The organism is Hymenobacter convexus, assembly GCF_030580955.1.
Lineage (GTDB): Bacteria > Bacteroidota > Bacteroidia > Cytophagales > Hymenobacteraceae > Hymenobacter.
In genome coordinates this window covers 398,563-456,233 of sequence record NZ_JAUQON010000003.1, presented here as the reverse complement: position 1 = coordinate 456,233, position 57,671 = coordinate 398,563, and the positions used below count along the sequence as shown (strand labels likewise).

The following is a 57,671-nucleotide window of genomic DNA, read 5'->3' as shown; positions in this document are numbered from 1 at the left end:
TCGGCTTACTTTTCCTCACTACTGCCGCCCAGGCGCAAAACTCCGACGACCAGTACCGCGAGCCGTTGCAGCAGGTGCTGGAGGAGATTCAGCAGCGCTACGGGGTGAAAATCAGGCCCGACGCGGCCATGGTGAAGGACAAGTACGTGACCTACGCCGAGTGGCGCTTCCGCCCCGACGTGGATGAAACCTTGCGCAGCGTGCTGGCCCCATTCGACTACCAAGCGGCAAAAACCGGCGACAAAACCTACAAGCTCAAAACCTTCCAATACCACCTCAAAACGCCCGACGAAGGCGCCGCCCAGCTGGCGCAACTGGCCAGCCAGTACCACGATGCGGCCACCTGGGAGAAGCGCAAAGCCGAGTTGCGCAGCTGCATGTGGTCGGCGCTGCGGCTGTCGCCCATGCCTGCCAAACCGGCCAGCAAGCCTATTATTACTAACAAACGACAATTCGACGGCTACACTGTGGAGAACGTGGCCATCGAGACGCTGCCGGGCTACTATATGACGGGCTCGCTTTACAAGCCCATCAAGGCCAAGGGTAAAATCCCGGTTGTTATCAGTCCCGACGGGCACTTCGGCGACGGCCGCTACCGGGCCGATGCGCAGTTGCGCTGCGCCACGCTGGCCCGCATGGGCGCGATGGTGTACAGCTACGACCTGTTTGCCTGGGGCGAGTCACTGCTGCAATTCAAGGGTGAAGACCACCGCCGCAGCCTCGCTATGACGGTGCAGGCCCTGAACGGCGAGCGGGCGCTGGACTACCTGCTGTCGCTGAAAGATGCCGACAAAACTCGCGTGGCCATCACCGGCGGCTCGGGCGGCGGCAGCCAAACCATGCTGCTCACGGCCTTGGATGACCGCATCAAGGTGAGCGTGCCGGTGGTGATGCTCTCAACCTATCACAGTGGCGGCTGCCCCTGCGAAAGCGGCCAGCCCGTGCATCTCTGCGGCAACGGCACCAACAACGCCGAAATCGCCGCCATGGCCGCCCCCCGCCCCCAACTCGCCATCACCGACGGCGGCGACTGGACCGCCCAGACGCCCGAAGTCGCCTATCCCTACCTCCAAAAAATCTACGGCTACTACGGCAAAACCGACCTCGTGCAAAACACCCATCTGCCCAAGGAAGGCCACGACTACGGTCCCTCAAAACGCCAGGCCATGTATAAGTTCTTGGCCAAGAACCTAGGGCTGAATTTGGCTGCCGCGGAGGATAAAACCGGCAAGCTGGACGAGTCAAAAGTGACCATCGAGAAGGAGGAAGCGCAGCGCGTTTTCGGGCCGAAAGGGGAGGGGCTGCCAGCTAATGCGCTACACAGCTTCGAGGACTTGCAGACGGTTTTTACTAAGGCAACGGCTGCTCGATAAATGCAAATAGGGTTGTCATGCTGAGCGAAGTCGAAGCATCTCTACCTCAATACTAATCTTAATGATTTTAACGAAGCGGTAGAGATGCTTCGACTTCGCTCAGCATGACACGAACCGTTATTCTAAACCTGTTTACTCTCAGCCTGCTAAGTGCCGCGCCAGCCCACGCCGCCGACATCTGGGTGTCGCCCACCGGCTCTGACCGCAACCCGGGGACCCAGGCCCAGCCGCTGGCCACCCCAAATGCCGCCCTGCGCCAAGCCCGCGACCTGCGCCGCCTGCACGATGCCTCCGTGGCCGATGGCGTGCATATCTGGCTGAAGGGTGGCGAGTACCGACTGACGGAACCGTGGTTTTTTCGCCCCGAAGACGCGGGCACGGCCGCCAGCCCCACGGTGGTATCCGCCGCGCCCGGCGAGCGCCCGGTGCTGAGCGGCGGCGTAGTGGTAACGGGCTGGCACAAAGCAGTTGGCAAAATTGCCGGCTTGCCGGCTGCGGCGCAGGGAAAGGTATGGGTGGCCGCTGCGCCGCTGCTGGCGGGCCGGGCCCTCAACTTTCGCCAGCTGTGGGTGAACGGCCGCAAAACCACCCGCGCCCGCACTCCCAACAACGACAGCCTGCCCCGCCTGCTCACCTGGGACACCGATAAGCGCGAAACCGCTGTGCCAGCCCCCGCCCTAGGTGGCGTGAAACAGCCCGGCCAGCTTGAAATGGTGCTGCACCAAATGTGGGCTGTGAACGTGCTGCGCGTGAAAACCCTAACCGTGCAGGGCGACAAAGTCCGCGTGACGTTTCAAGAGCCCGAAAGCCGCATCCAGTTCGAGCACCCCTGGCCGCGGCCCATCATCAACGGCAAAAACGGCAGTTCCGCCTTTTACCTCACCAATGCCATCGAGCTACTCGACCAGCCCGGCGAATGGTTTTATGACGCGCCACACGGGCAGGTATATTACTGGCCCCGCGCCAGCGAAAACCTGGCCACTGCCCAAGTGGTAGCGCCGGCCCTGGAAACGGTGGTGCGGCTGGCCGGCACCCTCGACCAGCCGGTGAGCTACGTGCAATTCAAAGGCCTGACTTTCGCCTACACTACTTGGCTGCGGCCCTCGGAGCAGGGCCACGTCCCCTTGCAGGCCGGCATGTATTTGCTGGATGGCTACTCGCTGGCTAAACCCGGCACCCCCGACAAAGCCGGCCTCGAAAACCAGGCCTGGATTGGCCGGCCGCCGGCCGGGGTGGAGGTGCAGAACGCGCACCACACTCGCTTCGAGCGCTGCCAGTTCCTGCACATGGGCGCCACGGCGCTGGACTACCAAAGCGGCACTCACGACGACGTAATCAGCGGCTGCACTGTACGCGACGTAGCCGTGAACGGCGTGCAGGTGGGCAAGTTCTCCGACGAAAGTGTGGAAACGCACCTGCCCTACAACCCAAAGGACGAGCGGGAAATCTGCACCAATGAGCTGCTAGAAAACAACTTCGTCACCGACTGCGGCAACGAGGATTGGGGCGCAGTGGGCATCGCCGCGGGCTTCGTGCGGGGCGTCACCATCCGGCACAACGAGGTGGCGCAGGTGCCCTACACCGGCATCAGTCTGGGCTGGGGCTGGACCAAAACGGCCAACGCCATGCGCGACAACCGCGTGCAGGCCAACTACATCCACCACTACGCCCAGCATACCTACGATGTGGCGGGCGTGTACACCCTCTCGGCCCAGCCGGGCACTGTCATCACCGAAAACCGCGTCGATGAAATCGGCCGCGCGCCCTACGTGCACGACCCCGACCATTGGTTTTACCTCTATCTGGACGAGGGCTCGTCCAACATCACGGTGCAGGACAACTGGTGCCCGGCCGAGAAATTCCTGGCCAATGCCAATGGGCCGGGCAACGTGTGGAAGAACAACGGGCCAATGGTGAGCGAGGCCATCAAGCAGGCAGCGGGGTTGGAAGCAGGATATCTGGATTTGCGGAAAATTTCAAACCAAAAATGAACAACTAAAGAACGTCATGCAGAGCGCGGCGAAGCGTTTCGCGTGCTTCGTTGCAAAGGCGTCGATACTGCCCCCCGCGAGATGCTTCGCTGCACTCTGCATGACGAACACTGAACAACATCAACCCACCTGATGATAAAACCATACCTGAAACGAGTTGCGACGGTGTTGCTCTTGCTACTTCTTGCAACCTCCGCCCAAGCCCAAACCGCCACTTCCAAAGCCACCTGGATTTGGTACCCCGGCGACTACGAAATCTGGCTGGGCAACCAAATGCAGAACCGCCGCACCGAGCGCGGCACGTTCTTCCCGGTGTTCTGGCGGATGGACAGCCATTATGTACTCATCGATTTTCACAAGGATTTCGACCTTGCGCAGCCCGAAGAAGTGGAGCTGCGCGCCGAGGGGCAATACAATGTGAAGCTCGACGGCAAGCCGCTGACCGGCGCGCCCACGCGCCTGACGGTACCGGCTGGCAAACACCGGATTAATATCAAAGTCTACAACCAGGCCACGCCGCCGGCCGTGTTCGTGCGCGGCAAAACCATTGCGTCCGATGCCTCGTGGCTAGTAACCTACGAGGACAAAGAATGGATTGACGCTTCGGGCAAAACCTCGGACCAGTCGGGCACCACCTGGCTACAGGCCGGCGCCTGGAATTTTGACATCCCCGAGGCGCGGCCTTCGGCTTTTAAGCTGCCGACGGAGGTGCGCCGGGCGGCCCGCGTGGAGCGCACGGCGCAGGGCCTGGTGGCTGATTTTGGCCGCGAAACGTTCGGCTACATCAAGCTGCACGGGCTGCGCGGCAAGGGCCAGGTGGCGGTGTATTTTGGCGAGTCGAAGGAGGAGGCCTTGGCCACCGAAACCTGCGAAACGCTGGAATACCTGACCGTAGACCAGCCGCAGAAAGGCGACCGGGTGACAATCTTATCGAAGGCGTTTCGCTACGTGAATATTCGGCCGGAGGCGGGCGTGAGCCTCGATTCGGTATCGCTGCTCTACGAGTATGCGCCGGTGGCGGAGCGGGGCAAATTCCGCTGCTCGGATGCGCAGCTGAATAAAATCTGGGACGTGGCGGCTTACACCATGCACCTCAATACGCGGGAGTTTTTTATCGACGGCATCAAGCGCGACCGGTGGGTGTGGTCAGGCGACGCCTACCAGAGCTACCTGATGAACTACTACCTCTACTTCGACACGCCGACCGTCAACCGTACGCAGTTTGCCCTGCGCGGCAAAGACCCTGTGACCAGCCACATCAACACCATCATGGACTACAGTTTTTACTGGTTCATCAGCGTGTACGATGCCTACCAATACACGGGCGACAAGGCCCAGGTGCAGCAGCTCTACCCCCGCATGCAAAGCCTGATGGACTACTGCCTCGGCCGCCGCAACAAGGACGGGCTGATGGAAGGGCTGGCCGGCGACTGGGTGTTCATCGATTGGGCCGACGGCCTGAGCAAGAAGGGCGAAGTGAGCTTCGAACAGTTGCTGCTCTGCCGCAGCCTCGAAAGCATGGCCTTGTGCGCCAAGCTGGTCGATGACCAGGCGGGCGCGCAGAAATACCAGCAGCTGGCCACCGACCTCAAAGCCAAAATCTTCGCCACTTACTGGAACGCCGACAAGGGCGCGCTGGTGCACAGCCGCGTAGGCGGCCAGCCGACTGAGAACGTGACGCGCTACGCCAACATGTTTGCTATCTTCTTCGACTACCTCAGCCCCGAGCAGGAACAGCAGGTGAAAAAATCGGTGCTGCTGAACCCGCAAGTACCCAAAATCACGACGCCCTACATGCGCTTCTACGAACTGGAAGCCCTGTGCGCGATGGGCGAGCAGCCCTACGTGCTCAAGGAAATGAAGTCGTATTGGGGCGGCATGCTGGACCTCGGCGCCACCTCGTTTTGGGAAGAATACGACCCCACCAAAAAGGGCACCGAGCACCTGGCCATGTACGGCCGGCCCTTCGGCAAGAGCCTGTGCCACGCCTGGGGCGCCAGCCCGATTTATCTGCTTGGCAAGTACTACCTCGGCGTGAAACCCCTCACGCCCGGCTACGCTACCTACGAAATCGTGCCCAATCTCGGCGGCCTGCAGTGGATGGAGGGCACCGTGCCCACGCCGCAGGGCGACATCACGGTGCGGTGCGATGCCAGGCAAATCAAGGTGCGCGGCGCGAGTGGCACCGGCACACTGCGTTTCAAAAGCAAGTCGAAACCCAGCAGCAAAAGCGGCAAAATCGTAGCAAAAGGCGGCGGGCAGTATGAGCTGCAGCTGGAAAAAGGGAGCGAGTACGTGGTGACTTATCAGGCCTTGTGATGGAACGACCACTGCGTACCTCCGCGAACCGAAGGAAGGCGCTAAAAACCTCTGCGTTCCTCTGCGGGAACCGTCGCCTGCTCAGCCTGCTTTTGTGGTTACTGCCATTGCTATCCCACGCGCAAGCCGGCGAAAAGATGGCCGTAGTGGAAGTTATTGGCCCCGGCAAAGCGCCAGTTGCAACTGAAAGCTTGCTGAAACTGTGCCGCAAATACCAGGTGCCGACTACGGCTGTGTACCGCTGGCAAAACCACCTTATCGCCTATGGTAAAGCGGCGAACATCCAAGCCTTTCAAAAGAATCTGGCTGCCGTTTACGCAGGTGATGAGGTGAAGTATTATCCCGCGCCGTTCTACAAATTCGACCGCCATTACTGCGCCGATAAAACCACCGCCAACCAGTGGGACAACATCATCCTGACGGCCAACTTAGTCAAAGACCCGAAGCAGCAGCAGGAGTACCTGAACCACCACGCCACGCAGTTTCAAAAGTGGCCGGAAGTGGCGCAGGGCTTCTGCAACGCCAGCTTTCAGCAGCTGCTGGTGTTTCGGCAGGGCCGGCAGCTGATGCTGGTTATCAGCATTCCGCACGGTGCCAGTCTGGATGAGCTGAACCCGAAAACGTCGCTGAATAACCCACGCGTGGACGACTGGAACGCGCTGATGAAGCAGTACCAGACAGGCCTGCCTGGTACCAAGCCGGGCGAAGTCTGGGTGTTTCTGAAGCCGGTGTTGACGAAGCAACAAGTGTCAGTCAAAAGATAGGCTTATTCAAAAAAAACGTCCTGCTGAGCTTGTCGAAGCATCCCTATCGCAGCAGCAATTCAATTGGCTGCAACGAAGCGGTAGAGATGCTTCGGCTGCGCTCAGCAGGACAGGTAGTAATTCAAGACTCCTAATTAACCCCCAATGCTTACTCTCGGAATCCTGGGCCTCGGCGAAGGCCGGAGCACCATGTCGGCCGCCCTGAACAGCCCGAAATGGACGCTCAAAACCATCTGCGACCGCAACGAAGACCTGTGCCGCCATCGCGCCGAGGAATTCAACTTCCCCCACTATACCACCCAGTACCAGGACCTGCTTGATGACCCGGAAATCGACGCTGTGGCCATCTACACGCCCGACCACCTGCACGCCCAGCACGTAGCCCAGGCACTGCGGGCCGGCAAGCACGTCGTCTGCACCAAGCCGTTTATTGACGACCTGGCCAAAGCCAACGAGCTGCTGGAGCTAAGCCGGACTTCGGGCAAAAAGTTGTTCGTAGGCCAAAGCTCGCGGTTTTTTGAGCCCATGAAGCGCCAGCGCGCCGACTACGAAGCCGGCCTCATCGGCGAGCTTATCACCATCGAAGCCTACTATCACGCCGACCACCGCTGGTTTCTGGAAAAAGGCTGGTCCTTGGAAAACGCCTTCAAATGGCTCTACGGCGGCCTCAGCCACCCGGTGGATTTCATTCGCTGGTACCTGCCCAACATTGAGGAGGTGATGGGCTACGGCATGCTGAGCAGCAACGGCGCCAAGGGCGGCCTCAAGCATCAGGATACCATGCACTTCATCTTCAAAAGCACCGACGGCCGCGTGGCCCGCGTGAGCGGCTGCTACACCGGCCCCGTGCAGCCCGTGACGCGCGACTCGGAGATGAGCTGCATTCTGCGCGGCACCGAGGGCGCCAGCCAGGGCGACTACATGGACCTGCGCTACGCCATTACGGACCGCACCGGCGAGGAACGCCTCATCACCTGGGAGCACAAGCTGAAGCACTATTTCCGCTTCGAAGGCAAGAGCCACCACGCCGGCGAATACCAGAACTACCTGGAGTATTTCGCCGATTCCATCGAACAGGATTTTACGGCTTATCCGGACTTGAAGGAAGGCATCGGCACGGTGGCGCTTTTGCAGGCGATGGACCGCTCGCTGAGCACCGGCCAGCCGGTGAAGGTGCGCGACCTTCTGGCCGAGCACGGTGTGTCGCTCTAATCCAAAGGAATTAAGGCCGTCATGCTGAGCGCAGTCGAAGCACCTCTACTGCAATAGTAATCAGATGACTTGCGCGGTAGAGATGCTTCGGCTGCGCTCAGCATGACGTTCTGAAGATTCGAAATTCTCCTACAAATCCCACCCAAAACCACCCTCCTGCATGGGTAATAACTTACTCGGCCACCTCACGGCCTGGGACTACGCCATCGTCGTGGCCTACGTCGTCATCCTCGTGGTTATTGGCTTTCGGGCCAGCGCTTCGCAGCGCGAAAAACCCGACGAATCCATCTTTCTGGCCAATAAGTCGTTGGGCTGGGCCAGCATCGGGTTCAATATGTGGGGCACGAATGTGGGGCCGTCGATGCTGCTGGCCTTTGCCTCGATTGGCTACAGCACGGGCATTGTGGCGGTGAATTTTGAGTGGTACGCGTTTGTGTTTCTGTTTCTGCTGGCGGTGGTGTTTGCGCCGCGCTATTTGGCGGCCAATGTGAGCACCATGCCGGGCTTCATGGGGCGGCAGTACGGCGACTCCACTCAGAACATTCTGGCCTGGTACGCGCTGATTAAAATCCTGATTTCGTGGCTGTCGCTGGGCTTGTTTGCGGGCGGCTTCCTGGTGCGCCAGATTCTGGGGATTCCGATGTGGCAGTCGGTGATTGTGCTGGTGCTGTTCGCGGGGTTTTTCGCCTTCGTGGGCGGGCTCAAGGCCATTGCCAAAGTCAACGTTTTCCAGATGATTCTGCTCATTGCCGTGTCGCTCACGCTCACTGTCATCGGCGTGCTGAAAGTGGGGGGGCTGAGTAAGGTGTACCACGGCGTGCCCGGCCACTACTGGAACCTGCTGCACCCGGCTTCCGACCCCAAATACCCGTGGTATGCCATTCTGCTGGGCTACCCGGTGTCGGCGGTGGCGTTCTTCTGCACCGACCAGGCCATGGTGCAGTCGGTGCTGGGCGCCCGCAACCTGGAGCAGGGCCAGCTGGGCGTCAACTTCATCGGCTGGCTCAAAATCCTGTCGCTGCCGCTATTCATCGGCACCGGCATCCTGTGCTTCATCCTGTTCCCGCACCTCAAAGACCCCAGCGAAGCCTACATGACGATGGTGACCAGTCTGTTTCCGGCGGGCATGAAGGGCCTGGTTATCGTGGTGCTCATTGCCGTGCTGGTGGGCACCATCAGTTCCTCGCTCAATTCGCTGAGCACGGTTTTTACGATGGACGTGTACGCCCGCAACATCAACCCCCAGGCCAGCAGCCGGCAAATCAAGGCCGTGGGCCGGTTCACCATCCTCGTCGGCTGCGGCTTTGCGGTGCTGGTAGCGCTGGCCATCGACAGCGTGAAAGGGCTGAATCTGTTCGATATTTTCCAGGCGGTGCTGGGCTTCATCGCGCCGCCATTGGCGGTGGTGTTCCTGCTGTCGGTGTTCTGGCGGCGTACCACGCAGCGGGCGGTGAACGGAATTTTATCGGTGGGCTCGGCCTTCAGCCTGGGCGTGGGCGTGGTGTATTTGTGGGTGCTGCCTTCGGCGAAATACAGCTTCTGGCCGCACTACCTGATACTGTCGTTTCTCATTTTCGCCGTGCTGTTTATCGCCGCAGTACTGCTTTCACTGACGGACCCAGCGGGCCAGGCGCGCCGGCAGGCCGTGGACTACGGCGTGCTGGCCCGGCCCACGCGGCGCGTGCGGCTGCTCTGGGCGGCGCTGGCCGTGGTGATGGTGGGCTTGTATGTAGTGTTCAACGGGCATTAGCAAGTAGCGTGGACTCTGCGAGTCCGCGAACGAGCGCAGCGAGTCGCTGGCGTCTGAGTCGTTCTCACGTTAATACTCGCGTTGCTCTTTCGCGGACTCGCAGAGTCCACGCTACATCACTACCACATCGGCTCGGCGCGACTCGGGCCACACCTTCAGCTCCTGTATCTTCCCATCCTTCACCACGGCTTCTACGGTCGTCTGATACGGCGCGTGCAGCTTGAAATGCACGTCCCAGTTCCGGGGCCAGGCGGGGAGTAGAATGATTTTGCGCCCATCCGTTTGCAGCAGCATTTCCTGCAAGCCAATCATGCCCGAGCCGCCCCAGTTGTGGTCGGGTGCCCAGTCGTAGCCCGGCCCCCAGAAGGCGGGGAAGCGGCGGCCGGAATCCTGCAGCTTCTTTACGGTGAGTTCGGCGGCTTCGGCGGTGAGGCCGAGGCGGGCGGCGAAGATGTTGTGCTGCTTCCAGCCCACGTGGCTGCGGAATTTCTGCACGTCCGCATCGTACAGATAGGTATTGCGGGCCGTGTCGAGGCCGGCTTTGCCTACGCCGTAAACTCCCCAAGGAAACACCGGGTAGAGCTGCGGGCTTTCGGTGTTGTTGAGGCGCTCCCAGGATTTGGCGGGGGCAATGGTGGGGCGGCCCTGGCTTTCGCGGAAGCTTATGGCCGGAATGCGGCCCAGTATGGCGGTCCATTGCTGGCGCTGGGCAGTAGTGCCATATGGTGGCGGCAGGGCCAGCAGGCGCGCGAGCACCGTGCGCAGGCCCGTGATGGTGGCCGTGGAATTGTAGGTCATCTTGTAGGTTTCGGCCCCCGAGCCGGGGTAGAGCACCAGATGGCCCGCACCGTCAAGCGCCTTGGCGCCGCGCTGGCGGGCCAGGTACTGGTAGTGCTCGTCGAAAAAGGTAAGGCAGCTTTCGATGAAGGGCAGGTACGCCGCTACGTCTTGGCCGGCGTAGCGCTCGGTTTCGAGCATCATCAGGCAAAATTCCAGCACGGTATCCCACTCGTATTCGAGCCAGGCGTTGTATTCCAGTCCTTTGTCGAAGCTAGCGGGGCGTTTCCAGTTGTATTCGGCCGGATTGGGGAGGCCAAAGTTCTCGAGCTGCTCGGTGAAGCAAGCGCCGGGGTGCTGCCAGTAGGTCTGGCTGCGCAATTCGGCGTTTTTCAGGAGCCGGAGGTAGAAATCGAACTGCGGTTTCAGCAGGTCGAAATCGCCGTTTTTCAGCATGGGCCAGTACACGAGGCGCTGGTTTTGGGCGGTGTGGGTGCCGCCGCCCCAGTTGCGGAAATCAGGCGTGAACTTTAGCGTGGAATCCGTCAGCACCGGGTCGTAGGTGAAGAGGCCGCCGTTGAACTTGGTAGGCCATTGGCCGAAGGCGTTACAGCCCAGCATATACCGCATAAGCTGGTAATTGCGGCCCGCCTGCCATTCCGGGGTACTCCCCAAAGCCCTATCCGGCTGAATGTAGATGAAGCTGCGCTGCCAGTAGTCGCGCCACCAGGCCAAGGTGCGCTGGCGGGCAGCCTTGGGGTTTTGCCGGGCAGCGGCGAGCGTCTGCCCCAGTTCCTGCTGCCACTGCGGCACGGTGGGCGTGGTGGCCGTGTGCAGCGCCACCACCAGAGAATGCGTGCGGGCCGGGGCCTGGCTCCGCAGCTTCCATCCGTGGTAGGGGGTGTTGAGGTACTGGCCAGCGGTGGTGCCGGCCGGGCGCATATTCGAACCCTGCATCGCGCCACCAAAAACCAGCTGGTGGAGTGGGTTGTAAAGCTGGTCTTTCACCCCGGCCAGTCCCTGTTGCTGCATGGCCACGTCGAACACCGTTTGGGCCCGGTTCTGGTGGAAGAACTCGATGCCCTGCTTGCGGACCCCGATGCTGTCGTGCCGGGTTCTGACGACGCCTTGCGGCGCCCATTTGTAGGAATTCTGGTTGTTTTCCTTGCCCTTCAACGTGCGGTCGGCAAAGCGCCAGCTTTCGTAGCTGGCCTCGGCACTCAGCCGGGCATTGCTGCTGATTTCGACGTGCACAACGGGCCTATGCACCTCGACCCACACATGCACCCGGGCCGTGGTTTGGCCCACTTTGCCGGTGAGCGTCACGTCGCTGGTTTGCAGGGCCAATTCCTGTATGAAACTGCCTTGGTCGAACGGGTTGGGCGTGAGATGCAGGCGCACCCGGCCCAGTTTGAGCAGCGAATTGTTCTCATCGAACGTGCCGCTACGGGCGATGTAGAACAGCACGTCGCCATTTTCGGCCCACACGTTCAGGCCAATGTCGCCGCCGCCGCAGGGCATGGATTCGCCGGCATTTTTGCTTTGGGATGTCCAGGTGATATTGCAGGCCGCTAGCTCGGCACTTTGTGTCGCGGGTTTTTGGGCCTTGGCCGTGAAGATGGCAAGTAAGCCTAACCAGAACATAAAGAGTGCGGGCCTGCTCATTGCGTCCAATCATCCGTGCGAAACGACGACACAGGCAGCCCCTCATTACTGAACAGCGTGGCGCGCGTAAAGTCCTGAAACGCGTAGCGCACTGCCACCGGCGCCTTCACCGCCTCGGCAGAAACGTTGATGACGCTGCCTGAAATTTTAGCCGTGGCCGGGTACCATTTCTGGTCGGCCCCGGCGATTTCAAAGCCTGTCAGCTCCTGCCCGAAGCTGGTCATGCCCATGGGCGAGTTCTTGAAGCGCACCGTAGCCGTGTTGTCTTTCACCGTCAGCGACTCATAACTCGGGCTAAGCGCGCCGAAGCCTTTCTGGCCGTAAGTCTGGGCCAGGGCCAGCAGGGCCAGGCGGGTACCGCCGGGTTCCTTGCGCATGGGATGAATGCTGGTTTCCTCGCCCACGTCGAGCAGCACGGCCATGGCGGTGTTGGGCACCTGGTCCTGCAGTTTGCGCTGGGCGTCGCGGATGAATGCCGAGTTGTATTTGCCGCCCTTGTTCCTGGAGGTGCGGGTGTAGTCAAAGGGCGCAATCTGGGCGTAGTAGAAGGGGAAATCGCCCATGCCCCACTTCGTGCGCCACTGTTTCACCATGGCCGCAAAAAGCTTCTCGTACTCATCGGGCCGGTCGTAGTTCGACTCGCCCTGGTACCAAATGGCGCCCTTAATGCCATAGCTTTCAATGGGGTGCAGCATGCCGTTGTACAAAGTGGTGGCCGTGCGGCTCACCAGCTTGATGGTGTCGCCCTTGGCCGGAATCTTCACGCCGGCAAACTGCCGCAGGTTCTCGGCGTCCATCCAGGCTTCGATGAAGGAGCCGCTGTAGCTGCAATGCAGCAGGCCCACGGGCACGCGCAGCTGCTCCTGTAGCAGGCGCCCGAAGTAGTAGGCCGTCGCGCTGAAATTGCTTACCGCCTCGGGCTCGGCCACGCGCCAGGGCGAGGGCTTGCTGTTGTCCTGCGGCTCCGTGACGGACGAGCGGGGCACGGTGTAGAGGCGTAGTTGGTCGTTGCGCGAGTGCAGAATGGCCTCATTGGAGCCCAGCACCGGCTGGCCTTTGAAGCCCTTCATCGGCATCTCCATGTTCGACTGACCACCGCAAAGCCAGACTTCGCCCACCAACACGTTCTTCAGCTTCGTGACCGGCCCGTCGCCGCTGATGGTCAGCTCATAAGGCGTGCTGCTGGCGGTGGGCGTTTTCACTTTCAGCCGCCATTTGCCGGCCGCATCGGTTTGGGCAATGTATTGCTGCTTGCCCCAGCTCGGGCTGACGGTGATGCTGCTGCCGGCTTTGGCCCAGCCCCACACGGCGCACTCGGCTTGCTGCTGCATCACCATGTTGTCGGTGAAGAGCGAGGCCAGGCGTAGCTGGGCGTGGCTCAGCAGCGGGAGAAACAGCGTGAGACAGAAGAGAAAAAGAGGCTTGGTTTTCATGCTTCGAGTTAGCGGATTGTAAATTGTACAGACGCGACCCTTCGCGTCTCGGCGCTGGGCGGAATCGGTGCGGGGGCGCGAACGCCGAGACGCGAAGGGTCGCGTCTCTACATCGCTCTTTTACCGACTCACCGGCAGCCACACCTCCATGTCGTTGCGGCCCCGGTTGCCCCAGGCGTAGTACGGAATCAGCTTAAACGGCACGGTGGCCGGCTTTTCCCGGGAAAGGGGATGGTAGAGTTGGCCCTTCCAGGCCGAGTTGTCGGCGAAGGCAGTCTGGCCTTCCAGCCACACCACGTCGGAACCGGCGATGGTGGTGTGGCGGGGCGTTAACACGGTATTGGCATTCACAATCAGGCCGCTGAGGGGCTTGCCGGCGGGCAGGTCACGGGCTTCGAGGCAGTACACCACGGGGCCACGCCGCACGGCCACTTGGTTGCGGGTTTCCTCGACCAGGGCGTTGGCTTCCAGCAGTTGCGCGGGCATTGGGAGCTGCAGCTCCACCTTGTCGCCGGCCTTCCAGCGGCGGTTGATTTCGGCGTATTTGCCGGGCGTGAGGGTTGTGGCCACGGGCTGGCCGTTCACGAGCAGCGTGGCGTCCTCGCTCCAGCCGGGAACCCGGAAAAACATGGAGAACGGCTTCTTCGGGGCGGTTTGCAGGGTCACTTTTACGCTGCCATCCCAGGGGTAATTCGTTTCCTGGGTCAGCTTGAGGGACGAGCCGTCTTTGAGCTTCGTGTTCAGGTTATTGCCGCCGTAGAGGTTCAGCCACAGACCTTTGTCCGACACGTTGTACAGGTAGTTGTTCACCTCCGCGATGGTGCGCACCACGTTGGGCGGGCAGCAGTTGGAGAGGCTGATGTAGTCGACCCGCTCTTTCGACCAGCGTTGCGAAAACGGCAAATCGGCGGAGTACGCCAGCGGATTGGTATAGAGGAAGCGCTGCCCATCGAGGCTGATGCCGGACAGCACACTGTTGTAGAGCGCCGTTTCCATCACGTCGGCGTACTTGGCGTCGCCGGTTATTTGCAGCATCCGCCAGTTCCAGAGCACGTTGCCGATGTTGGCGCAGGTTTCGCCGTGGGCCGTGAGGTTGGGCAGCTGGTAGTCGCGCCCGTAAGCCTGGTGGATTTTCTGCACCGTATCGGGCTTGTAGGCTGTGCCGTCGGGCGATACGCCGTCGTAGAGCGCCCCGCAGGCCCCGGTCACGTACATCTTGTGCTGGGTCACGTCGTCCCACATGCGGTTGAGGGTCGTGAGCAGGGTTTTGTCGCCGGTTTCGGCGTACACGTCGGCCGCCCCCGCGAAGAGGTAGTTGGCCCGCACGGCGTGGCCGCCGGCCTTCTGCATCTGGCGGAACGGCAGGCGGTCCTGGTTGTCGTCGGTGCCGATGTCGGCCGCCAGCCCGCGGATGTTGATGAGGCTCTCGGCCAACTCCAGGTAGCGCGGGTCGTGGGTGGTGCGGTACATTTCCACCACGCCCATGTAGTGCGCCGGGCAAATGGCGTTGCGCGCCAGCTCGGGCGAGGCCGTTTTGTAAAAATTGTACAGGTAATCAGTGGCTTTCTTCGCCGCGTCGAGCAGCGTGGTTTTGCCCGTGGCGCGGTAGTGCACGCAGCCGGCCGTCATCAAATGGCCGAGGTTATAAGTCTCAAAATTCAGCCGGTTCTTGAAGGCCGCCTTCTGGCCCGGATTGTTCAGCTCTGCGATGGTGCTCTGGGTGCTCAGGTAGCCGTCGGGCCGCTGCACTTTCACAATCAGCGCAATGGCCTCATCGAGCTGCTTATCCAGCTTGGGGTCGTGGGTCACGGCGTAGGATGCCGACAGCGCTTCCACCAACTTGAAAAAGTCGCCATCGTGGAAGGGTGGGCCCTTGTGTTCGCCCTGGGCTTGGCCGGCGGCAATCTCAAAGTTCTTGTAGGCGTGGTTCCGGTCGGAGTGGTAGAGCGCCCACATGGTCGGAATCATCGACTTCTGGCACACGTCGAACCGCTCGGCCCAGAAGCCGGTGGTCCATGTCACGCTGCCCATATCCACGCTGCTCAGCTTGGCGTGGGTGCTGGCGGAGGTGTTGACGAGGGCCTTTTGCTGGGCGAAAACCGGGCCGGCCAAAGCCACCGCCAACACCCCAAGGCCAAGTTTTTTAAGAAATACCTGCATAATCGTTCATCAGTTTTGGATGGGAAAGGTGGAGATGCTGCCGGTGCCGACGCGCACCGGCCCGAGCAGCCCGGCTGGCAGCAGCGGCTTGCCCGCGGCCGGCGCGGGCGCGGGCGTCCAGGTTTGGCGCTGGTCGGCGGGCAGGGCCTGGTCGCCGATGAGGCGGTTGGCCCAGGTATTGGTGACGCTGATTTCGAGCTGATTGTCGCCTTTCCTCAGCGCTTGGGTGATGTCGAGGCGGTAGGGGGGCGTCCAGGCGATGCCGCAGGACTGGCCGTTCACCCGCACTTCGGCCAGATTGGCGACCGTGCCGAGGTCCAGATAAACCTGGGGCGAAGGCGCGCCGGCGAGTTGCCCTTTCTGTTTCTTCAGGTGCTTAGGCGGCTGCCAGCGGAAGCTTTGGATGTAAGTAGCGGTGCCTGAATAATGGCTGATGGCAGCGTCCGGGTGCTTGCTCCAATCGGTGAGTTGGGCGAATGCCACTGGCTGCGCCGGCCCGCCCATTTTCGGGTCGAAACGAACTTGCCATTGGCCGGCGAGGGTTTGCGCCGACTGCGTTTCCTGCCAGTTGAAACCGTCCTGCGCACTTTGTTTCGTTGTCGATTCGCGGAGCACCACGAATATGGAGCCGTTGCGGTCGAGTCGTAGCGGTAGCATGGTGCGGCCGTTTTTGATTTTCCAATCAGTAGCCGCGCGGGTTTCGCCGGTCACGGCATCCCACAATTCCGGCTGCCGCCCGGCCACACGCATGCTCAGGTTGATGGTGCGGGCCGAGTCGAGTTGATTGGAAATAAAGTAGATGTCGAACTCCGGCGCAGTGCGGTGCGTCCATGCGATGTTGCGGGCCCGCTGGCCGTTGGCAGAGTTGGTTGCTAAAATATCCGGTGCCAAGCCCAAGGGCTCAAAAGAAGTGCCACGATAAGGACCAAGATAAAAGCGCAGCATATGGTCTCGAAGAATTGTTGTATCAGACAATTCTGTCGTCATTTTTTGCACCGGCCTATCTGCGAATGGGTAGCCTCCAAGTGAAGGAGAGCGGTTTGGCTTCCTGTCAATTATAATAGTGGCACCATCGTTGGCCAATTTCCCCAGCTTCTCGGCTACCTCCGGCGACATGCTGGTGCTGTCCGGACTCATTTTCAACGGCCCCGGCACCACCAGCAGGCCGTAGCTGGCGCCGCCGGGCAGCACAATGCGGCCATTTTCCACCTTCGCTAGCCTGAGCAGCGCGTCTTTGTTGAAGGAATCGTATGCGTAGCCGTGCAGCGGGTCGACCAGCATTTCGGCGGTTTCCATATTGGCCGAGGCGGAGACTTTTTCGGGCTGCTCGCGCATGGGCAGGCCCGCGTTGGCGAGGCGCTGGTGCTCGGCGGCTACCGCCTGCGGGCCGAAAATGCCAGGCAGGTCATCCACCAAATGGTTGGGCAGGACGGCGCGGCGCGGAGTTCCCTCGCCGGTGAACACGGCCACGTCCACCACCGGGCGGCCCAGCTGCAGCAGGGCCTGGCAGCGGCGGGCGTAGTCGACCCAGGCGCGGCCGGGCTTCCACCAGGTTTGGTCGCGCTGAAAGAACAGGCCGATGCCGCTCAGCGTCATGCCGGGCTTGCGGTCGAGCCAGGGGTTGTGCACGAACACGTGGTACACCAGGCGGTTGACGCCCAGCGCGTAGTTGCGGTCCTGCAACGCTTTGAGCATGCCGGGGTGCTCGTCCCAGGCCAGCTTTAGCTCGGTGAAGGCCTCGGCCTGCACGATGTTTTTGCCGTAGATGTGCGCGCCCGAAACGGCGTCGAGCATATCGTTGGGCTTGTCGTGGGTGGGGCTGCGCAGCCAGAACTCGCCCATCGGCACGTCGGCGTGCTGGTAGTGTAGCAGGCCGTCGCTCACCATGGTGGGCGCGATGGCCTCGGCCGAAAACGTGCAGCCTTTGGCGTGGGCCAGGTCGCGCAGTGTCACGTAGAACTTGTCATTTACCAGCTCCGCAATGGTCTGTCGTACATCGGCCAGCACCCGCTCCGACTGGTCGGCGCTGCCCAGCGGCACACCCGCCATCACGGGCAGCCAGGGCAGCAGGTCGTAGCCCCGCCGCTGCTGAAATTCGGCCGGAAAATTGGCCGACCAGTTCTGCGAGCCGCACTCCCAGCTATCGACGTGGAACACCTTGAGCACCCGCGCCGCCAGCTCCGGCCCGCCCTGCCGCACGGCCTCGCCAAACCACTTGTCAAACTGCAGGCTGACGGCGGCAGGATTAAACTTGTCGCACTCCAGCCCGCGCCCGCCGCCGCCGGTGGTATTGATTTGGCCGGTGCTCGTGTGGCCCATGCGCAGGATGGTCCAGCGGCCGGGCGGCGCGGTCCAGGTCAGGCGGCCGGTAGCGTCGAGCTTGTCGATGAGGTTGAGGACTTTGCCTAGCGGCACGCATTGCGCGTCGGGCAGTTGGGCGGGCGTGGTGCGCTGGCTTACGCGCCACACGTCGCCGTTTTTGCCCTCGAACTGGTGAATGCGCGCCGCGCCGGAAAGCTGGATTTCCGACACTTTCAGCAACTGTTTCCACTTGGCCGCGTCGAGGTCTTCTGCGCCCGGCTCGGAGCCAGCGGGGTCGTAGGCGAAGCGGAAAAACCGGGCCGTGGCGGCGGGCAGCGCGTGGGTCACGGCGCTGCTGTCCTGCCAGCCGCTGCGCGGCGGCCGCAGGCGCGTGAGGGGCCGGAAGCTGCGGCCGTCGTCGCTCACGGATACCAGCAGGCGGTTGGCCTGGTAGTTATAGCCGTTGGAGCGGATGCGGATGCTGCGGCAGGTAAACGGCTGGTCGAACGCGTATTGAATCCAGCCTGGTTCGCTGGTTTTGAAGCCTTTTTTGTTGCCGGGCGTGGCCAGCAGTTCCAGGTTTTCGCCGGACAGGCTGCTGGTTATGTGTGGCTTTTGGGTGACGGTAGACACGGTGCTGCCGGTGGGCGTGGGGTAGGCGTACACGGCAATGTCGCGGTAGTAGCCCTGCACCCGGGGCGGCTGGGGCAGCGCCAGGCTCAGTTTTTTGCCGCCCGTCACCTGCGTCTGGGCCGATACCACGTGCTGCATCGACAACTCCGGTGTTACCCACGGCCCGCCCGCCAGCGCAAACCCGTCGCTGACGTGCATGGCCAGCTTCAGGCCCAGCCGGTCGGCCTCCTGCATGGAATGCTTCACCATGGCCCACCATTGCGGCGACAATTGCCGGGCCGGCGGCGAAATGGCCGGCGGGTTCTCCACGTCCTTTATCGGCATCAGGTACGCCCCGCCGATGCCGGCTTCTTTCATGGCTTCCAGGTCGGCGGTAATGCCGGCCGGGGTCACCGCCCCATTCATCCAGTACCAGAATACCCACGGCTTAGCAGCTTCGGGCGGTTTTTTGAATGCGGCTTCTAAGTCGGCAGCTTGCTGGGCGCACACCGGGGCCGGCAGCAGGCCGAGCGTCGGCAGCGCGAGCAGCAGGAGAGCCTTGGGGAGCAAGCGTAAAGCCATGAGGTGGTTATTGAGCTTGAATATTTTGACCGTCATGCTGAGCTAAGCGCAGCGCAGTCGAAGCATCTCTACTGAGTAAGTCATTATCAACGCCTGCAACGAAGCAGTAGAGATGCTTCGACTGCGCTGCGCTTAGCTCAGCATGACGGCCCGATTTAGGCAGTTGAAGTTTGCTACACCAGCCGCCCCTTCACCCGGTAGCCGTACATCCCGAACAGCAGAATCACCAGGTAGCACACCATTGGAATAAGGTAGCCAATCTGGATGTTGTCGCCGCGCAGGTCGATGAGGGTGCCCATGAGCGGCGGCATGATGGCGCCGCCCACGATGGACATCACCAGCCACGACGAGCCGGGCTTGGTGTCGTCGCCGAGGCCGGCAATGCCCAAGGCGAAGATGGTGGGGAACATGATGCTCATGAAAAAGCCCAGGCCGCCCAGGGCGTAGATGACGTAGGCCCCATCGCCGAACACGGCCACCGCGCACAGCGCCATGGCCACAACGGCATAAATCGACAGCAGCTTCTGCGAGGCGATGTACTTCAGCAAGGCGGTGCCAATGAAGCGCCCCACCATAAACAGCAACCCGTACACGGCCAGGTAGTAGCCGGCCGTTTTCTCATCCACGCCGGCCCCCTGCTTGGCCATCCGGATGAAGAAGCTCGTGACGCACACCTGCGCCCCTACGTAGAAAAACTGCGCCACCACGGCCCAGGTGAGGTGCCGGTGTTTCAGAACCGCGAAGAAGCCCCCGCCTTCCGAGGGCTCGGCCTCGGCAGCCCGCACCTCGGGCAGCTTGCTGAAAAAGAACAGCACCGCCACGGCCACCAGCACGCATCCCAGCACAATGTAAGGCAGCTTCACGGCCGCGGCTTCGTGGTTGAGGTAGGTGCTGCGGATGGCATCGGGCATGGCGGCCAGCTGGGCCTTGGTGTATTCCTTGCCCGATAAAATCAGGTTGGCGCCGATGATGGGGGCCACAAAAACCGCCAGCCCGTTGAACGACGCCGCCAGGTTCAGTCGGCTCGTCGAGGATTCGGGGGGGCCGAGCACGGCGGCGTAGGGGTTGGCGGCGGTTTCCAGGGTAGTCAGCCCGCAGCCGATGATAAATAGCGCGGTCAGAAATAAGCCGTAGGAGCGGGCATCGGCGGCGGGTACGAACAGGAAGGCCCCGCCCGCGAAGGCCAGCAAGCCCAGGATAATCGTCGTCTTATAGCCCAGCCGCTTGAGCAGAATGCCGGCTGGAATAGCCATCAGAAAGTAGGCCAGAAACACGGCCGTATCCACGAAGGTGGACTGCCGGTTGTTGAGCTGACAGGCTTTCTGGAGGTGCGGAATCAGAATGGAATCGAGGCTGTGCGCCATGCCCCACAGGAAGAACACGCCCACCACCAAGCTAAAAGGCAGCAGATAGGTGCGGGCACTGACGGAGCCGCCCGTGGCAATAGGTGGCGGAATGGAAGCGGGAGCAAGGGCCATTGGGTGGGATTTTAGAGAGTTAAGTCAGGGAATTAGGCGCGTAATTTCACCACCAGCAAATGGTCGCAGGCTAGCACCACTTCGCCGTGCTCGTTGATGACTTCCACGTGCTCGGTCACGGTGCCGTAGCCGGGCTTTTTGCTTTCTTCCTTGGCCGAAATCGTGACTTCGGAATGGATGGTATTGCCGATGAAAACGGGCTTGATAAAGCGCAGCCGGTCGTAGCCTTTGGAGAAAGCTTCAGGGTTGATTTCAGAAGCCGTGAGGCCGATGCCGATGCTGAAAATCATGGTGCCGTGCGCGATGCGCTGGCCGAAGGGCTGGGTTTTGCACCACTCCGCGTCGAGGTGGTGGGGGAAGAAGTCGCCGGTGTGCCCGGCGTGCACCACGAAGTCGGTTTCGGTGATGGTGCGGCCTAAGGTCACACGCTTTTCACCGATGGTGTAGTCTTCGAAAAAGGTCGATTTGAAGTACATGAGAAGTGTAGCTTGGACTCTGCGAGTCCGAGCGCGAGCCTGGCGAGCATCCGGCGTCCGCAAATGAATAATTGAACCTGGCGCAGATGCTCGCTGCGCGCGCGCTCGGACTCGCAGAGTCCAAGCTACTGTTTGCCGTCGCTCGACGCATAAGCCGCTTCCACCACGGCCATGGTTTTTATCACGTCTTCCACGCTGGTGGGCAGCATGTCGGTTTCGCCGTTTTTGAAGCGCATCAGGCTGCCCATCGTACCCATGAAAGCATCCGGAAACCACGAGCCTTCCAGCGCTACCGTGTGCCAAACCGGCGCTTCCCCTTCCTTCATCAGGCAGTACTCGAACTTGTCGGGCACGCCGTGCGGGTAATTCATCAGCAGGCCCATGCGGGCTTTAATAGCGCCTTTCGTGCCTTCCCACTTGATGAAGCTCTCCTGGTTTTCGGGGCCGAAGGAGTGGTCGTGGTTGGTGTTGATGACGGCGTGCATGGTGGCGCCGTAATCAAACAAAATGGTGGAGCGCGACGACGACAACGCCTTGGCCGGGTGGCGCAAGGTCTTGGCCATTACGCGGCTAGGCTCGCCCAGGAAGCTGCGAATCAGGTCGATGTAATGAATGCTGTGGTACTGAATTTCGAGGCGCGGATGCACCATCACGTGCGGGAACAACTCCCAGGGCGTTTCCAGCGTCACGCGCACTTCCAGGTCGTACAGCTCGCCGATGAGGCCCTGGCGCAGCATCTCGCGGGCGGCGGCCACGTAGGGCGCAAAGCGCAGCTGGCAGTTGATGGCGGCCACCAGGTTTTTGCGGCGGCACACTTCCAGAATTTCCTGGCTTTGCCAGAAGTAGTCGCCCATCGGTTTCTGAATCAGCACGCCGGCGCCGTCGGGCAGCTGGTTGAGGGTTTCCACAAACTGCTCGGGCATGATGGTGATGTCGTACACGGCCTCGGCGGGCGCGTGGGCCACAGCCTCGGCCACCGTGTCGTACACGTGCGGAATGCCCCACGCGGCGGCCAGCTTCTCGGCCCGGGCACGGGTGCGGTTGGTGATGCCGACGACCTCAAAACCGGCCTTGCGGTAGGCCGGCAAGTGCGCGTCGTTCACAATGCCGCCCGCGCCGATAATGACGATGGGCAGCGGCCGCTGCGGGAGCACAGGCAGGTAGGGAATCTCGGTGTTTTCCAGCTTAAACATGGTCGAGCGCGTTAATTTTCTGTTGGCCGGCGGCAAGCAGTTCCGTCACCGGCGCATCGGTGTTGATGGCCTGCCGCACCACCTCGTCGATGATGTCGGCAATGCGGGCCCAGTTGGCCTTGGGCGGCAGGCTTTGGGCCTGCTGGTGCAGCATTTCCAGCTTGTGGTAGTAGGGCACGAGGGCGTTGATTTCGGCGTCGTGCCAGGTGGAGAGGCGGCAGCCGATGCCGCCTTCCAGGGTCAAGAGCCTATCGTTTTCGGGGTGAATGGCGAAGCGCAAAAAATCGTAGGCGACGGTCTTGTAGCGGCTGCCTGCCCCAATGGCGTAGAGCCAGTACACGTTCAGCGAAGCCGACTGCCCACTGGCGCCGTGCGGAATGTGCCCAATGTCGACCCGGCCGCGCACCGGGCAGGCCGCGTCCACGTCGCACACGGCCGCGAAGCCGAACCAGTTCACCATCATCGCCGCTTCGCCCCGCGCAAACGCCTGCCCGGCCGCCACCGACTCGTACTGCATGGTCTGCGGGTGCCCGGCGGACGGGTCGCGCAGCAACTGGCGGTAGAAGGCGAGGCCCTCCGCTGCCGCCGCGCTGTCGATGCGGACGTGGCCCTGCGCATCAACCAGCTGGCCGCCGTGCGTCCAGAGCTGCAGGCAGAAATCGAACACCGTGTTGTGGCCGTCGGGGAAGCCGGCGGCGACGAAGCCGAACAGGTTGTCGGCCGGCCGCTGGAAGAAGCGCGCCACGGTCTGGAAATCTTCCCATGTTTCGGGCACTTGCAGCGGCCGGCCGTGCAGTTGCTGGAAACGAGCTTGCTCTTGCGGGCTCTCAAACAGGTCTTTGCGGTAGATGAGGCACTCCGGCCCGTCGTGAAATGGCAAGCCCATCACGGCATAGCCGACCTGTTGCATCCCGAGCAGCGAAGGACTCCAACCTGTGGGGAAACCCATTGGGGGATTTTGCCGGATGTAGGGCGTTAGGTCTTCGAGCGCGCCGGTGCTGGCGGCTTCGGGCAGCCAGTCGGTGTTAATGTGGGCCACGTCCCAGTTGCCATTCTGCAGGCCCTTATCGGTGAGCAGGCTGGCGTAGAGCTGGTGCAAATCCATGGGCACCATTTCTACGTTCAGTGCGCAGCCGGTTTCCTGGCAAAAACTGGCCCACAGCTTCGCCATAGCGCTTTCGAACGGGCCAAACTGGCGTACGGCAATCCGAAACGGGGGGAGCTCAGGTCTCATGGCGAGTGAATTGAAAGTCAGTTATTTCGCGCAGCAGGGCCGCGTTGTCCTGGCCCAGCTGCGGCGAGCCTTTGGATGAGGTGAGCAGCTCGCCGTCGAGGCGGATGGGGCAGCGCGTGGTGCGGTAAGCGTAGCCGTCGGCCATCGTCACTTCCTGCACCATATTCAGCGCCGCGAAGCCTTCGTGCGCCAGCAGCTTATCCCAGGTCAGCACGTTGGCGCACCAGATGTCGGCGGGCTCCAGGATGGCCAGCCAGGCTTCGGTCGTATTCGTTTTCAGGTGCTCGGCCAGCGTGGCTTTTATCTCGTCGCGCTGGGTGAAGGCTTGTGCGGGTTCTGGGTAATTCAGCAATGATGCGCAGCCCAATAGCTGGCCCAGCTTCGGAATCGAGCCCATGGCCAGGGCTAGGAAACCGTTGCTGGTCTGGTAGATGCCGTAGGGCGCGCCGAGGTAGGCGTGGGCGTTGTTGTGCCGGGTGCGCTGGGGCAGCGCGCCGCCGTCGTTGAAGAAAGTGGTGAGGGTTTCGAACTGAAAATCGAAGGCCGATTCCAGCATGCTCACCTGCACCAGCCCGCCCGCGCCGGTGCGGCCACGGCGCACCAGGCAGGCCAGCAGGCCCTGCGCCAGGTGCGCGCCGGCCAGCATGTCGACGATGGACAAACCCATGGGCACGGGGCCGGCGTCGGCGTTGCCGCTCAGCCAGGTCAGGCCCGACACGGATTGCAGCAGCAGGTCCTGGCCGGGCTTGTCGCGCCAGGGGCCTTCGGTACCGTAGCCGGATATCTCGCCGTATACCACGTTGGGGTTCTGCGCTTTCACGCGGGCATAGTCGAAGCCCAGGCGCTCCATCACGCCGGGGCGGTAGTTGTGCATCACCACGTCGGCGCGGCGCACCAGTTCCCACACCTGCTCGCGGTCGGCGGCATTTTTGAGGTCAACGGCAAAGCTTTCCTTGTTGCGGTTGATGGCGTGAAACACCGACGACTCGCCGTTCATGATGACGTTCGAAGTGTAGAGGTGCCGGCAGATGTCGCCCGTTTCGGGCCGCTCGATTTTGATGACGCGGGCACCGAGGTCGGCCAGGCGCAAGGCGGCGGAAGGACCGGAAAGGAACTGGCTGAAATCGACTACTAGGAGGCCCGCCAGGGGGTTGGCGCCTGCGTCAACCTCACCCTCCGACCCCCTATTCAAAAGAGAGGGGGCGCCGGCTTGTAAGATTGTCGCGGTGGACGTGCCCAACCCAAATTCTGCCCGAATAACATCCGTATCATGCCCTGGCTTCGGTGCAGCTTTAGTCGAGTACAGCTTCTCGCCATCAATCCGAATGGGGCAGCGTGTGGTTGGCAACTGCTGACCATCCGTCAAATTCACAAGCTGCTGCATGCCCAGCACCTCGTAGCCGGGGCTGCTGGTGGCTTGCTGGTAGTTCAGCACCTCGGCACACCAGATGCCCAGTGGCTCCAGCTGCTTCAGCCACTCGGCGGTGGGTTGTTGGCGCAAAGCTGCGGCAAGACGCGCGGTAATGTCGTCGCGGCCATCGAACCAGGAGCTGGCGGTGGGGTAGTCGGCCAGAATGCCCGTGCTCAGTTTGGCGTCGAGTTTATCCAGATTGCCCATGGCAAGGGCTAAGTAGCCGTCCTGGGTTTGGTAGATGCCGTAGGGCGCGCTGAGGTAGGCGTGGGCGGTGCCGCGGGCCGCGCCGCGCTGGGGCAGCTGGCCGCCGTCGTTCAGGTGGGTGGTGAGCAGCTCAAACTGCATGTCGAGCACCGACTCCAACAGGCTTACTTCGACCAGTACGCCCTGGCCGGTTTTGCCACGTTTGAGCAGCGCGGCCAGTAGGCCCTGCGCAAAGTGCGAGCCGCAGATGATGTCGGCCACGGCGATGCCAAAGGGCGTCGGTCCGTCGTCCTGCGTGCCCGATAGATATGTGAGGCCCGACATGGATTGAATCAGCAAATCCTGGCCCGGCTTGGTGGCCCAGGGGCCGGTGGGGCCGTAGCCCGTCACCACGCCGTAGATGATGCGCGGGTTGAGGGCGCGCACGGCGTCGTAATCGAGGCCGATTTTTTCCATGATGCCCGGTCGGAAGTTATGGGTCATCACGTCGGCCTGCGCCAGCAGTTGCTTCACCAAGGCCAGGTCGGCGGGGTTTTTCAGGTCGGCCGCGTACGATTCCTTATTGCGGTTGATGGTGTGGAAAACCAGGCTGCTGCCTTCCACAAACAGGTTTTTGATGGCAATCTGCCGGCCGGCTTCGCCCGTGCCCGGTCGCTCAATTTTAATGACGCGCGCGCCCAGGTCAGCCAGGCGCAAGCCCGCGGAAGGTCCAGCCAGGAACTGGCTGAACTCGATAACCAAAAGGCCGGATAGGGGAAGAGACATAGGGAGGGATTGAATGTAGCGTGGACTCGCAGAGTCCACGCTACATCGTTCTGGATTTTACATACAGCTCGTTCAGCTCGCGCAGCAGCGCCCGCTCATCGCCGCCGTTGAGCAGATACTGGCGCACGGGCTCACCGGCGTGGTCCTGGAAGAACATGTGGCCGTGGTAGCGCGGGCGCAGGAAGGCCCGTTGTAAGGCGGGCAGCGTGGCCGCGAAGTAGTTGCTGGACTGACTGTTCACGTGCTCGTCCTGCCAGGCGGTGAGGTGGCCGGGTTGGCCACCGTTGTCGAAGTACAGGGTTTGCTGGCAGGCGGGCGAGGCGACAAATTCAGCGTAGCGCACGGCGGTTTCAACTTCGGCGCACTTGGCCGAGATGGCCAGACCGGTACCGCCGAGGGTGCTACGCAGGCGCGGGCCGCCGGGCGTCAGGCTCACCATGTCGTGGAAGTGCAGGAGCTTGCGGGCGTAGCCGCGGCGGGCGTAGTTGGAGTAGCCGTAGGCGAAGGGGCAGTAGGCCAGCGCATCGGTCTGCGTCATGGCCTCGTAGGTCTGGATGGGGTTGCGGTGGAAGCAGGCCGATTCTACTTTGCTCGCTAGCTGGTGGAATAGCTGGAGGGCCTGGATACCAATGTCTTCGCTTACTACTTCGTCTTCGCGCTGACACGGGTCTTCGCCCAGCGAGCAGCAGAACATGTAGAAGCTCATCAGCGTGTCGATGGGGATAAGCGAAAAGGCGACCAGGCCGAGGTCGGCCAGGGCCAGCAGGTCGGCAAAGGTTTCGGGGAGGGCCAGGCCGTGCCGGGCCAGCAGGTCGGGGCGGCTGGCGGCTACGGGCGTGGCCGCGTCGATGGGCAGCGCCCACTGGTGGCCGTTGAAGCGGTAGCTCTCGAATGAGTGGCCGACGGTATTGGCTTGCTGGTCGGCCAGGAATTCGGCTGGCAGGTATTCATCCAGGGGCAAAATGGAGCCGGTGCGGGCGGCAAAACCCGCCCACGGGTGGTCAATCACCAGCAAATCAAACCGCTCGGCCAGCTGCTGAATCGACTCGTCGGCAAACTGTTGCAGGGAGCGTTTCTCCCACGTAATGCCGACGTGCGGGTGCAGCTCGGCGAAGCGCTGGGCCGTGGCCGCCATGGGCACGAAGCCCCGGCTGTGATTCCAGGTGATTCCTTTCAGGTGGATGGGTTCGGAGGGCATTATTGGGGACGTTTCTTAATTAAGGCCGTCATGCAGAGCGCAGCGAAGCATCTCGCTCGCTTCGTTGCCGACGTTGGAGGTTACTTCAGCACGCGAGATGCTTCGCTGCGCTCTGCATGACGTTCTGGTTTGAATTGGCTATCGAATCGGATGCTTTGCGCCAGCTTGCTCACATCCTGCTTGCCGCTCACGGGCAGCAGGTAGAAGCTGTAGCTATAGGGCTTCGCGGGCAGCTGGTATTTGTCGATGGGCGCGGCCTGGGCGTCCCAGCTGGTGTTGCCGCCGACGCCCATTTGGGCGAGGTCGATGTTGAGGGTGATGAAGCCGGCGTCTTTCAGCTTGATAGTATGGCGGGCTGTTTGGATGTTTTGCTCGGTGTAGGGCCAGGCGCTCATGCTCAGCAGGCTGTCGGCCACCACGAGCAGGCCGGTATTTTGCTGGTCGGCGAGCTGCATCCAGCGCACGTCGGTGCGGTTGGCGTATTCCATCGGCACCACGTAGGAATCGGCAAACTCGCTGAGTGGCTGGGTGTAGATGCCTGCATCGAAGCCGTAGCGTCGGTCGATGTAGTTTTCCATCGGGCCGCGGCCGTAGTAGCTGATTTGCGTGTCGGTGTGGCGGATGCCCATTTGCATGCCCACGCGCGGAATATTGGGCAGGCCGGCGGCGGGCGTAAGGTCGTAAGCTACGCGCAGCGTGCCGTCGCCGTTCAGGGTGTAGGTCACGCGCACCGTGGTTTTGTCGTCGATGAGCGAGTAGGTGCTCGTGAGGCTGGGGCGGCTGGGCTGCGACTTATCCAGCGTGAGGCTTTGCAGTTTGGGGGCAGCCGTGAACCACTCTTTCAGCTTCTTGTCGGCTTTCCAGCCGCGGCGGTCGTTGTCGGTGAGCGGGCGGGTGAAGTGAGGCAGGAGCGGGGCCGCCAGTTGCTCAATGTTGCCCTGCCGGTAGGAGGTGAGCGCGCCGCTTGTCTTGTCAATGGTTACCTGGAAGTCCTTGCCGCTGAGTACATAAGCCGCCGCTTCATCGCGGATGGCCACGGCCGGATAGGTTTTAGCCGACCTAGGCGCTTCGGCCAAGCCCGTGAGGGCAAATTGGTTGCTGGCCACTTCGTGGCCTTGGTCAGCCCAAGCCGCGGCCTGGGGCAGCGTGAAGGAAATAGTGGCTAAATACTCCGCGCCGGCCTTCCTTTTGGGCAGGTAGGGCTTGAGCGAAATAACCGTGTCGCGTCCGGCCGCCAGCCGCAGGCGGGGCAGCGGTTTGGTCGAAATCACGCGGCCATTTTCGCGCACCACCAAGGCCACGGCGTAGTCGGCCAGCGACTTGCTGGCGTGGCGGTTTTCTACTTTAATCAAGCCCCGGCCGGCATCGGTGAGCGTGCATTCGGCGGGCTGGTACACGCGCTTGCACTCGTAGATGGCGGCGTGCGGCCGGCCATCCGAGGCCACGATGCCCTTGATAGTGAAGTCGTCGTAATACTTCTCCTGAAAGTCGCCCCCGTAGGCGTAGAACGCAGTGCCGGTCGAATCCTTTTTCAGCAAACCCTGGTCCTTAAACTCCCAGATGCAGCCGCCGATGATGCGCTTGGTGCTGCGCCAGATGTCCCAGAATTCCTTCATGTTACCGGTGGCGTTGCCCATGGAGTGGGCATATTCGCAGAAGAAAATGGGGCGGGTGTCGCCGTTTTGCTGGTTGGCCAGCAACTCGGCCGTAAACAGGCCGGGGTACATGCGGCTCACCATGTCCACGTAGGCCTGGTCGCGCGGCACCTGGATGCGGTAGGCGTGGTTTTTGGGGTAGTTCGGGTCGTTGGGGTCGATGTAGCCGTCGAGGTGCGGGTCGCCCATGGCGGGCTCGTAGTGGATGGGCCGGGTAATGTCGAAATCGTGCAGCCAGGCGGCCATTGCGGCGTGGTTGGGCCCGCGGCCACTCTCGTTGCCGAGGCTCCAGAAGATGATGCTGGGATGGTTTTTGTCGCGCAGGGCCATGCGCATGCTGCGCTCCTGGTAGGCGGTGGTCCAGGCCGGGGCGTTGCTGAGTTTGGAGCCCAGGCCGTGGGTTTCGAGGTTGGCTTCGTCGATGACGAGGATGCCGTACTCGTCGCAGAGGTCGTAGAAATACGGGTCGTTGGGGTAGTGGCTGGTGCGGATGCAGTTGAAATTGAACTGCTTGAGCGTGCGCACGTCCTGTCGGATGTCGTCGCGGCTCACGGCCATGCCCTTGGTGGGGTGGTGGTCGTGGCGGTTCACGCCGTAGAGGTAGGTCAGCTTGCCGTTGATGAGCAGTTTGCCGTTGTCTTTCGAAAACTCGATGCTGCGGAAGCCCACTTTGCAGCTCTTGGCTTCCAGCACCGCGCCGGTTTTGTCGGTCAGCGTCAGCACCAGCGTGTAGAGGTTCGGGACCTCGTCGCTCCACTTTAGCGGGTTGCGCACGGTGGTTTCGAGCAGGCCGAACTTGGCGTTGTCGAGGCGGGGGTAGGGCTCGTTGATAATGCTCTCGGCTGTGCGCTGCAAGGGCTGGGGCAGCACGGCCGCGCCCGTTTTGTCGAAGAGCTGGGCCCGCACTTGGTAGCCGGAAATGTCGTTGTTGCCGGTCAGGTTTTCGAGGCGCGGGCGGATGCTCAGCACGGCGTCCCGGTACTGCTTGTCGAGCTTGGCCTGCCAGTGAAAGTCGGCGATGCGCAGCTTGGGCTCTGCCAGCAGCAGCACCTCGCGGAAGATGCCGCTCAGCCGCCAGTGGTCCTGGTCTTCGAGGTAGGAGCCATCCGACCAGCGCATTACCTGCACCGACACCACGTTTTCGCCGCTTTGCAGATACGGCGTCACGTTAAATTCCGACGGCAAACAGCTGTCCTCGCCGTAGCCCAGAAACTTCCCGTTCACCCACACCTTAAACGCCGAACTGACGCCCCCAAAATGCAGCGTTATATTCTGGCTCTGCCACCCGGCCGGCACCGAAAACGTGCGCTGGTACGAGCCCACGCCGTTGTAATCCTGCGGCACAAACGGCGGATTCACCGGCCGAAATGGGTACTTGGCGCTCTTGTAAATGGGCAGGTCGTAGCCGTTCATTTCCCAGTTCGACGGCACGGCCAGCTGCTTCCAGCCGTGCACCCGGCTTTTATAGAAGTCCTTGGGCGCATCGGCCGGCTTTATCGCGAAGTTGAAATCCCATAAGCCATTGAGTGAGAGCAGACGCGGCGTTTTGGTGCGGTCGCCGAGTAAAGCGTCTTTCTCGGTGGGAAAGGAATAAGCCGTAGCGCGGGACTTGTCGCGGTTAAGTTCGGTAATCTGCGGAATTTCCCACGCATCGCCTACGGGGCCAGCGTAGATTTTGGGCGGGTTGGAGACGCCGGGAAAGAAGTACACGCTGGCTTCCTGGGCGTGGGCATTTAAGGCTAAGAAAAAGCCAACCAGAACAATGTAGAGACGCGACACTTCGCGTCTCGGCGTTGCTGATGTTATTTGCGCTGGGCGGTTTTGGCTGTTCAACGCCGAGACGCGAAGTGTCGCGTCTCTACACTGTGCCCGTTTGCCCGATAAGTTTTGAGGAAAAAGCATAGGGCTGAATTAGTTGCTGGTAAGCTTCAGGGCAGTTGGTGCCAAGCCCTCGGACGTGGCTTGAAGCGTGATTTGGCCGCCCTTATCCGTCGTCTGAATAATGGCCAGCGCCATCCCGTTGTAGGCCTTGCGTTCCCGCGCTTTAAATGATTCCATGCTAGCCTGATACCCATTGTCTACGCCCGCCACAAAGCCCGGCCCACTCACCGAAAATTTCACCAGATTAGCCGCGTCAGGCACTAAGTTGCCGGCATTGTCCAGCACCCGCACTGTGATGAAGGCCAAGTCTTTGGCATCGGCGCGCAGCTTGCTGCGGTCAGCGTTTAGCTCGATTTTGGCGGGCGGGCCGGCAGTTTTGATGGTGCTGGTGAGCACGGTTTGGCCGGCTTTGCGCGAGATGGCTTGCAGGGTGCCGGGGGCATAGGGCACGCGCCACATCACGTGCAGGTCGTCGGCGCTTTTCTTTTTAATGCCCAGCGACTTGCCATTCAGGAATAGCTCCACTTCGTCGGCCTGGCTGTAGTAGGCCCACACGTCCACGGTTTGGCCGGGCTTCCAATTCCAGTGGGGCAGCAGGTGCAGCACGGGCTGGGTGGTCCATTCGCTTTGATACAAATAGTAAGCGTCCTTGGGGAAGCCGGCCAGGTCGATGACGCCGAAGTAGGAGCTGCGCGCCGGCCATGGGTAAGGCAGGGGCTCGCCCAGGTAGTCGAAGCCGCTCCACACGAATACCCCGCTGATAAATGGGCTGTTTTTGACGGCACGCCAGGCGGCTTCGTGCGTGGCACCCCAGTAGGGCGCGGCGTGGTCGTAGCTGGAGGCCGTGAAATCGGGGTTGCCGGAGGTGAGCTTGGTTTTGCCATCCTTTGGCCAGATGCGCAGGCTGTCGGAGGGCAGGTCGTAGTGGCCGCGCGTTTCGTAGGCCGCCGCGATTTCCGTGGCCAGAAATTTCTGGCCGGGAAAGCTGCTGGGCAGCTTGGGATATTCGGCGTGCTTATAGTTGAAGCTCAGCACGTCGAGCACGCCGGCCTGACTGATGAAGTTCTTGGCCGGCTCCTGCTCCGTGAGGGCCGAGGTAACGGGCCGGGTGGGGTCGAGGCGCTTCACGGTAGCGGTCAGCTCGCGGGTGAGGCGGGTGCCGGTGCTGTCGAACTGCTCCCGGATTTCATTGCCGATGCTCCACAGAAACACGCTCGGGTGGTTGCGGTCGCGGCGAATCTGGTCCTCCAAATCGCGCCGGTGCCATTGCTTGAAATCGAGGTGGTAATCCTGGCCGTTCTTCTTTTTCTGCCACATGTCGAAGGCCTCGTCCAACACCAGAAAGCCCATTTTATCGCACAAGTCCAGTAGCTCCGGCGCGGGTGGGTTGTGGGCGGTGCGAATGGCGTTGCAGCCCATCGCCTTCAGGATTTCCAGCTGCCGGTCCATAGCCCGCACATTCACGGCCGCACCCAGCGCGCCCAAGTCATGGTGCTGGCACACGCCCTGAATGCGCAGCGGCTGGCCGTTAAGTAGGAAGCCGGTTTGGGTAAACTCACAGGTGCGAACGCCCAGCGACGTTTCGTATTCGTCCTCCGTTATTTTTCCAGCCAGAATGGTGGTTTTCACCCGGTACAGATACGGTTTCGCTACCGACCAAAGCTGCGGGTTTTTGAGGCTGAGCTTTTGGGAGGCCGTGGTGGAAGCCCCCGCCAGTTTCACGCCCGGCGTCAGCTGCCGCGCTACCTCCCGGCCGTTTTGGTCCAGCAGCACGGTTTGCAGGCTTACCATGCGGGGCGCGCCCGTGGCGTTGCGCAGTTGGGTTTGCACGGCCACGGTGGCGGCCTGCGCGCTCACGGTGGGCGTGGTCACGAAGGTGCCCCACTCGTCCACGGCCACCTGGTGGGTAGTCATCAGCCGCACGTTGCGGTAAATGCCGGAGCCGGTGTACCAGCGCGAATCCGGCTGGGCCGAGTTATCGACCCGCACGGCCAGCACATTGGGCTTGCCGGCCGGCTGCAAATAGCGCGTCAGTTCATAGCGGAAGGAGATGTAGCCATTCGGCCGCTGTCCGAGCGAGTAGCCATTGAGCCACACCTCGCTGCGCTTGTACACTCCATCGAACTCGATAAACACGTTGCGTCCCGCCGTGCTCGGCAGCGTAAACGTCTTGCGGTACCAGCCGATGCCGGTGGGCAGACCGCCGCCCTCGGGCTTGGCGGGGTTCTTCTCATCGAATTGGCCCTCAATGCTCCAGTCGTGCGGCAGCGTGAGCTTGCGCCAGGAGGCGTCGCTGAATGCGGCGTCTTTCGCACCGGCCTCGTCGCCGAGGTAGAATTTCCAGCCCTGGTTGAAATCTGCCACCACCCGCGTGCCCGGCTGCGCGCCAAAGATGCTTTGGGCGCTGAGTAACAGGAGCAGGGAAAGGAGCAGGCGAGGCATTGGGTGGGATGTAGCGCGGACTTTTAGTCCGCGAATGTTCGAGGTTGTTATCGTTTACTCGCGGAGTAAAAGTCCGCGCTACTTTGCTTTGGGTTTCTTCACCGGCGGCGCGATAAACGCCACCGTACTCTTGCCCAAATCCTTGGAAGTGGCCACGGCGATGCCGCGCTGGTCGGGCTTGTTCACGGCGCAGTAGTAGTGGTACACCACACCTTTGTATTTCAGCACGAAGGACTTGTGGGCGAATAATTCGTCGTAGGGCTCGGATGGCTCAATCAAATTCGCGCCCGTCCAGTCGGTCCAGTGGGTGAGGTCGTAGGAGCAGGCGAAGCGGTTCACGGCGCCCTTCACGCCGGGGTAAAAGGCGCCGAAATAGAACATCACCCACAGGCTGTTGTCCATTTTCTGCAGGTAGGCGTCGCCGGTGATGCCGGTGTGGTGGTTCAGCACGGGGTTGCGCAGGTACCGTGTCCAGTGCGTCATGTCGTCCGACACGGCCATGCCGATGCGCTCGGCCCCGCGCTTGGCGTTGAGGCTGTCGCCGTTGGCGTTGTAGTACATCACGAAGGGGTGGCCGGTGAGCTTGCTCTTGTCCCACACCACCGAGCTTTTGTAGATGGTGTGGTTCTCCCACCAGCGCACGTCTTTGTCGTCGGGGCGCAGCACGGGCTTGGCCAGGCGCTGCCAGGTGGGCAGGGTGGTGGGGTCCTTGTCCGTCGAGGCCAGGCTGATGGAAAGCACGCCCTTTTCATACCCCCGTGAGTTGCCGCCGAAGTACGATAGCCAGTACTTGCCCTGGTAGGGCTGCCACTCGTAGCTGCCGCCCCACTTGGGGTCTTGCAGGGCCACATAGCCGGCTTTCTGGTTGGTGTCCCAGTCGGTACTATCGGTAAAAGCCAAGATTTTGCCCTTCGTTTCCCAGTGTAGCAGGTCCTTGCTCTGGGCCAGCCAGGTTTCGTAGCCGCGCCCGTCGAAGATGATGTAGGTCATCCACCACTGCCCGTTTTTGCGGAACACGCTGGGGCAGTCCATCTTCTTCTTGTTGTCGTCGGTGACGAGCACCAGACCGTACTTATAAGGCGTTTTCACCTCCTCGTACACCTTCTGCATGGTGGCGGCCGGAACATCTTTGGGCAGCGCTTTTTGCGCCCAAGCCGGTTGGCAAAGGCCGCTAAGCAGCAAGAGAGAAGCAAGTTGAATTTTCATGCAATTACAAGGTTGAACCAACCTCAAAATGGTAAGTCCCCGAACCGGCCCTGATGCGCGCGCGCCCCTCCGCAAAGCCCAGCGATTCTAGCTCCGGGTGCTTCTCCAGTGGCTGTCCGCCTTCTGTGACGCGCGCCGACGCGGGGGCCGGCAGGTAAATGGTGGCCGTGGTATTGGCCGGAATCGTGACCGTGAGCTCGAAGCTGCTGGCGGATTTTTTCCAGTCCGTAGCAATGAGGCCGTAGGGCGACAGGTGGCTGGTTTTGGCGCTGGTCACGTCGCCCACCGGCTCGGGCCGGATGTCGATTCTGTTGAAAGCCACCGACCCGTCAGCCGGCCGAATACCTGCCAGGCCGCTATAAAACCACTCCGTTAAATGCCCCAGCATGAGGTGGTTGTTCGACACCGTGGGCAGTGCGGCCCACGATTCGGTGAGGGCCGTGGCGCCGTGGGCCAGCTGGTAGCCGTAGCCGGGCACGTCGGCGCGGTTGTTCATCGCAAAAATGACGTCGGAGCGGCCCGCGTCTTCCAGCACGCGTAGCAGGTAGCGGTAGCCGATGTCGCCGGCGGTCAGGGCGTTGTCGCGGGTGCGCAGGTCCTGCACGATGTTTTCCACCACTGCCGCCTTGTCGGCGGGCGCGACCAGACCCATGTACACGGCCATGGCGTTGGCCGTCTGGCTGCCGGTGGCGTACTGCTTGGTTTGAGGGTTGAAAAATTTCGCGTTGAAGGCGGTTTTTACTTCCGTGCCGAGCTTTTCGTAGGCCGAAGCTTCATCGTTTTTACCCAACAGGCGGGCAATCTGGGCCAAGATGGTGAGGTCATAATAATAAGTGGCCGTGCCGGTTACGCCCATCGGCGTGAGCTGCGAAACGCCCGGCGGCTTGGGGCCGAGGTCGTACCAATCGCCCAGGCCCTGCGCGAGCATGTGGCCCTGCGCCTTGGTGCCGAGGTAGGCCACGTAGCGCCGCATCATGTCGTAGTTCTCGGCCAGCACCTGGCGGTCGCCGTACCACTGGTACACGTACCAAGGCAGGATAATGCTGGCGCTGCCCCACTCCGGCGAGTCGCGAAACATGTCGCCGCCCCACTCAAACTTCACAAACTCCGGTGCAATTTCCGGCACCAATCCGTCGGCCGTTTGCGAGGCGCGCATATCGGCCAAAGTCTTGCGGCAGAGCGTGGCCATGTCGTAGCCGTAGCGCAGCGAGCCGCCCATGAGGTGGGTTTGTTCCAGCCAGCCCAGCTTCTCGCGGTGCGGACAGTCGGTCATCACGCTGGCCAGGTTGCTTTTGATGGCCCAGTCAATCAGCGTATTCGTGCGGTTGAGCAAGTCGTTGGAGCACGAAAACGAGCCCGCGCTGGCCGCCGAGTTGCGGGTGTGCAGCGCTGTCAGATTCAGAATTTCGGGCCGGTTTTTCGGGTTGGGCTGGCCTTTGGGCGCGCCACCTTCCACCTGCGCGTAGCGGAAGCCATAGTAAGTGAAGCGGGGCCGCCAGGTTTCCACACCGCTGCCTTTCAGGATGTAAGTGAAATAGAAGCCGCGTCCGGTGTTCTTCTGGGTCACCGTTTTGTCGGCCCCCAGCAACTCGGCCGGCGTAATGCGCACCGTGTCGCCGCGTTGGCCTTTCACCTGGATTTCGATGATGCCCGAGGCATTTTGCCCGAAGTCGTACACCCACTTGCCGGGCTGAGCTTGCGTTGTGCTTTGGGCCTTGAATGTATCGAAAACCCGTAGCGGCTCCTGCTCCTGCGCCACCAGCTGCGGCGGTCCATCCACGGCCACCACGGGCCGCCAGCTCTTATCCTGAAAAGCAGCCGTGGCCCAGCCGGCCTGCTCCAGCGTGGCGTTGTAATCCTCGCCGCCGTAGATGCTGGAAAAGGTGACCGGGCCGGCGGCGGTGCGCCAAGTGGGGTCGCTCACCACGTCTTCGTGCGAGCCGTCGGCGTACGTCAGGGCCAGCCGGCAAATCAGCTTCGGGTGCCCAAAAGCCGACTTTAATTTCCGGTAACGCTCCTTCACCGCCGGCACGTAGTAGAAGCCATTGCCAAGCATGACGCCCAGTGCGTTGGGGCCGCTTTTGACCAGGTTTGTTACGTCAAATGTTACGTACTGGGCGTGCTGGTCGTACTTCGTCCAGCCGGGGTCGAGGAAGTGGTTGCCGATTTTCTGGCCGTTCAAATAGGCTTCAAACTGCCCCAGGCCGCTGATGAAAAGAGTGGCCTTGGTGGGTTGCTTTTTGGGGGTGAAGGGCTTGCGCAGCAGCGGCAGGACGTTGTTGTCGCGGTAGGTGTCCTTGGCCCCGTCCACGGGCAGCACGGTCACGCGCTCGGCGGGCAGCTGGTCGTAGGCTATCCAACGGGCGCCTTGCCAGTCGGCTTTGCCAAACAGGCCCATTTGCCATTCCCCGCTAGCCGACCACTCCGAAATGCCGCTCCCGTTGTCCCAGGTTTTTACTTTCCAATAATACGAGCGGGCGGGCTGCAGGGCGCTCCCCGCGTAGCTCACCTGGATAGAGGCGTCCGACTGGACTTTGCCGGAATCCCAGGCGTTGCCAATGTTCTGGTCGAGGCCTTTGCGGCTGTCCGACACCAGAATCCGATACGCGGTTTGCCGGACGTTGCGGCGGCTGGAGCGCAGCTCCCAGCTCAGGGCAGGCGTGCGGGTTTGCACGCCCAGCGGGTGCGCCTGATACGCACATTTCAGGTTAGCCACGGTCAGTTTCTGGGCGGCGGCCGGATGGTAAATCAGTACAATGAGCGTGAGCAGAACGGCGGCGGCAGGCGAAGGCGGGAAGGAAAGAAAAGACCTTATTTTCATTGCCTTGAATGTCGCTGCGACGGGGCTGGGCTGGGAGTGGATACGCGACTGGGAAAGTGGAATCGGCCTTCTCAGGCCATTGACAAATGTATTATTTAGGCTCGCCAGGCCCGTGCTGGGCGTTGGCATCTTGTTGTAGGATGTTAGCATGCGCCTCTGGGTAGCTACTGTCGAGTTTTTTCCAACCCTAGGGGCAGACACCCCGTTAAGCGGCTAATCAATGCGCATGGCGCCGGAAGAATTATGAAGGAGAAAGTTGCCGCCATCGCCGGAGCCCTCATTGCCGGCTTGGTGCTCGGGGCCTGCCAGGATAAACCCTCGCCGCCCGCCGCCACGGAAGCCCTCGCTCCGGTGGCCGACACCACGGCCGATACCCTCAAGCGGACGCGGGTGCCGGGCCAGCCGGTGCCCTTCGTGGCTCCCACCAAGATTGGGCGGATTCTGGGCGAGCGCAGCCCTTCGCCGCCCGCCAGCCGCTAAGCCGGCCGTCAGCACAGTACAGGAAGGTTGCGACGTGAGAAAGCTGGTGCTTGCGCCCATGCTGTACCGCGCCGCTTTCCTGTTCCTTCTGTTGCTGAATTGCTTTCGAAATGCCGAAGCGGCCCCGTTCGCTGGCGGCTTCAGCGTCCGCGACTTTGGGGCGAAGGGCGACAGCGCAAGCCTCGACAGCGACGCCATCAACCGGGCCATTGCGGCGGCGGCCAGGGCGGGCGGGGGCACCGTGTATTTCCCGGCCGGCACCTACCGCAGCTATTCCATTCGGCTGCAAAGCCACATTTCGCTCTACCTCGACCAGGGCGCCGTGCTGCTGGCCGCCGCGCCCGTGGGCGCCACCGGCTACGATGCGCCGGAGCCGGCCGACAACGACCAGTTCCAGGATTTCGGCCACAGCCACTGGCACAACAGCCTGATTTGGGGCGAGCGGCTGGTGGATATTTCCATCCTCGGGCCGGGCACCATCTACGGGCAGGGCCTCACGCGGGAAGGGCCGCACCAAGCGCCCGTCGGCAACAAAGCCATTGCCCTGAAACTGTGCCGCAACGTGATGCTCAAGGATTTCACCGTGCGGCAGGGGGGGCATTTCGCTCTGCTGGCCACCGGCGTCGATAACCTGACCATTGACAACCTTAAGCTCGACACCAACCGCGACGGCCTCGACATCGACGGCTGCCAGAACGTGCGGGTGAGCAACTGCACCGTCAATTCGCCCTGGGACGACGCCATTTGCCTGAAAAGCTCCTTCGCCCTCGGCTACGCGCGCCTCACCGAAAACGTCACCATCACCAACTGCCAGGTGAGCGGCTTCGACCGCGGCAGCCTGCTCGACGGCACCTACCGGCGCAACGAGGCCGCCCTCGTGCCTGACCACGAAGGCCCCACCGGCCGCATCAAGTTCGGCACCGAATCGAACGGCGGTTTTCGGAACATTGCCATCAGCAACTGCGTGTTCACCTACTGCCGCGGCCTGGCCCTCGAAACCGTGGACGGCGGCCTGCTCGAAGACGTGACCATCAGCAACATCACGATGCGCGACGTCACGAACTCGCCTATTTTCCTACGCCTGAGCAGCCGCTTGCGGGCCCCGGCCGGCACCGCTACGGGGCGGCTGCGCCGCATCAACATCAGCAATGTCACGGTGTATAATGCCGACGCGCGCTTTGCCACGCTTATCAGCGGCGTGCCCGGCCACCCCATCGAAGACGTACGCCTGAGCAACATCAGTATCTGGTACCGGCCGCTCGATGCAGCCTCGGCCGCTGCCATTCAGAATGACTTGCCCGAAGACGAAAAAGGCTACCCCGAACCCCAGAAGCTGGGCGTGGGCCCGGCCTATGGCTTCTACATCCGCCACGCCAGAAACATTGAGCTGAACGACGTGAACATCCACCTGCTGGGCGCCGAAACCCGCCCCGCGCTCATGCTGACCGACGTGGACGGGGCTAGCCTGCGAAACGTAGCAGCCGACAAGGCCGGGGCCGCGCCATTGCTGGTACTGAAGGGCGTGCGCAGGCTTGAGGTGAGTGCGAGTGAAGCGCTGAAAAAGTCCACCAGAACGCTGTAGAGACGCGACACTTCGCGTCTCCTCGTTGAACGGCCAGGGCCGCACACCGCCGTGCGGTAATAACAACATCAGCAACGAGGAGACGCGAAGTGTCGCGTCTCTACAGCGTTCAATCCTTTCCCAATCCCACCCATGAAACACGCTTTAATCCTTGCGAGCCTCCTCTTCGCCACCGCTGCCCACGCCCAAATCGGCCGGCGCTTTCCTGCTGAAAAAAAGACCGTCAAAGACCCCGTGACGGGTACGGAACTCACTTTCCTCACCAGTACGCCGGCCGGCGATTCCAAAATCTACCAAACCCACAACCAATGGACTTCGGACCTGCAATGGCTCATCTTCCGCTCGAACCGGGCCCGGAACGAGGCGCTGGCGGTGAATGAGAAAACCGGCGACATCGTGCAGGTGAGCGAGGGCGGCTACACCGGTATGCTGAATGTGGCCCGCAAAACCATGAAGCTGTATTTCATGCGCGACCTGCCCGGCGCCAGCAAGGAAAAACCGGTCGGTGTGCAGATTATAGAAGTTGACCTCGCCAAAGTGTTTGCCGACAGCAAGGCCGGCCACATGCAGCCCGCCAGCGTCTACCAGCGCATCTGCGGCACCACGCCGCCGGAACTGCAGGCCGGCGGCGACATGGCCCTCGATGGCGACGAAACCTGGGCATACTTCCGCGTGGGCAAGGACGAAGCCGCCCGCCACCTCGCGCCCGGCACCAGGCTGGAAACCGAGTTCGGCCCGCGCCATATGGGCGCGGGCCCGGCCGGCATCGCGGCCATGAACGTGCAGACCGGCGCTATCAAATACGTGGTATCGGTACCGTTTCAGATTGGGCACATCCAGACCAACCCCTGGGTGCCGGGCGAAATTGTGTTCTGCTGGGAAACGGGCGGGAAGTCGCCCCAGCGGACCTGGACCGTGGAGGCCGACGGCAGCGGCCTGCGGCCCCTCTACCCCGAAGCCGAATACGAGTGGGTGACGCACGAGGCCGTGATTACCAAGGACGAAACCGCTTTTGCCATCATGGGTCACCGCCCTATTCCGGCCGTGGCCAAAGACGTGGCCCCCGGCACGCCCGTGAGCGGCGCCAACCCCGGCCAGGAGGCCGCCTGGGGCCCCTCCGGCACCCGCGAAAAGCCGACGGGCCTGGCCATCGTCAACCACCGCACCCGCGAAATGACCATCGTGGGCCAGACGCCCAGCGGCAGCGGCCTCTGGCACGTCAGCGGCTCGGCTGATGGCCGCTGGGCGGTAGGGGATGACTTTGCCCGCAACATCTACTTGATAGACCGGCACAACCACGAAATGCTGCTGCTCAGCACCGGCCACAAAACCACCGCCGCCGACCACCCGCACCCCACCATGAGTCCGGACGGCACGCGCATTGAGATTCAATCGGCCATGCTTTCGAGTGATGGGAAGAGCATGAATATCTGCGTCATCCCGGTGCCGGCGGCGTGGCTGAAACGGAAGTATTAGGGTTATTCTGAACGTAAAAAGAACGTCATGCTGAGCGCAGCCGAAGCATCTCGCGTGCAGCACTAATTAATGATGAAACAACGATTGAATTACTACCCCACGCGAGATGCTTCGGCTGCGCTCAGCATGACGTGCTATAGTCGAAGCATCGCCCTCGTCCTTTCCCTTTGCATCCTCATTCCCGCCGCGCACGCCCAGGAAGACCGGGGCTTCAAAGTCTACCAGTTTCCGGCCAATATGATACCGCGCATCGACGGCAAGGCCGACGACTGGGCTACGTTTCCGAAGGAATACATCGTGGGCACCGACCAGCTGCGCGACGACTCCGGCCACTACCCCAAGGCCGACTCCACTAACCTTGCCGTGCAGGTGCGCGTGGCCTGGGTGGCGGGGCTCAACCGCCTCTATTTTCTCTACGAAGCCTACGACAACTACTGGGATTTCAGCCTGCCGGGTCTGCACAACGACACCTTCGAAATCGTGGTGGACGGCGACCTTTCCGGCGGCCCGCTCATCGCCGAGCAGCACCCCAACCCGGACCTGCCGCTGATGGAGCGCTACTTCGCCTTCCACGGCGTGCACGCGCAGAACTACCACATTTTCATGCCCGCCGAGGGCAAAGACTGGGCGCTGGCCTGGGGCGCGCAGCCCTGGATTAAAAAGCTGCCCTATTCCAACATTGCCTACAGCTACGACTTCCGGCCCGGCCAATCCGGCAAGCTCACGGCCGAGTTCTGGATTACGCCCTTCGACTACGCCGGGGCCGAAGGACCAGCCCGCGCCGTGGAATCGGTGCTGACGGAGGGCAAGAAAATCGGCCTCACCTGGGCCGTGATTGACTACGACGACGTGGCCGACGAAAGCAAAAAAGGCTTCTGGAATCTGTCGAAAAACCACAAGATGTACGGCAATTCTAGCCTGGGCACCGTCTTCACGCTGCTGCCGCTGGCCGCCCAGTACCTGCCGAAACTGGCGGCCCAATGGTCATTTCAAGTTACGGACATGGCCCGCCGCCAGGTCACGTTTCTGGACGAAAGCCGGGGCCCCATCAAGCGCTGGCACTGGGATTTCGGCGACGGCACGACTTCCACCGAACAAAGCCCGGTGCACCGCTACAAAGACGCCGGCAAATACATCGTGGTGCTGGATGTAGACGGCCCGGCCGGCAAAGCGCGCATGGCCAAGGTATGGGACGTGGCGGTGCAGTGAGGCCATCCCAAACGCAGTGGATGGGGCGCTGAGTAGCAAAATAGCCGGCTCGGGCTATGCAGCAATGGCCTGGGCACAAGCGGAAAATTATTTTTTCTATCACAAACGATTGTTATATCTATCACAAACGTTTGTCGTAAAAATATTCCATAAAATACTGTTATACAGAGTTTTGTTCTGAGAAGAATCGGCCAAATTTAAGGCATTCAACCGGGCGGCAGGTAGCTGCTCGCATTCAGGTTGAACGCCTTAAATCCCACCCAAAACTTCTTTCCCATGAACAAACCTCAACTCTACCTGCTGACGCTGGCAACCGCACTAAGCAGTCATCTCACACCGCTGCGGGCCCAGAATGCGCCCGTCACCATTCAGGCCGAAGCCGGCACTTCTACCGCTCCAACTTCCACCGCGGCCTCGGCCGGCGACTGGGCTTTCCTCACGGCCGCGACGCCGACGCCGGCCGTCGCCTACGCCACCTCGCTCACCGACGTCTCGGCCTTCACGGCGCCCACTTCGCCGGGCGGGGGCGTGGGCGGCACCGCCCCGGCCACGGCCAACCGCGTGCTGAGCTACACCGTCACCTTCCCCGGGCCGGGCACTTACGAACTGTACGCCCGCGTGCGGGTAGGCAGCGGCGGCGCCAACGACGACAGCTTTTTCTACGCCAACAGCTTCGGGAGCAAGAGCGTGACCACGGGCAGCGACTGGACCAGCGCCAACAACATCTTCAACATCGGCTACACCGGCGCTACGCAGGTGGTGGACGGCGGGGGCGGGGCGAGCACCAGCGTCTGGAAATGGATAAACATCTCGAAATACAGCTTCGGCGGGGCCGCGCTGGTGACGTACACCGTGCCGGCCGGCAGCCTCACCCAAACCTTCCAGATTGGGGCCCGCGAAGACGGGCTGGACTTCGATAAGTTCGTGTTTGGCCAGAGCGGGCTGTATTTCACGGTGGCCAACCTCGATGCCGGAACGCAGGGCTCCGCCACGCCGCCCACCACGTTCACGCCCAGCGGCCCGCCGCTGGCCACCGGCAAGCCCAAGTACCTGGGCTGCGCCTACAGCCCCCAGCAGGCGCCCAACTTTGGCGCGTACTGGAACGCCGTGACGCCCGAAAACGGCGGCAAATGGGGCAGCGTGCAGCCCACGCAGGGCGCCTTCAACTGGACCGACCTTGACGCGGCCTACGCCCAGGCCAAGCCCGCTACCGGCACCCAGTCGCTATTCCGGATGCACACCCTGATTTGGGGCGCCCAGCAGCCCACCTGGATTAAGAACCTGTCGAGCGCCGACCAGCTGGCGGCTATCAATGCGTGGTTTGCGGCGGTGGCCGCCCGCTACCCCAACATCAACCACATCGACGTGGTGAACGAGCCCATCAACACCCCGCCCACCGGTTTCGTGACGGTGGGCTCGCCCGGCACGCCGGCCGGCTCGCCGGCGGCCGATGGGGGCGGCTACATCAACGCCCTGGGCGGCACCGGCACCACCGGCTACGACTGGATTATCACGGCTTTCCAGCTGGCCCGGCAGTATTTCCCCAATGCGCAGCTCATGATTAACGAGTACAGCGTGGAAAACTCCTCGACCCGGGCGGCCACCTACGCCACCATCATCAACCTGCTCCGCACTCGGGGCCTGATTGATGGCGTGGGTATTCAGGGCCACGCCTTCTCCACGGCGGGGCAAACGGCCGCCACCATCAACGGCAACCTGGCCACGCTGGCCACTACTGGCGTGCCGCTCTACATCACGGAATACGACTCGGACGGCCTCGCCGATGCCGACCAGCTGGCGGAATACCAGCGCGTGTTTCCGCTGTTCTGGCAGAATCCGGCGGTGCGCGGCGTCACGCTGTGGGGCTACCGCGTGGGCCACTGGCGCACCGCCCAGGGCGCCAACCTGGTGAATGCCGATGCCACCGAGCGCCCGGCCATGCTGTGGCTGCGCAGCTACATCCAGAACACGACCTTGGGCACGAAAGCTGCCTCCACGGCCAGCGCAGGCATCTCCGTCTTCCCAAATCCTGCTACGGCCGGCAGCGTGTCGCTGAGCCTGCCCGCGGCCTTTAGCCAGCAGGCGGTGGAGGCGCAGCTGCTCAACTCGCTGGGCCAGCGAGTGCTCTGCCGCACGCTCCCGGCCAGTGCCGATGCCGTGCGCGCCCTCGCGCTGCCGGGCGTGCCGGCGGGCCTCTACACCCTGCGCCTGCAAAGCGCCACCGGGGTCAGCAGCCAGCAGCTGTACGTCGAGTAGGGCTGTTAGCGCGGCGCACTCGGGCCTTTTACAAGGGAATTAGCCATGAGGAGCGGGCCTGCAACAGGCCGGCTGGCTGTTTCGTGCGCTCGGGCCAGGGCCATTGCTCCACCGAATTGCTTCTTTTCAACCTGCTTGCCCCACGCCTATGACTATACGCCCTTGAACCACTCTGCCAGCGCATTTGGCTGGCCGTCACCTCATTTCTTCATCCCACCCAACAGCAAATGACCATGAAAACTACTTTTTTAGCGCTCCTGCTGAGCTTGAGCTGCCTGCGCGGGTTTGCGCAAACGCCGCTGGTGTATTCCTCTGAAAATACAGGCGCGAGCTGCCCCGTGCCGGCGCTGCCGGCCTTTGGCCAGCTGCCCCGCATCGCGCCCTTGCCCGACCCGTTTAAATGGGCCAACGGCAGCGGGCGCTCCACGAGTTTTAGCGACTGGGAATGCCGCCGCAATGAGATTAAAGCGCAGATTGAAAACTACGAAATCGGCACCAAGCCACCCCGGCCGCAGAACATCACGGCCAGCTACGCGGCCGGCGTGCTCACCGTGAACGTGACCGTGAACGGCCAAACCATGACGCTGACCTCGCAGGTGACGCTGCCGACGGGCACCGGCCCGTTCCCAGCCGTCATCGGCATGAATAGCCCTTCGGGCAGCGTCCCGGCTTCGGTGTTCGCCAGCCGCAACATTGCCATGATTACCTTCAACCACAACCAGGTAACGACCTACGGCAACCCCGCCTTGACCGACCCTTTCTACCGCTTGTACCCCAGCCAGACGCTGGCCAACTCGGGCCAGTACAGCGCCTGGGCCTGGGGCGTGAGCCGCATCATCGACGGCCTGGAACTGGTGCAGGCCAGCCTGCCCATCAACCTGCAGCGCATCGGCGTGACGGGCTGCTCGTATGCGGGCAAGATGGCGCTGTTTTCCGGGGCCTTTGATGAGCGCATTGCCCTGACCATTGCGCAGGAATCGGGTGGGGGCGGGGCGCCGGCCTGGCGCGTGTCGGAAACCCTGGGCGCCGTGGAAAAGCTAGGCGCTACGGACTACCGCTGGTTTAAGGACGACATGGTGCAGTTTGCCGACACCAACGTGGTGCGGCTGCCCGAAGACCACCACGAGCTGATGGCCATGATTGCGCCGCGCGCCCTGCTGGTGACGGGCAATACCGATTTCGAGTGGCTGGCCAACCCGGCGGCCTACGTGTCGGCCCGGGCCGCAAGCGTGGTGTGGAGTACGTTCGGGATTGGCGACCGGTTCGGTTTTTACATCGATGGGGGGCACAACCACTGCGCGGTGCCGGCCTCGCAACAGCCCACCATGGAATTGTTTGTTGATAAATTCCTGCTGGGTAACACCAGCGTCAACACGAGCAACATCGCCGTGCATCCGTTCCCGACGCTGAACTACCAGCGCTGGTACCAGTGGTGGGGCACCAACAATCCCGTGCTGCCGCCCCTGCCGCCCGACCCGCTGGGCAAGCGCATCTGGCTCGAAGCCGAGTGCGCCACGGTGGGCTCCAACTGGACGGTGGTGCCCGACGCCACGGCCTCCAATGGCAGCTACGTGCGGGTGCAAACCGGCCTCAGCAGCCCCACCACGGCGCCCACCGGCGCCGCGGCCGCGCTGACGCTGCCCTTCACCGCCGATAGCGCCGGCACCTACAACTTGCTGGCCCGCCTCAACGTGCCGGCCACCGACGACTACGGCTACTGGACCAAGCTGGACAACGGTACGTTTCAGGCGGTGAGCAGCCAACTGCTGACCAACAACGGCTTCGAAAGTGGCCTCACCGGCTGGACGACGCTCAACGCCAACGGCGCCACCATTTCGGCCAATACGGTGGCCGCGGAGATTCATTCCGGTAGCGGAGCGATGAAAGTGGTGAACCCCACCGCCCAAACCGGCAACCAGTGGAAGGTGCAGGTGAGCAGCACGGCGTTTCCGACTACGATTGGCAAGCAGTATGTGATATCCTATTGGGTGAAAGCCGCGGCAACTGGCGGTTCTATTCGCCTTTCGACCGGGCCGAGCAGTGCGCAGTACCAGGCCGACCAGGCCATCGGCACGACCTGGCAGCAGGTGTCCTGGACCATCACGGCGTCCTTGGCTTCCACTACGTTTTTGTTTGATATGGGGCAGGTGGCCAACACCTACTACATCGACGATGCCAGCGTGAAGGAAGTAGGCGCCGCCGGCTGGAAATGGGTGAAACTGCAAAATGTGCCCCTGACCGTGGGGCCGCACACGCTCACCATCGCCTATAACGCCGGCGGCACCGCCGGCCTGGACAAGCTGCTGGTAGCCAGCTCTAACGCCACCATCACCGGGACGGGCACGACTGGTACCAACTGCATTGTAACATCGACCAACAACGCGCTGGCAAACACGGGCATCGAAGTCTACCCCAATCCGGCCCGCGACAACATTAACATCCGCCTGGGCGCCAACCTGCTGAATGTGCAACGCATCGACGTGCTGGACGTGGTGGGCCGGGTGCTCTGGCAAACCAGCGTCGGTAAGCAAACCACGCTCAACATCCCGAGCGACAAGCTGAAACCGGGTGTTTACCTCCTGCGCTTCCGAGGGGATACCACCAAAACCCAACGCCTTGTCGTCCAATAATAGCAAAAAGAGCCCCGATTCGGGGCTCTTTTTTTTGCCGCTGATAATCCCCTTTTCTGCGCAGCCGCCGCGTTTCAGCCATGCCATTCGCTACCGCGACAACTTCGGCCAACCCGGTAGCTCCGCCGGCCGTTGGTGGAACCGGGAGCGGGTTGACGTCTGACTGCCCCCGCTCTCGGCCAACGACCCGCGCCGGCTGGCGTAGTTGAAAAGCGTGGGCAGGGTGCGGGAGGGTAGGCCGTCATGCCGAGCGCAGCGAAGCATCTCGCTTGCCACCGCCAATCCTTTTCCTTGCGATTGAATTACTACCACAAGCGAGATGCTTTGCTGCGCTCGGCATGACGGCCTAAATACCGACGTTCTTTTAATCCGCCTAATTGCTCTACCACTTTTTCAACTCTGCCCCGCATGCCCGATTCCACCTATGATGCCGTCGTCGTCGGCTCTGGCCCCAACGGGCTGGCCGCCGCCATTGCCATGCAGCAGGCGGGCCTGTCGGTGCTGCTGCTTGAGGGCAAAGACGAGCTGGGTGGTGGCCTGCGCACCGCCGAGCTGACGCTGCCAGGTTTCCGTCACGACATCTGCTCGGCCATTCATCCGCTGGCCGCCGCTTCGCCCTATTTCCAAACCCTGCCGCTGGCCCAATACGGCCTCGAATACCTCACGCCGCCCGTTGTCGCCGCGCACCCTTTTGACGATGGCACCGCCGCGGCCGCCTTTTCTTCTATTGAAGCCACCGCCGCCACCCTCGGCCCCGATGCCGAGGCCTACCGCCGCCTGCTGGTCCCGCTGGTGGCCGAGTGGCCCGGTCTCGTGCGCGACGCACTGGGCCCGCTACGCTTCCCGCCGAAGCCGCTGGCGCTGGCGCGGTTTGGGCTCTCGGCGCTGCTGCCGGCCACGGTGCTGGCCCGGCGGTTTGCGGGCGAAAAGGCCAAGGGCTTGCTGGCTGGTATGGCCGCCCACGCCATCCAGCCGCTCAGCAACCTCACCACCTCGGCCATCGGGCTGGTGCTGCTGATGGCGGCGCACCGCGGCGGCTGGCCCCTGGCGCGAGGCGGCTCGCAATCCATTGCCGATGCGCTGGTGGCGCACTTCCGGGCCCTGGGCGGGCACGTCGAAACGGGCACCTTCGTGCGCTCGCTCGCGCAACTGCCGCCCGCCCGCGCCGTGCTGCTCGACGTCACGCCCGCGCAGCTGCTCCAGATGGCCGGGCATAGCCTCAGCAGCATCTACCAGTGGCAGCTGCGGCGCTACCGCTACGGCATGGGCGTGTTCAAGATTGATTGGGCCCTAGCCGCGCCCATTCCCTTCACGGCGCCCGAGTGCGCGCAGGCTGGTACTGTGCACCTGGGCGGCACGCTGGCCGAAATTGCCGCCGGCGAACAAGCCGCCGCGCGCGGCCAGCACCCGGCGCGGCCCTTCGTGCTGCTGGCCCAGCAAAGCCGGTTCGATACCACCCGCGCCCCGGCCGGGCAGCACACCGCCTGGGCCTACTGCCACGTGCCCAACGGCTCGCGCCAGGACATGACGGCCGCCATTGAAAGCCAGGTGGAGCGGTTCGCGCCGGGCTTCCGGGCGCGCATTCTGGCCCGCCACACCTTCGACCCCATGCAAATGCAGGAGCACAACCCCAACTACGTGGGCGGCGACATCAACGGCGGCGTGCTGGACATCGGACAGCTTTTCACGCGTCCGGCGCTGCGGGCGTCCAACTACCGCACCTCGCAGCGCGGCTTGTATCTGTGCTCCTCGGCTACCCCGCCCGGCGGTGGCGTGCACGGCATGTGTGGCTACCGCGCCGCCCGCCTGGCCCTGCGCGAGGTGTTCGGGCTGGCTGCGCCGCCGTTGTACGGGGTGTAGAGACGCGACACTTCGCCTCTCGTCGTTGAACGACCAGCACCGTGCCGCTTGCATCGTTCAGGCGTCATCGTTCTATCATTACCGTTCAACGACGAGACGCGAAGTGTCGCGTCTCTACATCGTTCAGCCCGCCAACCAAAAAAACCGGCAATCTACCGCGCCATAATGGCCAGCACGGGCGCTACCAGCAGTCGGGAGGCGGTGGCGTCCAGGTGCAGGCCGTCGGCGGTCATGGTGTTGATGTCGAGGCCCGGGGTTTGGTAGCCGTTCACGAAGAGGGAGTGGGTGCGGCGCGCTACTTTTTGAAAGGTTTTGGCCATGGTGCGGACCCGCTCGTTGCCGCCCTGGTACTTGGGCAGGGCTTCGGCTTTGGTGCCGTAGGGCGGCGGGGAGATGATGATAATGCGGGCCTGGCGGATGGCGGGGTAGGGGCAGGTTTTGATTTTGCGGATGAGCGTTTCCAGGTTGGCCGGGACTTCTTTTTGGCGGTCGGCAAACACGGCTTTGGCGTCGTTGGTGCCCAGCTCGAGCACCACGAAATCGAACGGCCGGTCCTTGGTAAACTCGGCCGCTTTCCGCAGGTTTTCGTCGATGACCAGCAGCGAATTCAAGGTGCTGTCGCCGTTGTTCACGAAGCCAATGGTGCGGCCCGATTTGCTGAGGTTGAAGACTTGCGCCCGGGGCAGGGCCAGCTCCAGCTGCTTGGGCCAGCTCTGGGGAAACGTGCCGTTGCTGTCGCCCAGGGTAAAGATGTTGAGGGGCTTGTCCGACGCCACCGGGGTTTGCGCGGGCAGCAGGGCCGGCAGGAGCAACAGAAACAGGAGAAGCTTTTTCATGTGGGGAGGTGCTGGCCAAGAAGTATTACTTTCTGTTGAGCGCAGCAAACTTATACCGTGCACACAGAATGCCTGTCTCGTCATCTTGGCTAGCCGCGATGCACCATTTTTGCAGGTGTTTCATAACAGCTGCCGGGCTGGCTTTGCGGTCCTCACGCAGGCCACCGAATCTGTTGAAATAGTAAGCTAAAAAGTACTGTTCTCCTTTTGCCGCAATGGCATTCGCTTTTTCAATGTCAATCATTAAAGCGAAATCCAAGGAGACAAGGCTATCGAGAGGAACAGGCGATTTGAGCGTTAGCCCACGGGCTAAAATGGACGCCAAGTCATAGTCAGTGTATTCTCGATTGAATGGCGGGTACTTCTTATAAAAGCCCTTCACATCTTGAAATGTGCCACACGCGAGTCTTGTGGTGCCTTTGAATGCCACATTGAATGAGAAGTAGTCCCTTTCATTGGTTCTCAACTGAAAATACTCGTACGGGCATTGGCTAGTTTGCGCGTATGCTTTATCAGCTGTTCCAAATAGAAAATAACTCAGGAGAAGATATAACAGGAGTTGCGAGTATGCTCTCATGGTAGCAAGCTAACGCAAGACGTCTACTTAATATTTGTCGATACCAAATTTCTTTACACACTCCTGCTTTCTACTTCACAATCTGCACGGAGCTGTCGTTGATGCCATACGGGTGCTGCTTGAGCAGCTGGGTGATTTCGGCGCCGGCCAGCAGCACGGGGCCGTAGCCGTGGGCGGCGTACACGTTCACGGGGCGGTAGTAGTAGAAGGCCGGGTCGAAGCCCATGCCGGTGCCCACGCAGGTGCCTTCGACCTGGCCCTGCTTGTTGACTTTAGTGCTCACGGCGTTCCAGGCCAGCAGGGCCATGGGGCCGTAAGCCTGGGCATCGAGCCAGCCCTGGTTCACGGCGTGGGCGATGGCGTAGGCGTAGATGGCCGTGGCCGAGGTTTCGAGGTAGCTGTCGGGGCGGTCGAGGAGCTGGTGCCAGAATCCTGTTCCGCTTTGCTGGGCGGCCAGGCCGCGGGCGTGGGCGCGGAGCAGCTCCAGCACGGCGGGGCGGCCGGGGTGGTCGGCGGGCAGCACGTCGAGCAGCTCCACGGTGGTGAGGATGGCCCAGCCGTTGGCGCGGGCCCAGTGGAACTCGGGGTGCTCGGCCATGCCCTGCACCCAGCCGTGCATGTATAGGCCCTTTTGCTTATCAAACATGCGCGGAGCAAACTGGGTGAGCTGCTTCACGGCCTCGTCATAGTAGCGGGCCTCGCCGGTGAGCTTGCCCATCTGGGCCAGGGCCGGGATGCTCATAAACAGGTCGTCGAGCCAGAGGGTGTTGGGCTGGGGGCGGTTGCGGGCCAGCGTGCCATCCGCGAGGCGGAATTCCTTGGTCATGATGTAGCTCACGAACGGGTCAATCATCGGCCGCAGGTTGGCGGTGGGGTCGAGGCGCTGGGTCTTTATCATGGCCGCGCAGATGGCACCCACGTCGTCCAGGGCGTGGGGCTGCACGATGGAGCGCACGGGCGTGGCCGCCTCGGGGTGCTGGGTTTGGTAGGCCTGGAAGTAGGGCACCAGCTCGCCGAGAAAGGTGAGGCGGCTGCGGGTGTAGGCGGCGAATTTGGGGTCGCCGGTGGTTTCGGAGGCGCGCAGCATGCCGGCGTAAGTCACGCCCCACTCGTAGCTGGTGAGGCGGAAGTCGCCGGGCTTGATGATGGCGTCGGGGTTGAATTTCCGGCGGTCCGTAATGGGGGCGTTGGTCTTTTTATCGACCAGCTCGGCGGGCGTAGCGGCGTTGAGGTAGGTGTACACGCGGTCGAGCACCTGCTTCACGTCCTCGGCTTTGGTCTGGCCGTAGGGGATGGGGTAGTCGGGTTTGAGGAGGTGGAGGGGGGTGGTGGTGTCGTTGGCTTTTACCTGGGCGTGGAGGGGCGCGGCGGCGAGGAGCAGGAGCAGGGCTGAGAGGTGAGTTTTGGTCAGGAAGCGCATGTGCAGGATGGGAATGGCGTTGGCCGGCCAAGGTAGAAGCCGGTTGAGGGCGGATTCTCCTGCGCTGTCCTGCTTCGTTCGCACGGGCGCCTCACCCCCTGGCCCCTCTCCTCAGGGAGAGGGGAGCCACGGCGGCGCGTGCTGTAGCGCGGACTTTTAGTCCGCGTATTGTTAGTCTTGGTTCAGATAATTCGCGGACTAAAAGTCCACGTTACAAATCGTCAGTCCCCTCTTCCTGATGAGGGGCTGGGAATAAGCTGACGGCGGCAGGTGAAAGGCCACTCACTCCGTCACCGCCTCCCTCGCCCGCGGCGCCGCACCCGTACGCTCCCCCAGATTCTTGCAGCGCAGTAGCGCTTCCATAAAATAATAGTCGGCGTAGTTCAGCGGCACGTCGATTTCGCCATTAGCAGGCTTGTTGCCGGTACTGTGCAGCAGCAGGAAGCCGTGGCTGCTGCCGGGCCGGGCCGTGTAGTGGCGGGCCAGATTCGCCATCATCTTATCGGCCTGGCGGCGGTAGAAAGCGCCGTTGGGGCTGTAGGTGCTCAACTCATAGAGGGCCGAGGCGATGACGGCGCCGGCCGAGGCATCGCGCGGCGCCCGGGGAATGTCAGGGGCGTTAAAATCCCAGTAGGGGATGAGGTCGGCGGGTAGGTTGGGATGGTTGAGAATAAATTGGGCCACGTGCTCGGCCTGAGCCAGATAGGTGGGGCTGCGGGTTTCGCGGTAGCACATAGTATAGCCATACAGCGCCCAGCCCTGCCCGCGCGCCCAGGCCGATTCGTCGGCGTAGCCCTGGTGCGTCATGCGGCGCATCACGCGGCCGGTGGCCGAGTCGTAGTCCACCACGTGATAGGTGCTGAAATCGGGTCGGAAGTGGTTTTTCAGCGTCGTGTTGGCGTGGCTGACGGCAATTTTATAGAACGAAGAATCGCCCGACAGCCGCGTGGCGGCAAAGAGCAGCTCCAGGTTCAGCATGTTATCGATGATGACCGGGAAGCCCCACGTGTCGCGGTGGTGGTCCCAGGAGCGCAGGCTGCCCACCTTCGGGTTGAAGCGCGTGCTGAGCGTGCGCGCCGCCGTGAGGACGACCTCGCGGTAAGCCGGGTCTTTGGTAAGGCGGTAGCCCGTGCCGAAGCTGCAATACACCTTAAAACCCATGTCGTGGGTGGTGCCATTGGTTTTTTCAGCTTCGATGGGGGCCGTGTAGGCGCGGGCGGCGGCCTGCCATTGGGTGTTGCCCGTGGCCTCGGCCAGCAGCCACAGGTAGCCGGGGAAGAAGCCGCTGGTCCAGTCGCGGGAGGGCACCAGCACCAGCTCACCGGCCGGCGAGAGCGTGCGCGGCGACACCAGCGGCGGCTTGCCGGGCGGGGCCGGGTGCTGCTGCGCCTTAGGCACCTCCTGCAGCAGGAGCGTGGCCTGGGTTTCGGCCAGCTTCAGGGTTTTGGCGAAAGGCGCCTGGGCCCGGGCCGAAGCGGTATGAAGCAGAAGGCCCAGGGCGGCGATGATAGGCTTGCTAATCATGATAATTTAGTCCGATTTCTATGTTGCTGCTTCGCTCAGTTCAGCCAAATAATTGGGTTGCGCACCGGCAGATTGCGCACCACTTCTTCCACCTGCGGGGCGTGGTCGAGGCGCTGCCAGGTGGCAAGCCAGTCCTTATTTCCAAACTGCACCGCGCCCAGCACCAGGAAAGGCTGGGCCACCGGCCAGTTGTCCCAGTACATCACGTCGTGCGCGAAGGGCCAGGCGCTTTTGTTCACCACAAACGGGTAGAGGTACTCGATGCCCCGGCGAATGCCGCGCCCGTCGGGCATCTGGTAGGCCCAGAGGTTGTCGGTTTGGTCGCTCAGGATTTGGCACAGCATGGTCATGGCGTCGAGGTTGAACAGCGAGTAGCCGTAGGGTTTGGTGCGCTTGGTTTCGAGGGGAAAGCTGCCGTTGGGAGCCATCTGGGTGGGCAGCAGCACGGTTTTGTACCGCTCCCGGCAGAAGCTCAGCAGCTCCTGGTTGCCGGTGAGGCGGGCGAAGGCGGCCACCTGCATCGCCCAGCAGGTACCGTGGTTATTGGCCGCGTTCATCTCGTCTTTTCCGTAGGGATGCGTAGTGAGCCAGCTCAGGTATTGCCCAAACCAGCCTTTGATGCCCGCCAAATCCTCCGCCCCAAAGCCCTTGGCCGCCTGCATCACCAGCACGCCCTGCGCCACTTCCAGCAGTTGAATGGTGTCGATGATGCCAATGCCACGCCCCGTAAACCGCCCCGAAATGGCTTGCGCATACAGTAGCGAGGGATTCATGCGGGTGGCCGAATCCAGGAACCAGGCCCGCAGATGCAGCAGCGCGTGGCGCACGTACCGCTCGTCGCCGGTCAGCTTGTAGGCCGAGGCCAGCGCCCCGACGATGCGGCTGAAGCGAATCATGGCTAGGCGGTGGGCCGTGAAGTTGGCGGGGTTGGTCTGGCCGTCGCGCTGCACGTAGGGGCCGGCGGGGTTTTGCGGGTCGGGCCACCAGTAGTCGCCTTCCGAAAAGAAGTCGTGCGGCCCGCCTGCGCTGCGCGGCGAGGTACTGGCCGTAACCGTAACCGGCGCCTGCTGCAAGGCCCAGGCGGCCTCGGCCAGCACGTGGGTGCGCAGAGTGTGCGCCGCGGCCTGAGCCAGCTTGTTGGCGGGCGGGGTGGCGCGGGCACCGGGCAGCAGCACTAGCAGGCTCAGGAGCATGATGAGTATCCGGGTCGGCATGTGAGAGGATTTCGAGAAAAACTGTTGGACTTGGTTTTGACGTGGCGTCTCACCCCCGACCCCTCTCCTCAGGGAGAGGGGAGCCAGCCGAAACCAAGAAATGCGCTATTAATTCATTCATAATAAGAATGTTAATTTGGTTTCAGGCGGCTTGCCTATTCACGTTAAAATAGCTTTTTTACCTGAATGCCATTGAGAAAGGCTTCGCCCGTCTGGGCCTTGAAATCGACAATGATGCCCTGCCCGGAGCGCACCGAAACCGGCACCTTGTAGCTCACTGCCTGCAGTGGCATCAGCGTCGTGGCGGTGCTCGGATTCGGCAGCACGGCTAGCCCATTCACCAGCACCGCAAATGCCCGATTCTGGGGTGCGGCAGTGGCGGTGGCGGCGCTGCTGCCGGCCAGGTTGTAGGCCAGCTGCTCGCCGGCCGGGGCGGCTTCCAGCTCGGCGAAGTGCAGGGTGACTTCGTAGTTGCCGGCGGGCACGTCGAGGCGAAACTGGCTCAGGCCGAGGCGCTGGGTTTCATACACAGCGTCGTAGTCGGTGCCGAGGATGTTGCGGTCGGAGCCGTAGGGTAGGCGGTCGCCAGCCATTTTGTAGGGGTGGCCGCCCACGTAGCCCCAGCCGCCGGGCCGGTATTCCTGCTCGGGCAGCCAGACCTGGTGCAGCTTCGCATCGGTGAAAATCCGCTCATCGCCCAGGCTCACATTCAATTCCGTGAACGGCAGCTGGGCGGATGCCAGATTGGTGGGAATTAATTGAAATTCGATGTCGGCCAAGTCCTCAATGGGCTGGCCAGCGGCCTGGGCGCGCAGCTGGTTCAGGCCATTGCCGAAGGGCACCGAGAAGTGTGCCACACCGAACTGCGCGGGCCGGGTTCCCAGGTCGCGGCCGTTGAGCAGCAAACGCACGGCGGGCTGGTTGGTGTACACGTCCACCGGCTGGCGGCAGAACAGCGAATCGGGCCCGGCAGCGAGGCCGGCGCGCAAGGTCCAAGCGCGGGAGCCGATGCGCAGGAAGGGCGTTTTGAGCAGGTGGGCCTGGTAAAACAGGTAGGCGTCCTTGGGCCGCCGGTCGCCCGTCAGCAGGCTTTTGTTGTTGATGTGGGGCACGGCTTCCTGCCGGGTTTCGGAGTTGAATTCGGCCAGGTTCCAGACCGTGCTGCCGGCTACGAAGGGACGCTCCAGGATGGCGCGCAAGTAAAATTCGTGGTAGCGGTTGGCGTACTCGGTGGTTTTGTCGAAGCGCCGGGGCTGGAAGGCGTGGAGCCGCTCGTCGGAGTCGGCGCCGTACTCGGTCACGAGCAGCGGCTGCGTGGGCAATTCCTTGTGATGACGGTCGAGAAAGGCGGGGAAGCCCGAAAAATCGCCCGAGTACCAGCCCGAATACAGGTTCCAGCCCAACACCTGCGGCACGCTGAGCAGGCCGGCCTGCTGGTAGAGCCCGAAATCGCCGTGGCACACCAGCATGGTGGCGCGGGCCGGGTCCTCGCGGCGGCTGAGGCTGTCGAGCTGCCGGGCCAGCGCAGTCACGCGCCGCAGGTAGGCGCGGCCGGCGTCGTTGTCGCGCTTCAGGCCGGCGGGCAGGCGTAGCAGCACCTCGTTCATGTAAGCCCAGATGACGACGCTGGGGTGGTTGAAGCCCTGGCGAATCATCTCCATCTGCATCGTGAGGCAGTTTTGGAAGAAAGCCGGCGAGTCGGTGATTGCATTCACGACGGGGATTTCGACCGACGCCAGCAGGCCCAGCCGGTCGCAGGCGGCCAGCACGGCGGGGTCCTGCGGATAGTGCGACACGCGTAGGAAGTTGCTCCCCATCTGCTTGAGCAGCAACAGGTCGCGTTCGGCCAGCGCGTCGGGCAGCGCGTTGCCCAGGCCGGGAAAGTCCTGGTGGCGGTTGGTGCCGATGAGCTTGAGCGGTTTGCCATTTAAAAAGAAGCCTTCATTGGCATCGAACCGAAACCAGCGCACCCCCACCGGGTTGCTGACTTCATCGAGTGGCGCGCCTTTCTTGCCGTCAAGCACCGACGTCACCACGCGGTACTGATACGGGTCGTCGGGCGTCCAGAGGTGGGGCCGCGCCAGCTTCGGCAGCAGCTGTCGAAACGACGTTTTCGCGCCGGGCTGCAGCGTGAGACTGGTTTGCTGCCGGGCCACGGCGCGGCCGTCGCGGTCAAGCAACTGGCTCAGCACCGTCACCTTGCGCGCGGTAGCGAATTCGTTATTTAAAGCCCCGGCCACCAGCACGTCCGCCGCCTCAGCCGACACGGCCGGGGTACTCACGAAAACACCCGCCGAGGCGTGGTTGTCGAGGTCGAAATGCACCGACTCGGCCGCCACCAGAACTACGTCGCGGTAGATGCCGCCGTAGAAGGTGAAATCGGCCGTGAGCGGCGGAATATCAGGGTTGTAGCGGTTGGTGAGCTTCACCAGGATTTCGGCTGGGGCCGGCTCACTGCCGCTGAATTTCAGCCACTGGCTGATGGGGAAGCGGAAGGCGGTATAGCCACCCGCGTGCCGCCCGGCCAGTTGTCCGTTCACATACACCTCGGCCTCCTGGTTGGCGCCCTCAAACTGCAGGAAAACGCGCCGCTGCTGCCAGTCGGCGGGCACGGCCAACGTCTTTTTATACCAGCCGACGCCGCGGTAATAGCCCGGCTCGTCGTCGAGCACGTCGGCCGCGTTCCAGGTGTGGGGCAGAGAAATTTTCTCCCAGCCAGCTACAACGGCTGAGGCTTGGGCGACACTCAGGCCGGCTTCGTCTTTGCGGAAAAGCCAGTTGGAATTGATGGACTGCGTGAGGCGCTGGGCGGTGGCGGGCAGGGCCAACAGCACGAACGCCAGAACCATGTAGACACGCGACACTTCGTGTCTCGGCGTTGAACGCTGCAAAGTACGATTCGCTAAATGCGCAGACAACGAGACGCGAAGTGTCGCGTCTCTACACGTGTAGGATGGTAGAGCTATAATCTTCATCATAGCGGCAACAATACGGCTTCTAACCCAGGTGACTGCACGGCCACCACGCTTTGCCCGGCTTGGGCTTCGAGCCGGATGATGGCGCGGCCGTTGTAGGCCTGCACCTTGCGCGCGCCGCTGCTGGTGCCCAGGTCATCGAGCAGCCGGCCCGCGCCGGCCAATGAAAACTCCACCCAGTTGGCCGCGTCGAGGCACTGCACGCCTTGCGCGTCGAAGAGCTTCACTTCGACAGTGGTCAGGCCGTTTGCTTCGGCGGTTTTCGTCAGGGTCAGCCTGGTGGGCTTGCCCCATTTGCGGGTTTCGTATTGGAAGCTGATGCGGTCTTCCACCGTCTGGCGGCCTTGGCGGGCTAGCACGCGCACCTCGTTGGGGCCGGCGGCAAAGGGCACGTTCCAGTGCAGGCCGGCGGCGGGGAAATCCTGGCTGTTGCGCTGGCGCGTGCCGTAGCTTTTGCCGTTCACGAACAGCTCGGCCTGCGCGCAGTTGGAGTACACTTTCACCATTTTCAGCTCGCCCGCCTCGCCCCAGCGCACGGGCCAGGAGTGGCCGTAGAGGTGGGCCATGGGCGCGGTAGTCCAGTAAGATTGGAACACGTAGTAAGCCTCTTTCTTGGTGAAATCGCGCTCCACCACGCCCTTCTGGTTCATGTAGGGAATGGGGTTGTCGGGGCGCACGGGCGTGGAGAAATCCTTGAACGGCCAGTAGGCCGCGCCACTGAGCCAG

At 62.3% G+C, this 57,671-nt stretch carries 34 protein-coding genes (2 of these 34 only partly in view); 13 read left to right on the top strand and 21 right to left on the bottom strand.

Features of this window, described 5'->3' with window-relative positions; genetic code table 11:
• The 6 genes from Q4S41_RS08580 to Q4S41_RS08555 form a co-directional block, all read left to right on the top strand.
• Positions 1–1,373 carry the 3' portion of an alpha/beta hydrolase family protein gene (locus tag Q4S41_RS08580; RefSeq protein WP_305030698.1) on the top strand. The gene continues 25 nt to the left of window position 1, outside the view, so 1,373 of the gene's 1,398 nt are visible here — the last part of the coding sequence; its start codon lies off the left edge, out of view; it ends in the stop codon at positions 1,371–1,373.
• Positions 1,374–1,477: 104 nt separating this feature from the next.
• On the top strand, positions 1,478–3,364 hold the full coding sequence (locus Q4S41_RS08575; protein WP_305030697.1) for a right-handed parallel beta-helix repeat-containing protein: 1,887 nt from the start codon (positions 1,478–1,480) through the stop codon (positions 3,362–3,364).
• A 132-nt stretch (positions 3,365–3,496) separates the two neighbouring features.
• A complete protein-coding gene (locus Q4S41_RS08570) occupies positions 3,497–5,683 on the top strand; it encodes an alpha-L-rhamnosidase-related protein (protein ID WP_305030696.1) in 2,187 nt (728 codons plus the stop codon).
• Entirely contained in the window at positions 5,683–6,447 is a 765-nt protein-coding gene (locus tag Q4S41_RS08565) for an L-rhamnose mutarotase (RefSeq protein WP_305030695.1), read from the top strand. Before Q4S41_RS08570 ends, Q4S41_RS08565 begins: the two co-directional genes overlap by 1 nt.
• A gap of 144 nt (positions 6,448–6,591) precedes the next feature.
• On the top strand, positions 6,592–7,659 hold the full coding sequence (locus Q4S41_RS08560) for a Gfo/Idh/MocA family protein (RefSeq protein ID WP_305030694.1): 1,068 nt from the start codon (positions 6,592–6,594) through the stop codon (positions 7,657–7,659).
• Between the two features lie 160 nt (positions 7,660–7,819).
• Positions 7,820–9,409 (top strand): sodium:solute symporter family transporter, encoded by a 1,590-nt coding sequence (locus Q4S41_RS08555; RefSeq protein ID WP_305030693.1) that lies wholly within the window; start codon positions 7,820–7,822, stop codon positions 9,407–9,409.
• 111 nt (positions 9,410–9,520) lie between these two features.
• Here the strand turns inward: Q4S41_RS08555 and Q4S41_RS08550 are convergent, their stop codons facing one another.
• The 14 genes from Q4S41_RS08550 to Q4S41_RS08485 form a co-directional block, all read right to left on the bottom strand.
• Positions 9,521–11,830, bottom strand: a complete 2,310-nt coding sequence (locus tag Q4S41_RS08550; RefSeq protein WP_305030692.1) for a DUF5703 domain-containing protein — start codon at positions 11,828–11,830, stop codon at positions 9,521–9,523.
• A gap of 17 nt (positions 11,831–11,847) precedes the next feature.
• Positions 11,848–13,284, bottom strand: coding sequence for a sialate O-acetylesterase (locus Q4S41_RS08545; RefSeq protein WP_305030691.1), 1,437 nt, complete (start codon positions 13,282–13,284; stop codon positions 11,848–11,850).
• Positions 13,285–13,404: 120 nt separating this feature from the next.
• Complete coding sequence (locus tag Q4S41_RS08540) at positions 13,405–15,444, bottom strand: aceric acid hydrolase (protein WP_305030690.1); 2,040 nt, start codon at positions 15,442–15,444, stop codon at positions 13,405–13,407.
• 9 nt (positions 15,445–15,453) lie between these two features.
• Complete coding sequence (locus tag Q4S41_RS08535) at positions 15,454–18,939, bottom strand: glycosyl hydrolase (RefSeq protein WP_305030689.1); 3,486 nt, start codon at positions 18,937–18,939, stop codon at positions 15,454–15,456.
• 173 nt (positions 18,940–19,112) lie between these two features.
• Positions 19,113–20,417, bottom strand: coding sequence for an L-fucose:H+ symporter permease (gene fucP, locus Q4S41_RS08530; protein WP_305030688.1), 1,305 nt, complete (start codon positions 20,415–20,417; stop codon positions 19,113–19,115).
• Between the two features lie 32 nt (positions 20,418–20,449).
• A complete protein-coding gene (locus Q4S41_RS08525; protein ID WP_305030687.1) occupies positions 20,450–20,893 on the bottom strand; it encodes a MaoC/PaaZ C-terminal domain-containing protein in 444 nt (147 codons plus the stop codon).
• A gap of 125 nt (positions 20,894–21,018) precedes the next feature.
• Positions 21,019–22,086, bottom strand: a complete 1,068-nt coding sequence (locus tag Q4S41_RS08520; RefSeq protein ID WP_305030686.1) for a Gfo/Idh/MocA family protein — start codon at positions 22,084–22,086, stop codon at positions 21,019–21,021.
• Positions 22,079–23,320: an extracellular solute-binding protein gene (locus Q4S41_RS08515; RefSeq protein WP_305030685.1), complete on the bottom strand. Its 1,242-nt coding sequence runs from the start codon at positions 23,318–23,320 to the stop codon at positions 22,079–22,081. Before Q4S41_RS08515 ends, Q4S41_RS08520 begins: the two co-directional genes overlap by 8 nt.
• Positions 23,310–25,703 (bottom strand): CaiB/BaiF CoA transferase family protein, encoded by a 2,394-nt coding sequence (locus Q4S41_RS08510; RefSeq protein WP_305030684.1) that lies wholly within the window; start codon positions 25,701–25,703, stop codon positions 23,310–23,312. The genes Q4S41_RS08515 and Q4S41_RS08510 overlap by 11 nt, the downstream gene beginning before the upstream one ends.
• A gap of 40 nt (positions 25,704–25,743) precedes the next feature.
• Positions 25,744–26,901, bottom strand: coding sequence for an ABC transporter substrate-binding protein (locus Q4S41_RS08505; RefSeq protein WP_305030683.1), 1,158 nt, complete (start codon positions 26,899–26,901; stop codon positions 25,744–25,746).
• An 80-nt stretch (positions 26,902–26,981) separates the two neighbouring features.
• Positions 26,982–30,335, bottom strand: a complete 3,354-nt coding sequence (locus Q4S41_RS08500) for a glycoside hydrolase family 2 TIM barrel-domain containing protein (RefSeq protein WP_305030682.1) — start codon at positions 30,333–30,335, stop codon at positions 26,982–26,984.
• Between the two features lie 132 nt (positions 30,336–30,467).
• The gene (gene galB, locus Q4S41_RS08495; RefSeq protein ID WP_305030681.1) at positions 30,468–32,879 is read right to left on the bottom strand and encodes a beta-galactosidase GalB; all 2,412 of its coding nucleotides are present in this window, start codon (positions 32,877–32,879) and stop codon (positions 30,468–30,470) included.
• A gap of 78 nt (positions 32,880–32,957) precedes the next feature.
• Positions 32,958–34,085 (bottom strand): glycosylase, encoded by a 1,128-nt coding sequence (locus tag Q4S41_RS08490; RefSeq protein WP_305030680.1) that lies wholly within the window; start codon positions 34,083–34,085, stop codon positions 32,958–32,960.
• A gap of 4 nt (positions 34,086–34,089) precedes the next feature.
• Complete coding sequence (locus Q4S41_RS08485) at positions 34,090–36,906, bottom strand: family 78 glycoside hydrolase catalytic domain (protein ID WP_305030679.1); 2,817 nt, start codon at positions 36,904–36,906, stop codon at positions 34,090–34,092.
• A gap of 243 nt (positions 36,907–37,149) precedes the next feature.
• Here Q4S41_RS08485 and Q4S41_RS08480 point away from each other — a divergent pair, with 243 nt between their 5' ends.
• The 7 genes from Q4S41_RS08480 to Q4S41_RS08450 all read left to right on the top strand — a co-directional run bounded on the left by Q4S41_RS08480 (position 37,150) and on the right by Q4S41_RS08450 (position 48,399).
• A complete protein-coding gene (locus Q4S41_RS08480) occupies positions 37,150–37,386 on the top strand; it encodes a hypothetical protein (RefSeq protein WP_305030678.1) in 237 nt (78 codons plus the stop codon).
• A gap of 58 nt (positions 37,387–37,444) precedes the next feature.
• Positions 37,445–38,968 carry a rhamnogalacturonidase gene (locus Q4S41_RS08475; RefSeq protein ID WP_305030677.1) on the top strand — a complete coding sequence of 508 codons (1,524 nt, stop codon included), beginning with the start codon at positions 37,445–37,447 and terminating at the stop codon, positions 38,966–38,968.
• A 132-nt stretch (positions 38,969–39,100) separates the two neighbouring features.
• Positions 39,101–40,444 (top strand): hypothetical protein, encoded by a 1,344-nt coding sequence (locus Q4S41_RS08470; protein WP_305030676.1) that lies wholly within the window; start codon positions 39,101–39,103, stop codon positions 40,442–40,444.
• Between the two features lie 126 nt (positions 40,445–40,570).
• The gene (locus Q4S41_RS08465; RefSeq protein ID WP_305030675.1) at positions 40,571–41,653 is read left to right on the top strand and encodes a PKD domain-containing protein; all 1,083 of its coding nucleotides are present in this window, start codon (positions 40,571–40,573) and stop codon (positions 41,651–41,653) included.
• Between the two features lie 276 nt (positions 41,654–41,929).
• Positions 41,930–43,909 carry an endo-1,4-beta-xylanase gene (locus tag Q4S41_RS08460; protein ID WP_305030674.1) on the top strand — a complete coding sequence of 660 codons (1,980 nt, stop codon included), beginning with the start codon at positions 41,930–41,932 and terminating at the stop codon, positions 43,907–43,909.
• Positions 43,910–44,142: 233 nt separating this feature from the next.
• Positions 44,143–46,539, top strand: a complete 2,397-nt coding sequence (locus tag Q4S41_RS08455; protein ID WP_305030673.1) for a glucuronyl esterase domain-containing protein — start codon at positions 44,143–44,145, stop codon at positions 46,537–46,539.
• 408 nt (positions 46,540–46,947) lie between these two features.
• Entirely contained in the window at positions 46,948–48,399 is a 1,452-nt protein-coding gene (locus tag Q4S41_RS08450; protein ID WP_305030672.1) for a phytoene desaturase family protein, read from the top strand.
• Positions 48,400–48,551: 152 nt separating this feature from the next.
• Here the strand turns inward: Q4S41_RS08450 and Q4S41_RS08445 are convergent, their stop codons facing one another.
• The 7 genes from Q4S41_RS08445 to Q4S41_RS08415 form a co-directional block, all read right to left on the bottom strand.
• Complete coding sequence (locus Q4S41_RS08445) at positions 48,552–49,235, bottom strand: GDSL-type esterase/lipase family protein (RefSeq protein ID WP_305030671.1); 684 nt, start codon at positions 49,233–49,235, stop codon at positions 48,552–48,554.
• Positions 49,236–49,260: 25 nt separating this feature from the next.
• Positions 49,261–49,812, bottom strand: coding sequence for a hypothetical protein (locus Q4S41_RS08440; RefSeq protein WP_305030670.1), 552 nt, complete (start codon positions 49,810–49,812; stop codon positions 49,261–49,263).
• A 70-nt stretch (positions 49,813–49,882) separates the two neighbouring features.
• A complete protein-coding gene (locus Q4S41_RS08435) occupies positions 49,883–51,232 on the bottom strand; it encodes a glycoside hydrolase family 88/105 protein (RefSeq protein ID WP_305030669.1) in 1,350 nt (449 codons plus the stop codon).
• Between the two features lie 282 nt (positions 51,233–51,514).
• Positions 51,515–52,756 carry a glycoside hydrolase family 88 protein gene (locus Q4S41_RS08430; RefSeq protein WP_305030668.1) on the bottom strand — a complete coding sequence of 414 codons (1,242 nt, stop codon included), beginning with the start codon at positions 52,754–52,756 and terminating at the stop codon, positions 51,515–51,517.
• A gap of 35 nt (positions 52,757–52,791) precedes the next feature.
• Positions 52,792–53,970, bottom strand: coding sequence for an alginate lyase family protein (locus Q4S41_RS08425; protein WP_305030667.1), 1,179 nt, complete (start codon positions 53,968–53,970; stop codon positions 52,792–52,794).
• 164 nt (positions 53,971–54,134) lie between these two features.
• Entirely contained in the window at positions 54,135–56,819 is a 2,685-nt protein-coding gene (locus Q4S41_RS08420; RefSeq protein ID WP_305030666.1) for a glycoside hydrolase family 2 TIM barrel-domain containing protein, read from the bottom strand.
• A gap of 125 nt (positions 56,820–56,944) precedes the next feature.
• Positions 56,945–57,671 carry the end of a glycoside hydrolase family 2 TIM barrel-domain containing protein gene (locus Q4S41_RS08415; RefSeq protein WP_305030665.1) on the bottom strand. 1,754 nt of this gene lie beyond the right edge of the window, so 727 of the gene's 2,481 nt are visible here — the last part of the coding sequence; its start codon lies off the right edge, out of view; it ends in the stop codon at positions 56,945–56,947.

Bases quoted from the DNA above. Each gene is read 5' to 3' on its own strand.
- Q4S41_RS08480 (WP_305030678.1), top strand. From the start codon at position 37,150: ATGAAGGAGAAAGTTGCCGCCATCGCCGGAGCCCTCATTGCCGGCTTG.
- Q4S41_RS08505 (WP_305030683.1), bottom strand. From the start codon at position 26,901: ATGCCCTCCGAACCCATCCACCTGAAAGGAATCACCTGGAATCACAGC.
- Q4S41_RS08545 (WP_305030691.1), bottom strand. From the start codon at position 13,284: ATGAAAACCAAGCCTCTTTTTCTCTTCTGTCTCACGCTGTTTCTCCCG.
- Q4S41_RS08525 (WP_305030687.1), bottom strand. From the start codon at position 20,893: ATGTACTTCAAATCGACCTTTTTCGAAGACTACACCATCGGTGAAAAG.
- Q4S41_RS08570 (WP_305030696.1), top strand. From the start codon at position 3,497: ATGATAAAACCATACCTGAAACGAGTTGCGACGGTGTTGCTCTTGCTA.
- Q4S41_RS08475 (WP_305030677.1), top strand. From the start codon at position 37,445: ATGCTGTACCGCGCCGCTTTCCTGTTCCTTCTGTTGCTGAATTGCTTT.
- Q4S41_RS08465 (WP_305030675.1), top strand. From the start codon at position 40,571: ATGACGTGCTATAGTCGAAGCATCGCCCTCGTCCTTTCCCTTTGCATC.
- Q4S41_RS08535 (WP_305030689.1), bottom strand. From the start codon at position 18,939: ATGGCTTTACGCTTGCTCCCCAAGGCTCTCCTGCTGCTCGCGCTGCCG.
- Q4S41_RS08445 (WP_305030671.1), bottom strand. From the start codon at position 49,235: ATGAAAAAGCTTCTCCTGTTTCTGTTGCTCCTGCCGGCCCTGCTGCCC.
- Q4S41_RS08510 (WP_305030684.1), bottom strand. From the start codon at position 25,703: ATGTCTCTTCCCCTATCCGGCCTTTTGGTTATCGAGTTCAGCCAGTTC.
- Q4S41_RS08485 (WP_305030679.1), bottom strand. From the start codon at position 36,906: ATGAAAATAAGGTCTTTTCTTTCCTTCCCGCCTTCGCCTGCCGCCGCC.
- Q4S41_RS08455 (WP_305030673.1), top strand. From the start codon at position 44,143: ATGAAAACTACTTTTTTAGCGCTCCTGCTGAGCTTGAGCTGCCTGCGC.
- Q4S41_RS08575 (WP_305030697.1), top strand. From the start codon at position 1,478: ATGACACGAACCGTTATTCTAAACCTGTTTACTCTCAGCCTGCTAAGT.
- Q4S41_RS08555 (WP_305030693.1), top strand. From the start codon at position 7,820: ATGGGTAATAACTTACTCGGCCACCTCACGGCCTGGGACTACGCCATC.
- Q4S41_RS08565 (WP_305030695.1), top strand. From the start codon at position 5,683: ATGGAACGACCACTGCGTACCTCCGCGAACCGAAGGAAGGCGCTAAAA.
- Q4S41_RS08515 (WP_305030685.1), bottom strand. From the start codon at position 23,320: ATGAGACCTGAGCTCCCCCCGTTTCGGATTGCCGTACGCCAGTTTGGC.
- Q4S41_RS08430 (WP_305030668.1), bottom strand. From the start codon at position 52,756: ATGATTAGCAAGCCTATCATCGCCGCCCTGGGCCTTCTGCTTCATACC.
- Q4S41_RS08440 (WP_305030670.1), bottom strand. From the start codon at position 49,812: ATGAGAGCATACTCGCAACTCCTGTTATATCTTCTCCTGAGTTATTTT.
- Q4S41_RS08435 (WP_305030669.1), bottom strand. From the start codon at position 51,232: ATGCGCTTCCTGACCAAAACTCACCTCTCAGCCCTGCTCCTGCTCCTC.
- Q4S41_RS08420 (WP_305030666.1), bottom strand. From the start codon at position 56,819: ATGGTTCTGGCGTTCGTGCTGTTGGCCCTGCCCGCCACCGCCCAGCGC.
- Q4S41_RS08520 (WP_305030686.1), bottom strand. From the start codon at position 22,086: ATGTTTAAGCTGGAAAACACCGAGATTCCCTACCTGCCTGTGCTCCCG.
- Q4S41_RS08540 (WP_305030690.1), bottom strand. From the start codon at position 15,444: ATGCAGGTATTTCTTAAAAAACTTGGCCTTGGGGTGTTGGCGGTGGCT.
- Q4S41_RS08490 (WP_305030680.1), bottom strand. From the start codon at position 34,085: ATGAAAATTCAACTTGCTTCTCTCTTGCTGCTTAGCGGCCTTTGCCAA.
- Q4S41_RS08560 (WP_305030694.1), top strand. From the start codon at position 6,592: ATGCTTACTCTCGGAATCCTGGGCCTCGGCGAAGGCCGGAGCACCATG.
- Q4S41_RS08550 (WP_305030692.1), bottom strand. From the start codon at position 11,830: ATGTTCTGGTTAGGCTTACTTGCCATCTTCACGGCCAAGGCCCAAAAA.
- galB (WP_305030681.1), bottom strand. From the start codon at position 32,879: ATGCCTCGCCTGCTCCTTTCCCTGCTCCTGTTACTCAGCGCCCAAAGC.
- Q4S41_RS08460 (WP_305030674.1), top strand. From the start codon at position 41,930: ATGAACAAACCTCAACTCTACCTGCTGACGCTGGCAACCGCACTAAGC.
- Q4S41_RS08450 (WP_305030672.1), top strand. From the start codon at position 46,948: ATGCCCGATTCCACCTATGATGCCGTCGTCGTCGGCTCTGGCCCCAAC.
- Q4S41_RS08425 (WP_305030667.1), bottom strand. From the start codon at position 53,970: ATGCCGACCCGGATACTCATCATGCTCCTGAGCCTGCTAGTGCTGCTG.
- fucP (WP_305030688.1), bottom strand. From the start codon at position 20,417: ATGGCCCTTGCTCCCGCTTCCATTCCGCCACCTATTGCCACGGGCGGC.
- Q4S41_RS08470 (WP_305030676.1), top strand. From the start codon at position 39,101: ATGAAACACGCTTTAATCCTTGCGAGCCTCCTCTTCGCCACCGCTGCC.